This is a genomic window from Pseudomonas sp. P7758 (assembly GCF_013386485.1).
GTDB lineage: Bacteria > Pseudomonadota > Gammaproteobacteria > Pseudomonadales > Pseudomonadaceae > Aquipseudomonas.
The window spans coordinates 1-51804 of sequence record NZ_JACARS010000007.1; the positions used below are offsets into that span (position 1 = coordinate 1).

Genomic DNA, 51804 nt, shown 5'->3' on the forward strand with positions numbered 1-51804 from the left:
TTTCGACCGAGAAGATCGAAACGTTAACAAGGCCAAACAACACTGCCTTACTAACTCCTTCTGGGCTTCGATGATCTGAAGCAACTCGCTGTCGAAACCTACATAACTCTTTGTTTACCAAGGAGTTTTCCGTTTCGACTGCGCCGGAAGTGGGGCGAATTATAGACTTCCAGAATCTGCCGTCAACCCTTAATTCAGCTTTTCTATCAAATAGGCATTTCTGGCTAAAAACCGACCAACTTCCCTCTATATAGAGAGCCTCAACAACCCTCTATATAGAAGAGAAGCTTCAGATGACCCCGGCCTCCCTCAAAGCCGACACATTCGCTGGCGTCAAACCCAGCACTTGCTGCAGCACCTGATAGGTATGCTCACCCAACAGCGGAGGTGCGCTGCGGTATTCAACAGGCGTCTTGGACAGGCGCATAGGACTTGCCACCTGGGGCACAGTACCAGCCAACGCATGAGGCAACTGCATCGCCAACCCGCGCGCTTTTACCTGAGGATCGGCAAACACCTGCGCCAAGTCATTGATCGGGCCGCAAGGCACACCTACTCGCTCCAGCTGAGCTACCCATTCAGCCGTGCTCTTGAACACGGTAGCCTGACGGATCAACGGAATCAGCACCGCCCTGTTGGCCACTCGCAGCTTATTAGTAGCAAACCTAGGATCATCCGCCCACTGGGGCTGCCCAGCCACTTCGGCAAATTTGCGGAACTGCCCATCATTACCCACAGTAAGAATGAAGTCGCCATCCGCCGTAGGAAAATCCTGATAGGGAACGATATTCGGATGAGCGTTACCCAGGCGCTTTGGAGAGACGCCCGTCGTCAGGTAGTTCATCGCCTGATTAGCCAGACAAGCCACCTGCACATCCAGCAACGCCATATCGATATGCTGGCCGCCACCATCATGATCCCGGTGAGCCATGGCCGCCAGGATCGCAACTGTCGAGTAAAGCCCCGTAAGAATATCCGTCAGCGCCACGCCAACCTTAACCGGTCCGGCGCCGTCTTCACCCTCCGGGCGGCCAGTCAGGCTCATCAGCCCGCCAAGCCCCTGGATCATGAAGTCGTAGCCCGCCCGCGTCGCATAGGGCCCGGTTTGACCAAACCCGGTAATCGAGCAGTAGATCAACTCCGGATTGATCTCCTTGAGCGACTCATAGTCCAACCCATAGGCCGCCAAGCCGCCTACCTTGAAGTTCTCGATCAGAATGTCGGACTTCGCCGCCAGGTCACGCACCAGCTTCTGGCCCTCCGGCCGCGTGAAGTCGATCGTCACCGATTCCTTGTTGCGATTGGCAGACAGGTAATACGCCGCCTCAGTGGTGTTTTCCCCATACGCATCCTTGAGGAAGGGTGGCCCCCAGGCACGAGTGTCGTCGCCATTCCCGGGCCGCTCGACCTTGATCACTTCAGCGCCAAGGTCTGCAAGTATCTGCCCGGCCCAAGGGCCCGCCAGCACTCGCGACAAATCCAGTACCCGCAGGTGCGAAAGCGCGCCCATGGTCGTTCTCCTATTAATAGAACGCCTGAATACCGGTTTGCGCTCGCCCCAGGATCAATGCATGCACGTCATGAGTACCCTCATAGGTATTCACCACTTCAAGGTTGACCAGGTGGCGGGCAATGCCGAACTCATCCGAGATGCCGTTACCACCGAGCATGTCACGCGCCATCCGGGCAATGTCGAGCGACTTGCCACACGAGTTACGCTTCATGATCGAGGTGATTTCCACAGCCGCAGTGCCCTCATCCTTCATACGACCCAACCGCAGGCATCCTTGCAGCGCCAGGGTGATTTCAGTCTGCATGTCTGCGAGCTTCTTCTGGATCAGTTGAGTAGCCGCCAAAGGCCGCCCGAACTGCTGGCGATCAAGGGTGTACTGACGCGCGGTATGCCAGCAGAATTCCGCGGCCCCCAGGGCACCCCACGAGATCCCGTAGCGTGCCGAGTTAAGGCAAGTGAACGGTCCTTTCAGGCCACGCACATCCGGGAAGATGTTCTCTTCAGGAACAAACACGTTATCCATGACGATTTCACCGGTGATCGAGGCGCGCAATCCGACCTTGCCGTGGATCGCCGGAGCACTCAGGCCTTTCCAACCCTTTTCCAGCACGAAGCCGCGAATGTCGCCCGCATCGTCCTTGCCCCACACCACGAACACATCCGCAATCGGGCTGTTGGTAATCCACATCTTGCTGCCAGTGAGGCTGTAGCCGCCATCCACTTTGCGCGCGCGGGTAATCATCGCGCCCGGGTCGGAACCATGGTTAGGCTCGGTCAGGCCAAAGCAGCCAATCCATTCACCAGAGGCCAGCTTCGGCAGGTATTTCTGCTTTTGCGCTTCGGTACCGAATTCATTGATAGGCACCATCACCAGTGAGGACTGCACACTCATCATCGAACGGTAGCCAGAGTCCACACGCTCTACTTCACGAGCGATCAGGCCATAGCTGACGTAGTTCAATCCACTGCCACCGTACTGCTCTGGAATCATCGCCCCCAGCAGGCCGGTCTCACCCATTTCGCGGAAGATCGCAGGGTCAGTCTTTTCATGGCGGAAGGCTTCGAGAACACGGGGCGCCAGCTTGTCCTGGGCGAACTGTTGGGCACTGTCGCGCACCATGCGTTCTTCTTCGGTGAGCTGTGAATCCAGCAGCAGTGGATCGATCCAGTTGAAGCTTGCCTTACCGCCCATGAGTGAGTCCTCGCGAAGTAAATCAAAAGTCGTGCATGGAGCCTAGGCCGGGCAGGCGAGGAGGGCAAACGAGGATTTTGCATAGCCTTGTGCTAATTTCTCACTCCGTAACATTCAAAAGCGGCATAGATGCTCTTTACTTGTGAGGTCACGGTACATGCGCAGAAAAATTCCCAGCACCACGGCGCTGGTCAGTTTCGAGGCTGCAGCCCGCCACGAGAGCTTTACCAAGGCGGCACAGGAGCTTTCGATCACCCAGGGCGCAATCTGCCGACAAATCGCCAGTCTTGAGGAGTTTTTAAGTGTCGAGCTGTTTCGACGCTCGCGCCGGGGCGTGAAACTGACAGAAGCAGGGCTTTCCTACAGTCGCCGGGTGGCTACGCAACTTGACGCCGTGGAACGCGACACCCTTTCGATCATGGGACAGCAGGGCACCAACGTTATTGAACTGGCGGTGGTCCCGACGTTCGGCACCCAATGGCTGATCCCACGCCTCAAGGACTTTCAGCACCAGCATCCCGAAGTCACCGTCAACCTGACCAACCGCACACGGCCTTTCCTGTTCGCCGATACCGAATTCGACGCGGCAATCTACTTTGGCGATGCCGACTGGTCCGGTACCGAATCCCACAAACTGATGGGAGAAAACCCGCTCCCGGTATGCAGCCAGCGCTTGCTGGACGGTCGCACGCACTTCACTGCACACGAAATCGCCGAACTGCCCCTGCTGCAACAAACCACTCGACCCTATGCCTGGCGCCAGTGGTTCAACGCGCAACAGCTGGACATACCCCGCGACATGACAGGCCCGCGTTACGAGCTATTCTCCATGTTGTCCCAGGCAGCCATGCACGATATGGGCATTGCACTGATACCGCCGTTCCTTATTCAAAGGGAACTGAGCGATGGGCACTTGGTGATTGCCAGCCCTCAGGTACTGGCGAGCTCAAAGGCTTACTACCTGATGATTCCCGAGAGAAAGGTCGAATCAGCTTCTCTGCATGCGTTCAGAGACTGGCTGATTGATCAGTCGCATCGTTACAACCCCAATATCTAAAGGGTCTTCGTCAATTTATTAACTTTGTAGTCAACAAAATAAAATACCTACATATGTATATATATGTCGCAATTTAGAAGACCGCATCTTTTGACCCTGAAATGGCCTTTAAGCCATGTAGGTATTGGCCTGTAGCCATAAAATTGCAGCGATGCCCAAACATTCACGTCGGCGATGGAGATGCGATGATATTTCGGTAAAAACTCTTTAATCTCCTGTATTTAAACGACTTTAATCTATCCATTGCGACAATCGGTCACGGGGTGACTTGTAGTTAATTTTTCGTCACCCGTCATAATCTCTTGAAGGCCGTAAAGTTCGCCTGCAAAATGCCGCGCCCCGCTGTATTTCAGCGGGATCGTGCTGATCGGCCGCCCAGATTCGCCTGTCGTGGCGCACTGGCCTTTTACAAAAATCAAAGCAAAAAGATCATGCAGGAGATTTGACGTGCACATTGGTGTTCCTCTCGAAACCCAGACCGGTGAAACGCGGGTGGCTGCCACCCCGGAAACCATCAAGAAGCTGATCGGCCAGGGCCACAAGGTCACTGTGCAAAGCGGGGCAGGCATCAATGCCAGTGTCGTCGACAGTGCCTATGAAGCGGCAGGCGCAACCATTGGCAACGCCAGTGATGCATTCGGCGCCGAGCTGATCCTCAAGGTAGTCGCCCCCAATGACAGCGAACTGACGCTGATCAAAAGCGGCGCAGTGCTGGTGGGCATGCTCAATCCGTTCAGCAACGAAACCATCACCCGACTGGCCGAGCATGGCATCACGGCCTTTGCCCTTGAGGCCGCGCCGCGCACCTCCCGCGCGCAGAGCCTGGATGTGCTTTCTTCCCAGGCAAACATTGCCGGCTACAAGGCTGTACTGCTCGCCGCCCATCACTACCCACGCTTCATGCCAATGCTGATGACCGCCGCCGGAACGGTGAAAGCCGCTCGCGTGCTGATTCTTGGAGCTGGTGTAGCAGGGCTGCAGGCGATCGCTACCGCGAAACGCCTGGGTGCGGTCATCGAAGCGTCCGACGTGCGTCCGGCGGTAAAGGAACAGATCGAATCCCTGGGCGCCAAGTTCGTCGACGTGCCATACGAAACTGATGAAGAACGTGAATGCGCGGTTGGCGTGGGCGGTTACGCGCGCCCAATGCCAACAAGCTGGATGCAGCGCCAGGCCCTGGCCGTGCATGAACGTGCCAAGCAAGCCGACATCGTCATCACCACCGCACTGATTCCGGGCCGCAAGGCACCGACCCTGCTCAGCGCCGAGACCGTCGCTCAGATGAAGCCAGGCTCGGTGGTCATCGACCTCGCCGCAGCCCAGGGCGGCAACTGCCCGCTGACCGTGGCAGACCAGGTGGTCGTGGAAAACGGTGTGACCATCTGCGGCCCGACCAACCTGGCCGGCGCCGTCGCCGCCGATGCCTCGGCGCTGTACGCACGCAACCTGCTGGACTTCCTGAAGCTGGTCTTCACCAAGGAAGGGCAGTTTGAAATCAACCTCGAAGACGACATCGTCGCCGCGTGCCTGATGTGCCGCGACGGCCAAGTCATCCGCAAAAACGCCTAAGCAGGGATTCAGACGATGGAAGAGCTTATTTCCCCCGGTATCTACAACCTGATCATCTTCGTGCTGGCGATTTATGTCGGTTATCACGTGGTCTGGAACGTCACCCCGGCCCTGCACACCCCGCTGATGGCCGTGACCAACGCAATTTCGGCGATCGTGATCGTCGGCGCCATGCTGGCAGCCGCACTCACCGTGACACCACTGGGCAAGACCATGGGCACCCTGGCCGTAGCCCTCGCGGCGGTCAACGTGTTCGGTGGCTTCCTGGTTACCCGCAGGATGCTTGAGATGTTCAAGAAGAAAGCCCCGAAAGCAAAAGAAGAGGCGCCATCGTCATGAGCATGAATCTGGTCACGACGCTCTACCTGATCGCGTCGATCTGCTTTATCCAGGCCCTTAAAGGCCTGTCACACCCGACGACGTCCCGGCGCGGCAACCTGTTCGGCATGCTCGGCATGGCGCTGGCAGTGCTCACCACCGTGGGCCTTATCTATAAGCTCGGCGCCGAGCTGGCCACTGCCGGCATTGGCTACGTCATCGTTGGCCTGCTGGTCGGCGGCACCGCCGGCTCGATCATGGCCAAGCGCGTGGAAATGACCAAGATGCCGGAGCTGGTGGCGTTCATGCACAGCATGATCGGCCTGGCTGCAGTGTTTATCGCCATCGCCGCAGTCGTGGAACCACAGTCGCTGGGTATCGTGAAACACCTGGGGGATTCGATCCCCGCCGGTAACCGCCTGGAGTTGTTCCTCGGTGCAGCCATCGGTGCAATTACGTTCTCCGGCTCGGTCATCGCCTTCGGCAAGCTGTCGGGTAAGTACAAGTTCCGCCTGTTTCAGGGCGCACCAGTACAGTTCGGCGGTCAGCACAAGCTGAACCTGGTGCTGGGGCTGTTGACGCTGGGCCTGGGCCTGGCCTTCATGTTCACCGGCAACCTCAGCGCCTTCGCATTGATGCTGGCCCTGGCGTTCGTGCTGGGCGTGCTGATCATTATCCCGATTGGCGGCGCCGACATGCCGGTGGTCGTCTCGATGCTCAACAGCTACTCCGGCTGGGCTGCGGCGGGGATCGGCTTCTCGCTGAACAACTCGATGCTGATCATCGCCGGTTCGCTGGTGGGTTCAAGCGGTGCGATCCTGTCGTACATCATGTGCAAGGCGATGAACCGCTCCTTCTTTAATGTACTGCTCGGCGGTTTCGGCAACACGGCAGACGCCGCCGGCCCGGCCGGCTCGAAAGAAGCGCGCCCGGTGAAATCCGGCTCGGCTGACGATGCAACCTTCCTGCTGACCAACGCCGACACCGTAATCATCGTACCGGGCTACGGCCTGGCGGTGGCACGGGCACAACATGCGCTGAAAGAGCTGACCGAGAAGCTGACCCACCGCGGCGTGACCGTGAAGTACGCGATCCACCCGGTTGCAGGCCGTATGCCTGGTCACATGAACGTATTGCTGGCCGAGGCAGAAGTGCCTTACGACCAGGTGTTCGAGATGGAAGACATCAACTCCGAGTTCGGCCAGGCCGACGTGGTGCTGGTGCTAGGCGCCAACGACGTGGTCAACCCGGCCGCCAAGAACGATCCCAAGTCGCCCATCGCGGGCATGCCGATCCTCGAAGCGTTCAAGGCCAAGACCATCATCGTCAACAAGCGCTCGATGGCCAGCGGCTATGCCGGCCTGGACAACGAACTGTTCTACCTGGACAAGACCATGATGGTCTTCGGCGACGCCAAGAAGGTCATCGAAGACATGGTCAAGGCCGTCGAATAAACACTGCGCCAGCGCAATACCCAAAACCCTGGCCTTTAGTAGGCTGGGGTTTTTTATTGCCGGTAAAAACCGACAAAAGGCTCTAAATCGCTGCCTGGCATTCGACCATGGTAGCGGGACGAAATTTTTTGAAATCACTAGACTGCGCATCTTGCTTCCGTAGCCCGAGATAACAATCCATGTACCGTGATCGTATCCGCTTGCCTTCGTTGTTGAACAAGGTCATGAGCGCGGCTGACGCTGCCGCACTGATCCAGGACGGCATGACCGTCGGCATGAGCGGCTTCACCCGCGCCGGTGAAGCCAAGGCCGTGCCCCATGCCTTGGCCGAACGCGCCAAGACATCACCGCTGAAAATTACCCTGATGACCGGCGCCAGCCTGGGCAACGACCTGGACAAGCAACTGACCGAGGCCGGTGTACTGTCGCGACGCATGCCATTCCAGGTAGATAGCACCCTGCGCAAGGCGATCAACGCCGGCGAGGTGATGTTTATCGACCAACATTTGTCGGAAACCGTCGAGCAGCTGCGCAACAATCAGCTCAAGCTACCGGACATCGCGGTGATCGAAGCCGTAGCGATCACCGAGCAAGGCCACATTGTGCCAACCACTTCCGTGGGCAACTCCGCCAGTTTCGCGATTTTCGCCAAGCAGGTGATCGTCGAGATCAACATGGCGCATAACCCGAACCTGGAAGGCCTGCACGACATCTATATCCCGAGCTATCGCCCGACCCGCACGCCAATTCCGCTGGTGGCCGTGGACGACCGTATCGGCAGCACCGCGATTCCGATTCCGCCGGAAAAGATCGTCGCGATCGTCATCACCAATCAGGCGGATTCGGCCTCCACCGTGACGCCGCCCGACAGCGACACCCAGTCGATCGCCAATCACCTGATCAACTTCCTTAAAGAAGAAGTCGACGCCGGACGCATGACCAACAAGCTCGGCCCGCTGCAGGCAGGCATCGGCAACATTGCCAATGCGGTGATGTGCGGTTTGATCGAGTCGCCCTTCGAAGACCTGACGATGTATTCGGAAGTCCTCCAGGATTCCACATTCGACCTGATCGACGCAGGCAAGCTGAGCTTTGCCTCAGGCAGTTCGATCACATTGTCGGAACGGCGCAACGCCGACGTGTTCGGCAACCTGGAGCGCTACAAAGACAAATTGGTGCTGCGGCCCCAGGAAATCTCCAATCACCCGGAAGTGGTGCGGCGCCTGGGCATCATCGGCATTAACACCGCGCTGGAGTTCGACATCTATGGCAACGTCAACTCCACCCACGTCTGCGGCACCCGGATGATGAACGGAATTGGCGGCTCGGGCGACTTTGCGCGCAACGCGCACCTGGCGATCTTTGTCACCAAGTCGATTGCCAAGGCCGGCGCGATTTCCAGCGTGGTGCCAATGGTCAGCCATGTGGACCATACCGAGCATGACGTCGACATCCTCGTGACCGAGGTCGGCCTGGCGGACCTGCGGGGCCTGGCGCCGCGGGAGCGGGCTCGGGTCATCATCGACAACTGTGTGCACCCGGCGTACCGCGATGCCCTGAACACCTACTTCACCCAAGCCTGTGTGCTGGGCGGGCACACCCCGCATATCCTGCGAGAAGCACTGAGTTGGCACATCAACCTGGAAGAAACCGGGCATATGCTGAAGGCGTGATTGATACAGATTCGGGCTGATGCAAACACAGTTTCATCAGCCCGAGCTTCCGAGCCCAACTTTTATAAAAAACTGTACTGCTGTACCGGTCATTTCCTACCGAAATATCCTACCTCGAACTCCATAAACGCCTAAAACGCACCATAAAAGTGCCGACAGGTACAGTTGCCCCAATTTCGTACAGTACAGCCCCTATAAACAGTTAACTGGCCCCTCACAATACAGGTGAACTGTATCTAGAGAGTCTTGCGCGGGAGGAGGATCATTGGCACCAGTTAAACCACTACCTAATCCCGCCACAAGCGGAAGGATGTCATCATGGAACGTACACTCAGTTCCGATCTGTTCTTCGAAGAAAAAGCTGTAAACACCCAGGCTTCCCTGCCTCTGCGCGTTCTCGCCAACCTGATGTTGTGGCAGCGCCGCATCTCCAGCCGCCATCAACTGGCTCGTCTGGATTCGCGTCTGCTGGCTGACGCCGGTATCAGCGAAGCACAACGCTACGAAGAGCTGAGCAAGCCGTTCTGGCGCTAATTAGCGTCCGCTGGCCCTGACCCACCGGGTCCACCGCCAGCACTCCGAATTGTTAAAGCAGAACCCGCCCCGGGTAACCGGCGGCGGGTTCTGCTGTTTCTGGGGTTTGGATTTTCAATGGCGAAAACAGTCGGGTTTCTACAGACCGATACAGTTTAAAAAATATAACAATTAAGCAGTACAATTTAATCCGCGTGTATCTGTACCGGTAGCACCCTCCAGCCCAAGATGGTGTTCCAGGACCTCATGAAAGGCGCGCGTCATGAATACCAAAAACCAGCAACACCCTCGGTTGATACAGCTACTCAAGCGCACCGCTGCAGCACTCGTCTGCTGGGGGCAACGGGCCCGCACACGCAGGCTGCTGGCTCAACTGGATCCGCGGGAATTGTCCGATGCGGGTATCAGTCACGGCGACCGGGCATCTGAGCTGGCCAAATCGTTCTGGCGCGAGTAATCACCGCAGGAAGCTATCCGAACAGATAAGCGGCGGCTAGTATCCGGCTACCACGTGGCGAACCCTGTAGAACGGGCGTCTGATGCCCATGGTCTCGCTGCTCAAGCAGTAGCTTTGTGCCACCCTTTCGTTCATTTACAGGAGTCACCCCATGTCCCGTCTTCACCTGCTGAGCGCTGCAGCCCTGCTGGCCCTGGCTGCCAATGCCAACGCCTCCAGCCTGATCGTGACCACGGATTCGATCGTCGGCGCACTGAAAGCCACCTCAGACGCCACCTCCGATGCCACTTCCTCCCTGCGTGACAACAAGGTCGTACGTGCCGCCCGTGACGACGCCGCCAGCTTCGTTGCCAGCGAAGGCGCCATCCGTGGCGTAAAACTGGAAAGCGCCCTGGCCCAGATCCGCCAACAGGCTCCACAACTGAATACCGCGACTGACGCGCAACTGGCCCAGGCGATCCTGGCCATCTGACCGCAGGTGGGATAAAGGGGGCGCCAGGCGCTCCCCGAACCCTCCGCGCTGGCTCTCGCCCGGGCATTGCGCTAGCCTTGGCGCTCGTTTTCAGTTGTCGAGTCCCATGGCTTTTTCATACCGCCTGTTGATCGCTCCCGTAGTGTTTTGCACCTGCTGGTCCACGCAAGCTCCGGCCTTTGACCTGTCCACCCAGAGCCTCGTTGTCAGTGCGTATGCCACCAGCAAAGTGACCTCCGCACCGTTCGACCATAAACTGATACTGGCCGCCCAGGATGACGCTGCCGCTTTCATTGCCACTGACGGCCAATGGCGGGGAGCCCGACTGGAATCAGCGCTGGATTATCTGCGCCATACCCAGCCAAAACTTAACGCCAGTGACCTTGAACTGGCGCAAGCAATTCTCGTCCAATAATCATCTTTGTATTTCGGAGTCATTCCATGCGTAGCCCGCTGATCGCCGCCGCTCTCGGCCTGCTGTTGTTGGCCGGTGTTGCCCAGGCACAAACCCTGAAGGCCACCAGTAACATCATCGTCCGAGCCTCGGCCCGTACCATCGATTTCACCTCGGACACCACCACGTCCATCCGCGACTCCAAAGTCGTACGCGAAGCCCACGACGATGCCGCCAGTTTCGTTGCCAGCAATGGCGAGATTCGTGGCGCTCAACTGGAAGCCGCCTTCGACACCCTGCGAACCCGCGTGCCGGAAGCCCGCGACGCCAGCGACCAGGTCCTCGCCGAAGCTATCCTCTCTCTGTGAGGCGCATTGCCGCCTGGCTACTGGCCGGCACCTTGCTGCTGGGCGCCAGCGCGGCTCAGGCCGCCCTGCAACTGCGGCTCAAGACCGATGGCTTGAGCCCGGCCCAGCAGCAGGCGAGCCAGGCATTGCTGGATGAAGCGATGCAGGCGTTGCCGCCGCGCTTCATCGAGCAACTGGACCGGACCATCGACGTCGGCTGGACCGACAAGATGCCCGAGAACGCCTACGGCCAGGCTTCGCTGGTGTCCGAACTGGACCTCAACAGCAACTTGCTGGAAAGCCTTACCGACGGCAGTGCCGCGACGCAAAAAACCAATCGCCCCCACGGCACCGTGCGCCGGGAAATGCTCGCCACCGTGCTGCATGAACTGACCCACATCTATGACCGTGCCCGCCTGTGGTCCAGCGCCGACCGCAAGCTGATCCAGCGTTGCAGCCGCCAGAACAACATCACCGGCCTGATCGGCCTGCCCGATCAATGCCGGGGCCAGAACGACCGCCGCTTTACCCTCAGCGATGACCCACGCCTGCTGGACCTCGCCGGGTGGCCGCAATACGTTGGCCGTCGCGGCGAACGTGAACAGAATAACCATCAGGTCGCCCGCAGCCCGGACATCTACGAAACCACCAGCCCGCTGGAATTCGTCGCCGTCAACATGGAGTACTTCCTCCTCGACCCGAGCTATGCCTGCCGCCGGCCTTCGCTGTACCGCTATTACAAGGAACACTTTGGCTGGGCGCCGCCCGCCCAGGACACCTGTGCCAAAACCTACGCCTTCCTCAACGCCGGCAACGACTTCGCCAAGACTCCACTGGGCCAGGTCGACCCCGAGCGCGTCTACGAAATCGACTACCTGCTGGCCGAAGCCAACCAGAACCTCGTGAGTCGCTGGGGCCACAGCATGCTGCGCCTGGTGATCTGCGCCCCCGGCCGGCCACGGGGCCCGGACTGCCGCCTGGACCTGGACCAGCACCTGGTGTTGTCCTACCGCGCGTTTGTCGGTGACGTACAACTGTCGAGCTGGGACGGCCTGATCGGCAAATACCCGTCGCGGCTGTTCGTGCTGCCGCTGTCTCAGGTCATTGACGAGTACACCAAGACCGAGCTGCGCGGCCTGGCGTCGGTGCCGTTGAAGCTCACGCGCCAGGAGATCAACGATACCGTCGAACACGCCGCCGAAATGCACTGGAGCTACGACGGCAACTACTTCTTCATCTCCAACAACTGCGCAGTAGAGAGCCTGAAACTGTTACGCAGCGGCAGCGCCAACCCGCAGCTGACCGGCCTGGACAACATCACGCCCAATGGCCTGCTGGAAGTCCTCAAGGGCCGAGGCCTGGCCGATACCAGTGTGCTGGACGACAAAAAACGCGCGCTGCGCCTCGGCTATCACTTCGACTCCTTCCGCGAGCGCTACCAGGCGATGTTCGAGGTGTTGAAAAAGCGCCTGCCGATCAAACAGGCTGAAGTGGAGGATTGGTTGTCACTGAGTGCCGAAGAGCGCCGCCCATGGTTCGCCGAAGCCGACCTGCGCGCCAGCGCCGCCTTGTTGCTGCTGGAACAGGCGAGCTTCCGCAAGCAGCTCATGCTGGCCCAGGATGAAGTCAAGCAACGCTACCTTGGCGCCCGCGAGCTGAAGAACGGCGGCATGGAAAAGGCCAACGCGACGTTGCAGCAGATCCTCGCCAACAGTGGCTTCCTCAGTCGCCCGGCAGAGCTGCTGGGCACCAGCGGTTACGGCTTGCCACAACCAACAGAATCCAAACGCCTGGAATCAGAGAGCGCCGCGCGCCAGAAGCAGTTGCAGTCGCTGACCGGCGATCTGGACAAAGAGGTGAGGGCGCTGCTGGAACCGGCCCGCGCGGCGGAGATTGCCGCATGTGAAGCCAACCTCAAGCAGCTAGGCGAGCACTTGCGCGCACTGCACAAGGCCTCCGGCGGGTTCGAACTGCCCTAGAGCGCTTCTCCGGCTTCTTCCGGTAGTTGCTCATCCAGGTGTAACCACGGCAATCGGCTCTCTACCCAGATGTGCCGATCTGCCGGGGCCAGCTCCGGGTGATCCAGGGTTGCGATGGTCACATCGATACTCTCGGTACTCAGTTGCGTTACCAGCGCCAAATGCGCCCCACAGTTAGAACAGAAATACCGCACGCATGTCGGCGAAGATTCGTACTGCGCCGGCGTTCCCGCCACCCAGGCGAACGCGGAACGGGGCAGGGTGATCCAGGTTGTCACCAAGCCGCCGCTGACCCGCCGGCAAATCGAACAGTGGCAGTGGGCAATATCCACCAACGCCCCGCTGAACTGATAACGCACCCGCCCGCAATGGCAGCCGCCTTGGTGTTGCTCATGCATGCTCTGTCTCCCACATCCTTATTTCACACAGGACCAGTCGTCCATTCAACGTAGCCCGTTTCTCAAGCGAAAGCTGGCTGAAAGCTTCCGGGACTAGGATCGCCCACCACTACCGGCAACAGACCGGTTGTTAACAACAACAATGGTGATTCCCGATGTCCGCTCGTACCCGCCTGTTTGCCCCGACTCCACCCGTACGCCTCGTGCCTTTCGTTCTGCGCTGACCCAACCGGTTCGCCATTCCCTAGCCGCGCTACGCCTGGAGTATTCCTATGCTGACTTTCCTTGGCTTTGCCATGGTCATCACGTTCATGTTCCTGATCATGACCAAGCGCCTGTCTGCGCTGATCGCCCTGATCATCGTACCGATCCTGTTCGCGCTGTTCGGCGGCTTTGCCCCGCAGATCGGCCCGATGATGCTCGCGGGCATCACCAAGCTTGCGCCGACCGGCGTAATGCTGATGTTTGCCATCCTCTATTTCGCCTTGATGATCGACTCCGGCCTGTTCGACCCGGCCGTGCGCAAGATCCTCAAGCTGGTCAAGGGCGACCCGCTGAAGGTCTCGGTCGGCACCGCCGTGCTGGCCCTGGTGGTATCACTGGACGGAGACGGCGCCACCACCTACATGATCTGCGTGGCCGCCATGCTGCCGCTTTACCAGCGCATCGGCATGAGCCCGCGGATCATGGCCGGCCTGATCATCCTCGCCGGTGGGGTGATGAACATGACCCCATGGGGTGGCCCGACCGCCCGCGCCGCCAGTGCATTGCACGTGGACCCATCGGATATTTTCGTCCCGATGATTCCAGCCATGGCCGCCGGCGTCGTCGCCATCCTGGTGATTGCCTATATGTACGGCAAGCGCGAACGGGCACGCCTGGGCGAGCTGCACCTGCAAGGCGATGAAATCGACCACAGCGAAATCAGCGTCTCGCAATACCCGGACGCCCGCCGTCCGAAACTGATCTGGTTCAACGGCGCACTGACCTTCGCCCTGATGTGCACCTTGATCGCCGGCCTGTTGCCACTGCCAGTACTGTTCATGGTGGCCTTCAGTATCGCGATGATCGTCAACTACCCATGCCTGCAGATGCAGAAAGACCGGATCGCCGCCCATGCCGGCAGCGTCCTGGCGGTCACCGGCCTGATCTTCGCCGCCGGTATCTTCACCGGCATCCTGTCCGGTACCGGCATGGTCGATGCCATGTCCAAGAGCCTGCTGGCCGTCATCCCTGACGCGCTGGGGCCTTATCTGGCCGTGATCACCGCGCTGGTGAGCATGCCGTTTACGTTCTTCATGTCCAACGATGCCTTCTACTACGGCGTTCTGCCGGTACTGGCCGAAGCCGCCAGCCACTACGGCATCACTGCCGTGGAAATGGCCCGCGCCTCAATCGTTGGCCAGCCTGTGCACTTGTTGAGCCCACTGGTTCCATCGACCTACTTGCTGGTAGCCCTGGCGGGTATCGAATTTGGCGATCACCAGCGCTTCACCCTCAAGTGGGCGGTGCTGGTGTGCCTGTGCATAATGGTCGCCGCTTTGCTGATGGGGATTTTTCCGCTGTTCAGCACTCTATAATCGTACAACTCACTGCGCCGGCTCTTAAGGCTGGCGCGGTCTAACACTCGCTCAAAGGAATACACATGGAATGGCTGACCAATCCGGAAATCTGGATTGCCTTCTTCACCCTGACGGCCCTCGAGATCGTCCTGGGCATCGATAACATCATCATGATTTCGATCCTGGTCAGCCGCATGCCCAAGCACATGCAGGCGCGTACCCGGATCTTCGGCCTGGCGCTGGCGATGGTCACGCGGATCCTGTTGCTGCTGTCGATCACTTGGGTCATGCGCCTCACCGACGATCTGTTCGTGGTGTTCGGCCAAGGCATTTCCGGCCGCGACCTGATCCTGTTCTTCGGTGGCCTGTTCCTGCTGTGGAAAAGCTCCCAGGAGATGTACCACGCCCTGGAAGGTGAAGACGAAACCCACGACGAGCCGAAGGGCGCCGGTGGCAAGTTCATCTACACCATCATCCAGATCGCGATCATCGACATCGTGTTCTCCCTGGACTCGGTGATTACCGCCGTCGGTATGGTTTCCCACGTACCGGTGATGGTGGCCGCGATCATCGTCGCCGTACTGGTGATGATGCTGGCCGCCGGCACCATCAGCGATTTCATCGACAAACACCCGTCGCTGAAGATGCTGGCGCTGTCGTTCCTGCTGGTGGTGGGTACCGTGCTGATCGCCGAAGCCTTCGACGTTCACGTGCCAAAAGGCTACGTTTACTTCGCCATGGCGTTCTCCCTGGCGGTTGAAGCGGTGAACATCAAGATGCGTACCGCCATCGCGAAAAAGAAGAAACAGCAGGACCCTGTGAAACTGCGCAAGGACATTCCGGGTCAATAACCTGGACCCGCTGCTGAAAAAGGGGCTTTAGAGCCCCTTTTTTTCATCTGCAAAAAGCTGATTTCATGACAGTTTTGTTTCAATCCCGACTTTAGCTATGCGATGCTGGCGCCGAGCCCATTCGCCAACTACAGCTTAAGTACAAGACGTAGAACGGCACGCGGCACTATTCACTTGCTCCGATTGGAGCACGACTCAACACAGGGGGCCCAGCATGCTGACCCTGCTCAATCTGCTTTCCGCGGTAACCCTGCTGATCTGGGGCACGCACATCGTCCGTACCGGCATCCTGCGGGTCTACGGCTCCAACTTGCGCCAGGTCATCGGGCAGAACATGTCCAAGCGCTGGCTGGCGTTTATCGCCGGCATCCTGGTGACGGCCATGGTGCAAAGCAGCAACGCCACGGCGATGCTGGTGACTTCGTTTGTCGGCCAGGGCCTGATGGGCCTGATGCCCGCCCTGGCGACCATGCTCGGTGCCGATGTCGGTACCGCGCTGATGGCCCGGGTGCTGACCTTTGACCTGTCGTGGCTGTCGCCGCTGTTGATTTTCCTCGGGGTGATTTTCTTCCTGTCGCGCAAACAGACACGCGCCGGGCAGATGGGCCGTGTCGGGATCGGCCTCGGGCTGATCATCCTTGCGCTGCAACTGATCGTCGAAGCCGCGGGCCCGATCACCCACGCGCAGGGCGTCAAGGTCCTGTTCGCCTCGCTGACCGGCGACATCTTGCTCGATGCCCTGGTCGGCGCACTGTTCGCGATGATTTCCTACTCCAGCCTGGCCGCCGTCCTGCTGACCGCGACCCTCGCCGGTGCCGGCGTGATCGGCCTGCACGTGGCCATCGGCCTGGTGATCGGCGCCAACATCGGCAGCGGCGTGCTGGCCTTCCTCAGCACCAGCATGCAGAACGCCGCCGGGCGCCAGGTGGCCCTGGGCAGCCTGCTGTACAAGCTGATCGGCTTGCTGCTGATCATCCCGGTACTCGACCCGCTGGTCGGCTGGATGGATAACCTGGACTACAGCGCCCAAGGCATGGTGATCACCTTCCACCTGCTCTATAACGTTACTCGCTGCCTGATCCTGCTGCCCACCATCGGCCCGATGTCCCGCTTGTGCGCCTGGTTGCTCCCGGAACGCGAAGAGGTCAACGGCCTGGCCAAGCCGCGCCACCTGGACCTGGCAGCACTCGCCACCCCAAGCCTGGCACTGGCCAACGCCGCCCGCGAAACCCTGCGTCTGGGCGACCTGATCGACAACATGCTGACCTCGATGCTGGAGGTGCTGCGCGGCAAGCAAACCGCCATCACCCAGGAAATGCGCAGCCTGAGCGACGATGTCGAGGCGCTCTACAGCGCGATCAAGCTCTACCTCGCGCAAATGCCCCGGGAAGACCTCAGCGAACAGGACAGCCGACGCTGGGCCGAGATCATCGAACTGTCGATCAACCTGAAACTGGCCGGCGACCTGATCGAACGCATGCTGCGCAAGGTCCAGCAGCAAAAGACCTCCCAGCGCCGTTCATTCTCCGAAGTCGGCCTGGAGGAACTCGCGGGTCTGCAAACCCAACTGATCGCCAACCTGCGCCTGGGGCTCTCGGTGTTCCTCAGTGCCGACCCGGAAAGCGCCCGGCAACTGCTGCGGGAAAAGCGCCGCTTCCGCGCCCAGGAGCGTCGCCTGGCCCACGCCCACGTCAGCCGCTTGCAACGTAAAATCGTACAGAGCCTGGAGACCAGTTCCTTGCACCTGGAGCTGATTGCCGACATGAAGCGTCTCAACTCGCTGTTCTGCAGCAGCGCTTATGTGGTGCTGGAAACCACCGACACCGGCGCCCTCTCGGCGGACGATATTGCCGACATCACCCATTCGCCCTGAACGTACGACGGCGAGTGAAGTCAGTTAACAACGGACCTCACTCGCCAGGAAGCCTGTTATGCGTCGCCTGCTATTCGCCTGCCTGCTCATGGGTTCGGCACACACCTTTGCCTTTGACCGCCTGCAAGTCGAGGGCTACACCCTGCCCAACGGCCTGCAATTGCTGCTCAAGCCGGGCACCGAACGCGGCCATGTGGCAATCCGCCTGGTGGTGGGTGTGGGCCTGGATGACTTCAGTTGCGAAGACAAGGAACTGCCGCACCTGCTGGAGCATTTGCTGTTCAGCGGGATCGACGGTGGCGGCGAAGGTGAGCTGGAAGAACGCATGCAAGCCCTCGGCGGCGACTGGAACGCCTACACCAGCAATGCCGACACCACTTTCGTCATCGAGGCTCCGGCGCAGAACCAGCGCAAGGTGCTCGACCTGCTGCTGGCCATCATCACCCGCACCCAACTGACCGACGCCAACATCAATGCCGCCAAACAGGTGGTGGAGCGCGAAGACGGCGGCCATTACTCACACCTGCAACGGCTGCTGGACCGCCAGGACCTCGGCCACAAGGCCAGCAGTCAGCTTGCCGTCGAATTGGGGCTCAAATGCGCCGAGCGGGCCGAAGTCGAGCACCTGACCCGCGACCAGTTGGAAAAGCTGCGCAAGGCCTGGTACGCCCCCAACAACATGACCCTGATCATCGTCGGCGACCTCGACAAGCTGCTGCCGGCCTATCTCGAACGCACCTACGGCGCACTGGATCCGGTTGACCCCAGCGAACATCGCCCGTTGCCGGAGATTCAACACGCCGCCGCCGTCCGCCGCGACCTGATCCACGGCTGGGTCGGTGACAACGCCAAGCTGCACTGGTTATTCCCCGAGCCGGTGCTGGACGACCAGTACGATGAAACCTTCGACCTGCTCAAGGACTACCTGGATTGGGCGCTGTATCGTCAATTGCGCTTGCAGCACGGCTTGTCCTATGGCCCATGGAGCGAGCGCGAAGTGCTGGGCGGCGTCGGCTTCATGAGCCTCAACGCCGACCTTGAACGCGACAACCTGCCCGAAGCCGAGCACGTGCTGGAAACCCTCAGGGCCCAACTGCTCAAGGATGGCCTCGACCCGGCCACCTTCGCCCGCCTGCAACAAGCCGCCATTGCCCGCCAGGCGTGGGCCGTTCAAGGCAACAGCGCGTTGGCCGACTATTACTGGAGTGCCTCGGGCGACTACGCCAAAGGGCATTTCAGCGACCCGGCCAAGCGCATCAAGGCCGTCAGCCTGGAGCAAGCCAACCAGGCCATGCGCGAGTTGTTCAAGCAGAACGGCTACTGGCGCATCGAGAAACCGTTGTTCAGCTACGATAGCCTCAACTGGATCGCCGCAGGCGCACTGGGGCTGATTGCGATTGTGTTACTAGGTGTGTGGCGTTATCGCAAAGGGATTGCGTAATCGGGCCCCGAGAAAACGGCTAAAACGTTATTCTGTCTGGGATTTTTCCTACAAAGACTGTGAACTGCCGAATGCCTATCCTGACCCACACCATCCAGCGCATCCTCGAGCTGATGAAGCGCTACCCAGGGGTGATTGCACTCGGCGGTTTCATCTCGGGTGTGGGCAGCTTCATCCTGGTGGATCGCCAGCAAGGCATGGCCAGCTGGATCGCGATCATCATGCTGGTGAGCTGGTTATGGCTGATGCTCGAAAACAGCCTCACCCAGCTGTTCAGCAAAGTCTTCAAACGGGAAATCCCCGAACCGCTGCTGCGCTACGCCACGCAGATGATCCATCAGGAAAGCCTGTTTTTTGTCCTGCCGTTCTTTTTTGTCACCACCACCTGGAACAGCGGCCAGTCGATCTTTACCGGCCTGCTGGGCGCGGCGGCACTGGTATCGATCACCGACCCGCTGTACTACAAGTGGCTGGCACCCAAGCGCTCGCTGTTTCTCGCACTGCACACCCTGACCCTGTTCGCAGCCCTGCTGACCGCGCTGCCGATCATCCTGCACCTGACCACCGCCGAGAGTTACAAACTGGCCCTCGGCGTGGCGATGGCGCTCTCTATCCCGAGCCTGGCCGTGAGCCTGCCGCTGCGTAGCATCAAGGGCTGGGCGATGCTGTTGGGGGTTACCGCAGCGATTGGTTGCGCCGGCTGGTTCCTGCGCACTTGGGTGCCGCCCGCTACGCTGTGGATGACCGAAGTGGCCATCAGCACCCAATTGCAGGACCGCACGCCCGGCGATGACCTGAAAGAAGTCAGCGCCGCCCAACTGCGCAGCAGCGGGCTGTATGCCTACACCGCGATCAACGCGCCGCGCGGCCTGGATGAGCGGATCTACCATGTGTGGAAATTCAACGGCAAGGAAGTCGACCGCATCGCCCTGGACATCCATGGTGGGCGCAAGGAAGGCTATCGGGCCTGGACCCACAAGCAGAACTTCCCCCCCGACTCGGTAGGACGCTGGCAGGTACGGGTGCTGACCGAAGATGGCCAAGTGATCGGCGTGTTGCGCTTCAAGGTGACTGACCCCGGTCAGGGCGCTACAACGCCAGACGCGCCAAAGTAGGCAGGATCGTGCTATTACGTAGGAATTCTGGAATAGCCAAACAAGCTCGGAGCTTATGACCAGTAGCACAACGGCCGGTGCAGCCCATCTGGACACGTCCACCCAGCCTCCATTGCTGAGGATTACAGGGGATTGGACGCTTGCCCACTATGCCAACCTGAAGAAGCTGTCGGAAAAGCTCGACGGCCAGTACGACGCTGGCGCACGTATCGACCTTAACGGCCTCGGCGCCCTGGACACGGCCGGCGCCTCGCTGCTGGTGGAACTGCTCGGCCCCGAGCGCATCGAACAGTCCGCCGAACAGACCGACTGCAGCCTCTCGACCGCCGACCGCGCGTTACTGAAAACCGTCTACCGCTCTCTGAACGACTTCTGTGTGCCGGTCAAGGAACCCGAAGAAGCCGCCGGCATCATGTTGCTGGCGCGCATCGGCGGCGCGGTCTACACCGTCTGGCAAGACGGCATGAAACTGCTGGGCTTTATCGGCCTGATCCTCGAAACCTTCGCCCGTGGCGTATTCCGGCCCAAGCGCTGGCGCGTGACGCCAATGGTTGCGCATATCGAACAAACCGGCCTCGACGCGGCCCCCATCGTGGCCTTGCTGACCTTCCTGGTGGGCGCAGTGGTGGCGTTTCTCGGTGCCACGGTGCTGGCCAGTTTTGGCGCGAGCATTTTCACCGTGGACCTGGTGGCGTTCTCCTTCCTGCGGGAGTTCGGCGTGTTGCTCACCGCGATCCTGATGGCGGGCCGCACCGCCAGTGCCTTCACCGCACAAATCGGCTCGATGAAGGCCAACGAAGAGATCGATGCGATCCGCACCCTGGGCCTCGACCCGATGGAGTTGCTGGTGCTGCCCCGCGTACTGGCATTGCTGGTGGCGCTGCCGATGCTGACGTTCCTGGCAATGCTCTCGGGCATTATCGGCGGCGGTGTGGTGTGTGCCGTGGCCCTGGATATTTCGCCGGCAATGTTCCTGTCGCTGCTGCAATCGGACATTGGCGTGCAGCACTTCCTAGTCGGCATGGTCAAGGCGCCGATCTTCGCGTTCCTTATCGCGGCCATCGGCTGCCTCGAAGGTTTCAAGGTCAGCGGCAGCGCCGAGTCCGTCGGCGCCCACACCACCTCCAGTGTGGTGCAATCGATTTTCGTGGTGATCGTGCTGGATGCGGTCGCCGCACTGTTTTTCATGGAGATGGGCTGGTGAGTCGTCTGCGCCGTGCGCCCACTGAGGCGGTGATCGAAGTCCGCGGGCTGTGCAACCGCTTTGGTTCGCAAAGCGTGCACGAGAACCTCGACCTGGACTTGTACAAGGGTGAAATCCTCGCCGTCGTCGGTGGCTCCGGCAGTGGCAAGTCGGTGCTGCTGCGCAGCATCATCGGTTTGCGCCAGCCCAGCGAAGGCCAGGTGCGGGTGTTCGGGCAGAACTTGCCGAGCCTGTCGGAACACGAGCGGTCGCTGGTGGAGCGGCGCTTCGGCGTGCTGTTCCAGAAGGGCGCGCTGTTTTCCTCGCTGACGGTCACCGAGAACGTTGCGTTGCCACTGATAGAGCATGCCGGCCTCAGCCGTCCCGATGCCGAACACCTGGCGGCAGTAAAGCTGGCGTTGGCCGGGCTGCCGCTGTCGGCCGCCGACAAATACCCCTCGTCACTCTCCGGCGGCATGATCAAGCGCGCGGCCCTGGCCCGTGCCCTGGCGCTGGACCCGGACATCCTGTTTCTCGACGAACCCACCGCCGGCCTCGACCCGATCGGCGCCGCCGCCTTCGATCAACTGATCCTGACCCTGCGCGATGCGTTGGGCCTGAGCGTGTTCCTGGTCACCCACGACCTCGACACGCTGTACACCATCACCGACCGCGTAGCGGTGCTGGCGCAGAAAAAGGTACTGGTGGCGGATGCCATCGATGTCGTCTCGGAAACCGACGACGCCTGGATTCACGAATACTTCCATGGCCCACGGGGCCGCGCGGCATTGGATGCCGCTCAACTGCTCAACGAGGTATGACATGGAAACCCGAGCCCATCATGTGATGATCGGTCTGTTCAGCGTGATCGTCGTGGTCGGCGCCATGCTGTTTGGCCTGTGGCTGGCCAAGTCCAGCGTCGACAGCGCATTCCAGGATTACGAAGTGGTGTTCAACGAGGCGGTCAGTGGGCTGTCCCAAGGCAGTGCCGTGCAGTACAGCGGGATCAAGGTGGGCGACGTCACCAGCCTGCGCCTCGACCCGAAAGACCCGCGCCGGGTGCTGGCGCGCATCCGCCTGGCCGGGCAGACGCCGATCAAGGAAGACACCCAGGCCAAACTGGCCCTGACCGGCATCACCGGCACCTCGATCATCCAGCTCAGCGGCGGTACACCCCAAAGCCCTGAGCTCAAGGGCAAGGACGGCAACCTGCCGGAAATCATTGCGTCGCCATCACCGATCGCGCGACTGCTGAACAACAGCAACGACCTGATGACCAGCATCAACTTGCTGCTGCACAACGCCAATCACATGTTCTCCCGGGAGAACGTCGACCGCCTCAGCAATACCCTGGACAACCTGCAACAGACCACCGGCGCGATTGCCGATCAGCGCGGCGACATCAAGGTGGTGATGCAGCAATTGATGCAGGTGAGCAAACAGGCCAGCGCCACTCTGGAGCAAACCACCGCGTTGATGCGCAACGCCAACGGTTTGCTCAACGACCAGGGCAAGCAGGTTTTCGGCAGTGCTGAAAAAGCCATGCAGTCCCTTCAACAGAGCACGGCCACGATCGACACCTTGCTGACCAACAACAAGGATTCCCTGAACAGCGGCATGCAGGGTCTCAACGAACTGGCGCCAGCGGTGCGCGAGCTGCGGGAAACCCTGGGTTCGTTGCGCGCCATTTCCCGCCGCCTGGAAGCCAACCCCAGCGGTTACCTGCTGGGCAGCGACAAGAACAAGGAGTTCACGCCATGAAGCGTGCGTACCAAATGATCGCCCCCGTTGCGCTGGTATTGGTCAGTGCGTGTTCCATCCTGCCGAAGGCGGATCCCTCGGACGTGTACCGGTTGCCATCGGCGCAGGCCGCCACGCAGGCCAGCCCGGTGGCCTGGTCGCTGCGGGTGGCGAAGCCGCAGACCAGCGAATTCCTCGACAGCCCGCGGATTGCCGTGGTGCCTAACGGTGACTTGATCAGCAGCTATGCGAATTCCCGCTGGAGCGATCCAGCTCCCGTGCTGTTGCGTAACCGGTTGCTGGACGGGTTCCAGCGGGATGGGCGGGTGACGTTGCTCAGTACCGATGAGACCAATCTGCAGGCGGACTTTGAGTTGGGCGGGCAGTTGCAGGCGTTTCAAAGTGAGTATCGCGGCAGCGCAGTTGAAGTGGTGATACGGCTGGACGCGCGGTTGGTGCGCGGCAGTGATCAACGGATTATTGCCAGCAAGCGGTTCGAGGTGAGGCAGCCGGTGGGGGATACCAAGGTGCCGGCGGTGGTGGCCGGGTTTGGTCAGGCTGGGGATGCGCTGAACAGGCAGGTGGTGGATTGGGCCGTCGGCCTGGGAAGCCGCGCTTTTGTGGCGAGGGAGCTTGCTCCCGTTGGGCTGCGCAGCAGCCCCAAAACCAGTCAATGAGCTTTGACTGACACACCTGCGATAACTGACTGGGGCCGCTTCGCGGCCCAACGGGAGCAAGCTCCCTCGCCACAGGGATTCAGGTCTTAGCCGAAGAACCAGTAGCACACCGCAATCGCCGCCACCACACCAGCAAACTCCGCCAACAACGCACACCCCACCGCATGCCGTGCCCGCTGGATTCCCACCGAGCCAAAGTACACCGCCAACACATAGAACGTGGTCTCGGTGCTGCCCTGAATCGTCGCCGCCACCAGCGCCGGGAAGCTGTCCACGCCCTGGGTCTGCATGGTCTCAATCAACATCGCCCGCGCCGCACTGCCGGAGAACGGCTTGACCATCGCGGTCGGCAGCGCATCGACAAAGCGCGTGTCCATGCCGGTCCAGGCCACCACGTGGCGAATGCCTTCCAGGCCGAAATCCAGCGCGCCGGACGCCCGCAACACGCCCACTGCACACAGCATCGCCACCAGGTACGGCAGCAGGTTCTTGGCAACGTCGAAGCCCTCTTTGGCGCCTTCGACAAACGCCTCGTAGACCTTCACCTTGCGCAGCGCGCCGATCACCAGGAACAACATGATCAGCCCGAACAGCGTGAGGTTGCCAAGGATCGACGACAGCCCCGCCAGCGCCGTGGCTGAGAGCGTCGCCAGCAAGGCCATGAAGCCACCCAGTACCAGCGCACCCGGAATCAGATACGCCAGCACCACCGGGTCCCACAGCCGCAGGCGTTGCATCACCGCCACCGACAACAGGCCCACCAGGGTCGAGGCGCTGGTGGCCAGCAGGATCGGCAGGAACACCAGCGTCGGGTCCGCCGCACCTTGCTGGGCGCGGTACATGAAGATGGTGACCGGCAGCAGGGTCAGGGAAGACGCGTTGAGTACCAGGAACAGGATCTGCGCGTTGCTGGCGGTATTGGGGATAGGGTTGAGCTCTTGCAGCGCCTTCATGGCCTTGAGGCCGATGGGCGTAGCGGCGTTATCGAGGCCCAGGCCGTTGGCGGCGAAGTTGAGCGTGATCAAGCCGATGGCCGGATGACCGGCAGGCACTTCCGGCATCAGGCGCCGGAACAGTGGCCCCAGGGCCTTGGCCAGCCAGTCGACGATCCCGGCTTTCTCAGCGATACGCAGGAAGCCCAGCCACAAGGTCAGGGTGCCGAACAGCAACACCATCACCTCGACCGACAGCTTGGCCATGGCGAAAATGCTTTCCACCATGGCCGCAAAGATCCCGGCATTCCCGCCGATCAGCCATTGCGCCAGCGCAGAAACCATCGCCACGATAAAGAAGCCAAGCCACAGGCCATTGAGCATCAGTTGAATCCCCCGAAAGATGGGGCGAATGATAGCGGGGCTGGCAGAAACGACAAACCCCGGATTTTCCGGGGTTTGTGTAGGAGCCAGTCCTGGCGGTCAGCCGCGAGTGGTCTCGCCGGCCGGCAGCACTTGCTTGGTGCGCCAGTGCGGCAGGGAGTTCCAGTAGCGCTCGCCCTTGGCATCGTCGTACATGCCTTCCCAACGGGAGATGACCAGTACGGCCAGGGCGTTACCGATCACGTTCAGTGCGGTACGGGCCATGTCCATGATGCGGTCGACACCGGCGATGAACGCCAGGCCTTCCAGCGGAATGCCCACGCTGCCCAGGGTCGCCAGCAGTACCACGAACGACACACCCGGTACGCCGGCGATGCCTTTGGAGGTGACCATCAGGGTCAGCACCAGCATCAGTTGCTGGCCAATCGACAGGTCGATGCCATACAGCTGGGCGATGAAGATCGCCGCGATGCTCTGATACAGGGTCGAACCGTCGAGGTTGAACGAGTAGCCGGTCGGTACCACGAAGCTGCAGATCGCCTTCGGCGCGCCGTAGGCTTCCATCTTCTCGATCACACGCGGCAGCACGGTTTCAGAGCTGGCAGTGGAGTAGGCCAGCACCAGCTCATCCTTGAAGATGCGCATCAGCTTGATCACCGAGAAACCGAACAGGCGGGCGATCAGGCCCAGCACCACAAAAGCAAAGAACAGGATGGCGACGTAAACCAGGATCACCAGCTTGGCCAGCGGCAGCAGCGAGGCGAAGCCGAAGTTGGCGACGGTCACCGCGATCAGGGCAAATACACCGATCGGGGCGTATTTCATGATCATGTGGGTGACTTTGAACATGCTCTCGGACACGCCCTGGAACATGGTCACCAGGGGCTCGCGCAATTCAGGCTTGAGGCTCGACAAGCCGAGGCCGAACAACACCGAGAAGAAGATGATCGGCAGCATGTCGCCACGGGCCACGGCGGCGAAGATGTTCGACGGGATCAGGTTGAGGATCGTCTCGATGAACGCGTGCTCGTGCTGGACCTCGGCGGCGGTGGCCGTGTATTTGGAAATGTCGACGGTACCCAGGGTACTCATGTCGATGCCGGTACCCGGATGGAACAGGTTGGCCAGCAACAGGCCGACCACAATGGCAATGGTGGTGACCACTTCGAAGTAAAGGATGGTTTTAACGCCGATCCGGCCGAGCTTTTTCGCATCGCCAACACCGGCGATTCCGACAATCAGCGACGAAATCACGATCGGGATAACGATCATCTTGATCAGGCGAATAAAGATATCGCCAGCGGGCTGCAACACGTTGCTGATCCACCAGGCCTTTTCAGCACTGAAATGGTTAAGCACCGCACCGATTGCAATCCCCAGCACCAGACCGATGAGGATCTGCCAGGCGAGGCTTAGCTTTGCCTTCTTCATGTCATTACCCTTACTTCAAGTGGACTCAGGCAGATGCGCCAGCAGCTGGAACGCTCGAGAGCGAAAAAGTGTGTGCATCTGCCCCCGTAGAAGGTCACCGCAGTTGGCCGATATGGCTCACTGGCAGGCGAAAAAAGGCGCAACTATTCCGATGCAAGGAGGCGACGTCTAATGCCGTAAACGCCTACCCTATGCCGAATCGGCATGAGTTTTTTTGAGTTTTTCTGTCTGAACGGTCAGTTCGAATACGACATTTCGGCAGGCATAAATGCCGCGAACCGGCCATTTCAGGCTCGCGCAGGGTTTTTTGAAAATCTACGGTCGCAGTTGAAAACCCCTGAAAATTCCTACGCATACCATCGAAAAACTCGTCTGGCAGGAGACAAACTTTCTCGATAGATGGTCACGCGGAAACACCAAGAAATGGTTGGGCGGACGCAAAAAGGAGAATTGCCGCTATGGGCGGCATGACAGAAGCGGGCATAGGAGCCGCAAGCCCGTCGCAAGTTCCACAAACCATCGGCTTGGGAACTTGCGTCGCAGCTTTTCACCTGACCCGGCCCTTGCGCAGGCACTCCCTGTCCCCGTAGGTCACGCCGATCCAAACGATCAGAGCAACCCGGCCCCTTGGTCATGCACCACCCTTGTCGGGCGATGCAAACAGAAAGAAGCACGGCGCTTCTTTCTATGGACGTTAAGCCGGTAGACGACAGCGTCGTCAGACCGAACCTAGTACCAATTCGGATCTTTCTTGAGCTGTTCCATCAGCAGCTTTTGCATGCCTTCGTCCGGCTTGCCAAGAAAACGGTAGTCGGCGTGCCGCGTTGGCGATTTGTCCGCGGGCAAGCCCGCCGGGACTTCTACCAACATCGCGTAAGCATCTTCCTTGTCGAAGCTGAAAGCGACGATCAGGCGCTTGTTCAGGCATGTGTCTGCGGTTTCACAGAGCGGCCCGACCAAGTACTTGTCGCCATCCTCCTCAACGGCATTCATTTGTTCAGCACTGCCCGACAGGTTCAACACCCATTCAGGCAGACGCTCTTCCTTCTTGACCACGCTCTGCCAAGTCTCGCGGTACTGCGGGTCCGCACTCAGCAGTTCGTTGGCTCGGGACTGGCCATCATTGGCAGCCAGCACCAAGCCGCTGCCGCCCAACAACAGGGCGGCAGCCAGGGCTTTAAGGGACGAGTTGAACATGCTTAGCCTCGACCACGACGGCCAAAGAAGAAGGAAGCGATGAACATCACCAGGAAGACCACAAACAGAATCTTGGCGATACCCGTGGCGGTGCCCGCGATACCACCGAAGCCCAGGACTGCAGCCACAATGGCGATGATCAGAAATGTGATTGCCCAACTCAACATGGTGATTCTCCTTACGCTTCTTTTAGGGGTAACAGCGGTAGTGCCTGCGGTCGCTCGATTCGAGGACCGTGTATTGCCTAGAACACCCAGCGTTCCTGCGATGGCAGGTCGCCGAGGGTGGAGTCCTGTTCAACCGCCGCCAATTGCGGGGTTGTCACATCGGCGGCAGTGCTGCCGACGGAGCGGAAATGGGTCTGGGTCATCATCGGACGTTCAAACTGCACGACTTGCTGCTGACTCTGCTGCCAATGCGCCAATTGCTGACCGCCAATCAAGGTCACCATCAGGGCCAGGCTGGCAAACAGCCCCTGTTGCAGGCGCAGTGGCGATACACGCAGTTGGGTCAGGCTTTGGCGAGTCATGCTGTATCTCTCCCGCATTCTGATTATTCGTAGATGAAACTCGTATGAGGTGTATTGCAGCCTGCGTGCCAGTTTTTTAACAAAATAAAAACCAATAAAATCAACCAGTTAAAAACAAAAGCGCTTTGACACCACGAGCATCCTGCACGATGCCCCTATCCTTGCCGTGCGAAATGCACGATGGTCACTGGTCGGATCAAGGGATAGGAAGGCAACGTTCGACTGCCGAAGTGGCAAGAGGGAGACAAAAACGCCTCTTGTGGGCGTCTTTGTAAGAAGAAGCGCAGATAGCTGCGCGGTGACGGCTTTAATCAATCAGAATAAACCATGCAACTTGCCCGATTATTCCGGGACTAAACAACATCATTCATTCTTAAGGGAGCGCGGGACAGATGGAATCAGCCAAGGAACTTCAAGGCCGCATTCTTTTAGTGGATGACGAATCCGCGATCCTTCGCACCTTCCGTTACTGCCTGGAAGATGAAGGCTACACCGTAGCCACCGCCAACAGCGCCGCCCAGGCCGATGCCTTGTTGCAACGCCAGGTGTTTGACCTGTGCTTCCTGGACCTGCGCCTGGGCGAAGACAACGGCCTGGATGTACTGGCGCAAATGCGTATCCAGGCGCCGTGGATGCGCGTGGTGATCGTCACGGCCCACTCGGCCGTCGACACCGCCGTGGATGCGATCCAGGCCGGCGCGGCCGACTACCTGGTAAAGCCTTGCAGCCCCGACCAATTGCGCCTGGCCACGGCCAAGCAGCTGGAAGTGCGCCAGCTCTCGGCACGCCTGGAAGCCCTGGAAGGCGCAGTGCGCCAACCCAAGGATGGCCTCGACTCCCATAGCCCGGCGATGATGGTGGTGCTGGAAACCGCACGCCAGGTGGCGGGCACTGATGCCAACATCCTGATTCTCGGCGAGTCCGGCACCGGTAAAGGTGAACTGGCCCGGGCGATCCACGGTTGGAGCAAACGCGCGAAAAAATCCTGCGTCACCATCAACTGCCCATCGCTGACGGCGGAACTGATGGAAAGCGAGTTGTTCGGTCATAGCCGTGGTGCGTTTACCGGCGCCAGCGAAAGCACCCTCGGCCGCGTCAACCAGGCCGATGGCGGCACCTTGTTTCTCGACGAGATCGGCGACTTTCCGCTTACTTTACAACCCAAGTTGCTGCGCTTTATCCAGGACAAGGAATACGAGCGCGTCGGCGACCCGGTGACGCGCCGTGCCGATGTGCGAATCCTCGCCGCAACCAACCTGAACCTGGAAGACATGGTTCGCGACGGCCGTTTCCGCGAAGACCTGCTGTATCGCCTGAATGTCATCACCTTGCACCTGCCGCCCCTGCGCGAACGCAGCGAAGACATCCTGACCCTGGCCGACCGCTTCCTGGCGCGCTTCGTGAAGGAATATGCGCGGCCGGCGCGCGGCTTCAGCGATGAAGCCCGTGAGGCACTGCTCAACTACCGCTGGCCGGGGAACATCCGTGAGCTGCGCAACGTGGTTGAGCGGGCCAGCATCATTTGCCCGCAGGAAAAAGTTGAGATCAGCCACCTCGGCATGGCCGAGCAGCCGACCAACAATGCCCCGCGTATCGGTGCGGCGTTGAGCCTGGATGAACTGGAAAAGGCGCATATCGGCGCCGTGCTGGCCACCAGCGACACCCTGGACCAGGCGGCCCGAACCCTTGGCATTGATGCGTCGACGCTGTATCGCAAACGCAAACAATACAACCTGTGAGCTGTAGCCTATGAAGCTTGCGATGACCCTGCGCACTCGGTTGTTCCTGAGTATTTCCGCGCTGATCACCGTCGCCCTGTTGGGGTTGCTGCTGGGGCTGGTGAGCGTCATGCAAATGGCCAAGACCCAGGAATCGTTGATTCGCAGCAACTTCATCACATTGGACCTGGGGCTCAAGCTTCGGCAGACCCTCGGCGACCAGTTGATGATCATGCTCAATGAACAGCCGAATACCGCTGCGCTGGAGGACTCCAAGCAACGCTATTTCGCCCTGTTGCAGCAAGGTATCGACCACGAACAAAAGGACGCGGTAACCAGCGGTTTTACCCAGGCCAAGACCAATTACCTGAGCTTTCTCGAGGCGTTCGATGAAAAGGAGAATGCTCCGCCGCAACTGCGCAACAACGACGAGCTGACCAAACGCTTCAACATCCTGCGCAACGGCCTGATCGCCGAGCACAAGAAAGCCCTGGATAACATCAACGATACCGAACACAAGTCCCGTGAACGTGCGCTGCTGATTGCCGGCCTGCTGGGCCTGGTCGGGCTGGCCGTGCTGATCATCGGTTTCGTTACCGCCCACGGTATCGCCCGACGCTTTGGCGGGCCGATCGAAGCGCTGGCCAAGGCCGCCGACAAGATCGGCCAGGGCAACTTCGAAGTCACGCTGCCCATTTCATCCGCAGCGGAAATGAACCTGCTGACCCGACGCTTCGGCATCATGGCCGAGGCGTTGCGCCAGCATCAGGCAACCAATGTCGACGAGCTACTCGCCGGGCAACAACGCCTGCAGGCGGTGCTCGACAGCATCGACGACGGCCTGCTGATGATCGACCGCCAGGGTCGCCTGGAACACCTTAACCCGGTGGCACAACGTCAACTCGGCTGGGACGAGAATCGCCTGGGCCAAGGCCTTGGCGACGCCCTGGGCCGCCCGGAACTGGATGAACAACTGCAGCTGGTACTGCGCGGCGGCAATCTGGAGCGCGCACCTGAAGACCTGGAAGTAGAGGTTGAGGGTGAGCTGCGCCTGCTGACGTACAGCCTGACGCCGGTCAGCCATACCCAGGGGCACATTCTGGGCGCGGTGATGGTGCTGCATGACGTTACCGAGCAGCGTGCCTTTGAACGAGTGCGCAGTGAGTTTGTATTGCGCGCGTCCCATGAATTACGCACGCCGGTGACAGGCATGCACATGGCCTTCGGCTTGTTCCGGGAACGGGCGAAGTTTCCTGCGGAGTCGCGCGAAGCGGACCTGCTGGATACGGTCAACGAGGAAATGCAGCGCCTGATGCAGTTGATCAACGACTTGCTCAACTTCTCGCGCTACCAGAATGGCTTGCAGAAACTCACCCTGGGCCCGTGTGACATCAGCGACCTGCTCGAACATGCCCGCGCCCGCTTCGCGGAGCAGGCGAATGCGCAGAACATCGAGCTGCTGGTTGAGGAACAATCCCCGCTACCGAGGTTGCATGCCGATCGAGCGCAGCTGGAAAGGGTGCTCGACAATTTGCTGGGCAATGCCCTGCGGCACACAGCCGACGGTGGGCAGATCCGCTTGCAGGCGCGTCGCCATGGCGAACGGGTGATTGTCAGCGTTGAAGACAACGGTGAAGGCATTGCCTACGGCCAGCAGGGACGAATCTTCGAACCGTTTGTGCAGGTAGGCCGCAAGAAAGGCGGCGCCGGGCTGGGCCTGGCGCTGTGCAAGGAGATCGTGCAATTGCACGGTGGCCGCATGGGGGTGTATTCGCGGCCGGGGCAGGGGACGCAGTTCTACATGGCGTTGCCCCTGTAGGACCAACGCGCCAACCGTTATTGGTGATTCAACGCCCGCAGGATCGCAGCACTTTCGGCATCCGGTGTCCCGTCAAACAGCGACGCCCGGAAATGCATCTGGAACGCGGCCACCACATGCCGCGTCGCCACATCCAGCTCGCCCGTCTGCGGCGTCGGATAGCCCAGCTTCGCCAACTCTTCCTGGAACCAGGTAATGCTCGGCAGATCGGCTGCGTACTGCACCTGGTAACGGGCCACCGCCTTGGCGTCCGGCCACATGCCCAGCCCTTCATCCGCCAGGCGCTTCCAGGGGAACAACGGCCCCGGGTCCAGCTTGCGCAGCGGGGCAATGTCGCTATGGCCGATGATGTTTCGCGGGTCGATGCCGTTGCGTTTGCTGATGTCCTTGAGCAGCACCACCAGTGACTGCACCTGCGCTTCGGAATAGGGATACCAGACGCGGCCCGTCGGCAAATCCCGATAACCCGGGTTCACGATCTCGATCCCGATGGAGCTGGAGTTGAGCCAGGTGCGGCCCATCCATTCACTTTCTCCAGCATGCCAGGCGCGCTGGCTTTCATCCACGAGCTTATAGATGGTGGCCGAGGCGTCATCACCGATCAGGTAATGACTGCTGACCTGGCCATGGGTCAACAGCGCCAGGGAGCGCTCAAGGGACGCCGAGGTGTAGTGCACGACGACAAACTGCACACGATTGTCGTGGTTCACCGACGGATGACTGGTGTCCAGGCGAGGGCCGCTCGCGCAACCGGCGAGCAGGAGAAACAGAAAGGCAGAACACAGAAGTTTCATGGCAGCAAATAGTACGCTTAAGACGATAATGCAACAGTGTAACGTACCGTTTGCTGCCAGGCGGCCAAATGCGATGTTTTAAACAAAATGGAACATTTCCGGTCAGGCCGCCTGCACCTGATTACGCCCCGCCGCCTTGGCACGATATAACGCCTCGTCAGCGCGCTTGAGCGCCAGGTCACTGCGTTCTCCCGGCTGAAACTGCGCCATGCCCATGGACACCGTAATCGTCACCGGCTCGCCCTTGAAGTGAAACGGGCAGGCTTGGATGGCTGCACGCAGGGTTTCACCCACCGCCAACGCATCGGACAGCGACGAGTTGGGCATCAGCAGTACAAACTCTTCACCGCCAAAACGCGCGATGAAGTCGTTCGGCCGCAGGCGTTTGCGAAGCACCGTGGCGATGATTTTCAGCACCTTGTCGCCCGCCAGATGACCATAGCCGTCGTTGATGCGCTTGAAGTGATCGAGGTCCAGCATGGCCAGTGACAGGTTATTTCCACGCTGGTGCCAGGCGTTGACCTCCTGCTCCAGGCGCTCGCTCCAGGCCGCCCGGTTGGGTAGTCCGGTGAGCGGATCGATCAGGGCTTTCTGGCGCTGAACCTCAAGGTGTTCACGGTAGCCCTGAGCCTCTTGCTCCATATTGGCGACCCGTTCGGCCAGGCCCTTGAGCCGTGCAGCCACTTCCTGTTCGCGCTGGTCACGCTGGTGGCGGTGTTCATCCATGGTGCCCAGCAACCCTTCGAGATGGCTCTCCAGCACGTGCTTGAGGCTGTCGAGGTCTGCGGCGTCCTGCATGCTGGTTTGCAAACCATCCACTTGTTCGCGGATCTGGGTATCCAGTTCCCTGGCCGCCGAGCGGCTGTCGGCGTGGCCGTCACTGGCGACCTGCAGGTGCCCCTGGAACGCCTCGAGACGGTCGTTGAGTTGCTTGAGGTAGGCTTCAAACTCGTGCTGGCCGCTGTCGGTGATCGCCAGCATCAACACCGCCAGGTCATCGAGGATCGGCAGCAATTCGTACCAGTTCAATCCGTGGGCCAGGCGTTCACGCATGGCTTCGGCCTGGGGCCGATGGCGCTCGGGCAGCGAGAGGTCTTCCAGTAAGCCGAGCAGGGTATCTTCGATGTGCTTGGCCACCGAACTGTAAGACGGCTCGGGGGTGTCGGGCAGGGCGTAGGCTTGATCCGCTTGCAGCTCGTCTGGGTTCAGCTCTGCCTGCTCGGGCGATTCTTGCGGTTCATCGGCCAGGACCGGGGGCAGGGAAAGACTGCCGATCTCTGTCCGCTCCGGCTCACGGGCCTGCACCTCTGGCACCTCGACCATGGCGGCAAGAGCGCTCTCAAGCTCAACCTCCGCTTCGATCGGTTGCTCGGGTTCTGGCGTTTCGATAATCGTAGCGGGTGCCTCGACGACGGACGGTGTGACCGCGACGGCCGGAACAACAGGCACTGCTTCGCTGACAGCGTCGGTAGCCTCTACTGGCGATACCGGCTCAGGGGGCGACTCGATGGGGGCCGGGACCTTCGGCTGCGGTGCAAAAGCCCGCAGCGCCTGGGCCAGTTCTGCCGATTGCGCCGGCGCTTCAACTTCACCCACCGGCCTGGGCTTTGGCGCAGCAGGCGCCGGAGAAGCCGGGCGGGATGGCGTGGGCGCTTCAACCTCCGGCGTGTCGATTGCGTCCTTGGTGCCAAACAGACGCTGCAACAGCCCCGGGCTCGAACGGCTGGTTTCGCCCTCCGGCTCCAGGTTACTCAGCGCCTGCCCCTGCAGGCCGCTCAGCTCGCTCAGCAACAGCGGGATCTCCCGCGCCTGGCCAACCCGACCGTCCAGCTGCTTGGCGAAAGCCTTCAGCGGGCGACTCACGTCCCGTGGCAAGGGCAGTTTCTGCAACTGAGTGACCAGGGCCGTCAACGCGCTGCCGATCTGGTCAACCCGGGTTTCGCGGCGCTGCTCCGAATCCAGCACGGCCTTTTCCAGGCGCGGCAGCAATGCAGCGAGGGCGGCGTCCATGTCGTCGGTGCGCACCACATCGCGCATTTCCTTCATGCATTGGTCAACCGCTCGGTCGGTCCCTTCTGCCGCCAGGGTGCTGCGCACCAGCCCTCGGCGCAGCAGGTCGAGGCGGGCGGCCCAGCGACGCTCGAGCTTTTCTTGTTGCTCGACGCTTTTAAGGTATTTCTCTTTCCAACGCTGGGCGTCGTCGCTCATGCAAGGGGTCCGCGAGGGCCGGGGCTCAACGCGGGCAATGCATCAGCCGTGAGCGAACCCGGCAGACGAATCTCTACCGCGACGGGCAGGTGATCGGAGATGGGCTGCGCCAGTACCTGCACACTTTCGAGTGTCAGGGTCGGGCTGAGCAGGATGTGATCAAGACAACGTTGCGGTCGCCAGCTGGGAAAGGTGGCTTCGACTTGCGGCGCCAGCAACCCAAGGTCGCGCAACGGGGAATTCTGTAGCAGGTCTGTGGCATGGGTGTTCATGTCACCCATCAGCACCTGGTGTTTGTAGCCGCCAATCAACTCACGGATGTAGGCCAACTGCATGGTTCGGGTTCGAGCCCCCAGTGCGAGGTGCATCATCACCACGACCAATGCTTCCGGCCCTTCGCCGAATCGTACGAGAATTGCACCGCGGCCTTTCGGGCCAGGCAACGGGTGGTCCTCGATCGCCCACGGTTTCAGGCGGCTGAGCACACCATTGCTGTGCTGGCCGAGTTTGCCGAGGTTGCGATTGAGTTGCTGATACCAGTAGGGAAAGGCACCGAGCTGAGCAAGGTGCTCGACCTGGTTGATGTAGCCGGAGCGCAGGCTGCCACCGTCGGCCTCCTGCAGGGCTACCAGGTCAAAATCGCCCAGCAGGTCGCCGATCTTCTGCAGATTACCGGCACGCCCATTGTGGGGCAGCAGGTGCTGCCAGCCACGGGTCAGGTAATGCCGGTATTTCTCGGTACTGATACCCACCTGGATATTGAAACTGAGCAGGCGCAACCGACTGTCAGCCGGCAGGCCCGTGGATTCCAGGTGATGTTCGTTGACCTTCGGGTCATGCAGGCCAACGACACGTTCAGTACCCCAGCGACGCATGACGGGCCCCTTACTTGGCTGCGCGCTCTTTGGCGATCAATTGGTCGGCCACGTTCAGCGCCTGCTCTTCGCCGCCGGCACTGCCGATGTCAAAGCGGTATTTGCCGTTGACGATCAGCGTCGGTACGCCTTGCACGCCGTATTTCTGGGCCAGTTCCTTGTATTGGGCCATCTTGCCCTTCACAGCGAACGAGTTGAATGTCTCCAGGAACTTGGTTTTGTCGACGCCTTGGGTGGCGACGAAATCGGCCATGTCTTCAGGCTTCACAAGGCGCTTGCCTTCTTTCTGGATGGCATTGAAGACAGCCGCGTGAACCTTGTGTTCTACACCCATGGTGTCCAGGGTAATGAACAGCTGGCCGTGGGCGTCCCATGGGCCGCCGAACAGGGCAGGAATACGTTTGAAGTTCACGTCCTGAGGCAGCTTATCGACCCACGGATTGATGACTGGCTCAAAAGCGTAGCAATGCGGGCAGCCATACCAGAACAGCTCCACCACTTCGATCTTGCCCGGTACGGAAACCGGCACAGGATTGGCCAGCTCAACGTAGGTTTTACCGGCTTCAAGCGGCACATTATCGGCAGCTTGTGCGGTCATGCCGAAAAGGCTGGCAGTGACGAGAGCGGCGCTGAGGATCAGATTACGCATGCTTTACTCCTGGACAAATAAAGTCGCCTCACGCGACCTTTGTTGTGACAGGTCTACGCGGGCATGAGTTCGTTAGTGTAACGGCACCGGCCACAAAAAAGGGCAGCCTGGGCCACCCTTTTTATGCTTGCATCGACGGATTAATCGAGCGTTAACGTAGCCGGGGCACTTAGTGCAGGCCCTGGATGTATTGGGACACGGCTTCGATGTCCTTGTTGCTGAGTTTCGCGGCGATGCTCTGCATGATCTTGGTATCGCCGTCGTTGGTGCGATTGCCTTCGCGGAAGTCCGTCAGCTGTTTGCCGATGTACTGGGCATGCTGGCCGCTCAAGTGCGGGAAGCCAGCGGCAGCAAGGCCTGCGCCGTTAGGCGAGTGGCAGCCGAGGCAGGAAGGCATGCCTTTTTCCAGGTTGCCGCCGCGGAACAATTCTTCACCGCGGGCCACCAGTTTCGGATCAGCAGCTCCCACACTGCCTTTCTGGCTGGCAAAATACGCCGCGATATCCGCCAGGTCCTGATCGCTGAGGTTGGTCAACAAGCCGGTCATTTCCAGGACCGTACGCTTGCCATCCTTGATGTCGTGCATCTGCTTGGTCAGGTAACGCTCACCCTGGCCGGCCAGTTTTGGAAAGTTAGGCGCCGGGCTATTACCGTCCGGTCCATGGCAAGCACCACATACGGCGGCTTTCGCCTGGCCAGCAGTGGCGTCGCCTGCGGCATGGGCAACACCGGTGATGCCCAGGGTCAACAGCAGACTCACGATCAGTTTGTTCATCAGCTAATCCAACTACGGCTAAGGGTTAAAGAGTTATGGACCGGGTTCACTCACCATCAACTGAATGACGGCATGGTAATCCTCGGTACTGCAGTCCATGCACAAACCACGCGGCGGCATCGCCTTGAAACCCTGGGTCACGTGTTGCACCAGCGTGTCCATACCTTGAGCCAATCTTGGCTTCCAGGCTGCCTGGTCACCCCGTCCAGGGGCGTTGGGCAGCTGTCCGGCATGGCAGGCCCCGCAAAAGCGGTTGTACACAGCCTCCGGTTCCTGTGTAGCCTGCGCACTGTAAAGTGGCATCAAGAAACCGAAGGCCAGCAGCCACTTGGTCATACATCGACCTTTTCAGGGTTTGAGAGCGTTTTGCGTTCTAATGCGCAATAAAGGTCTATCGCTCCCGTGAACTTCATCCTTCGCTGGGACAAAGCACACACAAAATCTGCGGCATTATATACTGGCGCTACTGAAACGGAAACGACACCGCTTGCCGCACCTATTCCCGGCACCGCCCACATCGGAAAACTCATGCAACTCAAGAATCCCATCCTCGGCCTGTGCCAACAGTCCACCTTCATGCTCAGCGCCGCCAAAGTCGACCAATGCCCCGATGACGAAGGCTTCGAAGTCGCATTCGCCGGCCGCTCCAACGCCGGCAAGTCCAGCGCGCTGAACACCCTGACCCACGCCAGCCTGGCCCGCACCTCGAAAACCCCGGGGCGCACACAGCTCCTCAACTTCTTCAAGCTAGACGATGATCGGCGTCTGGTCGACCTGCCGGGCTACGGTTATGCAAAAGTACCTATCCCGCTGAAGCTGCACTGGCAGCGTCACCTCGAAGCGTATCTGGGTGGCCGGGAGAGTTTGAAGGGTTTGATTCTGATGATGGACATCCGTCATCCAATGACCGACTTCGACCTGTTGATGCTCGATTGGGCCGTCGCCAGCGGCATGCCGATGCACGTCCTGCTGACCAAGGCCGACAAGCTGACCTACGGCGCAGCGAAAAACACCCTGCTCAAAGTGCAGGCGGAAATCCGTAAGGGTTGGGGTGATGCGGTGACTATCCAGTTGTTCTCGGCGCCAAAACGCATGGGCCTGGAAGATGCCTACACTGTATTGGCAGGTTGGATGGAACTGGCTGACAAGGGTTCGGAAGCCGCCGAGTAAAAACTCGGGGCAAAAAAAACCCCGGACTTCGTATGGGGAGGGGAAGTTCGGGGTCCAAGTTCCGGACCGCTAGGGCGGGGTCCAGATATCTGCCAACACTTAACACAACATAGGAGCATTGAAGGGCTTCACCACCCATTCAGTAACTCTGAGTAGCAATTCACGGGTTAAGTTCCGGCACGTTCAAAAAACTATTGGAAATAACCCGCCGCGTTTTCCGATCTAAAGCGCTGCCGCGGCATGATGCCGCGGCCCAGGCCCCAGGCTTAGTGCGCTTCGTCCCAGTTGTCGCCCACGCCGACGTCTACCACCAGCGGCACATCCAGCTTTGCCGCCTCGCTCATGTGTTCACGAATCCTCGCGCTGACTTCAGCCACCAGGTCCTCACGCACCTCCAGCACCAATTCATCGTGCACCTGAAGGATGACCTTGGCGTCCAGGCCCGAGTCCGTCAGCCAGTTGTCGACCTTGACCATGGCCTTCTTGATGATATCGGCCGCAGTGCCCTGCATCGGCGCGTTGATTGCCGTACGCTCGGCGCCAGCACGCTCCTGAGGCTTGTTGGAATTGATCTCCGGCAGGTACAGGCGGCGCCCGAACAGGGTTTCCACATAACCCTGATCAGCCGCCTGGGCACGGGTGCGCTCCATGTACTCGCGCACCCCCGGGTAACGGGCGAAGTACACATCGATATAAGCCTTGGCGGTCTTGGTGTCGACGCCGATGTCCTTGCCCAGCTTCTGGGCGCCCATGCCGTAGATCAGGCCAAAGTTGATCGCCTTGGCACTGCGACGCTGATTGGACGTGACCTCAGCCAACTCAACCTTGAACACCTCGGCCGCCGTGGCGGTGTGCACGTCCAGGTCGTCGCGGAACGCATTCAGCAAGCCTTCGTCCTTCGATAAATGCGCCATGATGCGCAGCTCGATCTGCGAGTAGTCCGCCGCCAGCAGCTTGTAGCCCTTGGGCGCGACAAATGCCTGGCGGATACGCCGGCCTTCAGCGGTACGCACCGGAATGTTCTGCAGGTTTGGATCGCTGGAGGACAGGCGCCCGGTTGCTGCTACGGCCTGGTGATAGGAGGTGTGTACGCGACCGGTGCGCGGGTTGATCTGCTCCGGCAAACGGTCGGTGTAGGTGCTTTTCAACTTGCTCATGCTGCGGTACTGCATCAGCACTTTCGGCAGTGGGTAGTCGTCTTCAGCCAATTTGGCCAAGACTTCCTCGGCCGTCGAGGCCTGGCCCTTGCCGGTCTTCTTCAACACCGGCAACCCGAGTTTCTCGTAGAGAATCGCACCCAACTGCTTGGGCGAGCCCAGGTTGAATTCCTCGCCGGCGATTTCATACGCCTGGCGCTCGAGATCGACCATCTTGTTGCCCAGCTCGATGCTCTGGATGCCCAGCAAGGCGGCATCCACCAGGGCGCCCTGGCGCTCAATGCGCGCCAGCACGGGCACCAGCGGCATCTCGATGTCGGACAATACGCTGGCCAGGGTAGGAATAGCGGCAAGCTGCTTGTGCAGTTCCTGGTGCAAACGCAGGGTCACATCCGCGTCTTCCGCCGCGTAAGGGCCGGCTTGCTCCAGGGCAATCTGGTCAAAGGTCAGCTGTTTGGCGCCTTTGCCGGCGATGTCCTGGAAGCTGACGGTGTCGTGGTCCAGGTACTTCTTCGCCAGGCTGTCCATGTCGTGGCGCGTCGCCACGGAGTTCAGCACATAGGATTCAAGCATGGTGTCGAAGGCAATGCCGCGCACGGTGATGCCGTGTGCCGGGTCACCACCGATGGCGCAGTTGGCCAGGATGTTCATGTCGAACTTGGCGTGCTGGCCGACCTTGAGTTTTTCCGGGTCTTCGAGCAACGGCTTCAGGGCCAGCAGCACGGTGTCCCGATCCAGCTGTTCCGGCGCGCCGATGTAGGAGTGGGTCAGCGGAATGTAGGCTGCTTCATGGGCCTGCACGGCAAACGACACACCCACCAGTTGCGCTTTCTGCGCGTCGATCCCGGTGGTCTCGGTATCGAAGGCGAACAGCTTGGCGTCGTTGAGCTTCTTCAGCCAGACATCGAACTGGGCCTGGGTGAGGATGGTTTCGTACACCGGCTCCACAGAAACCGGCGCGACCACCTCAACCGCTTCCTCGGCGACCGCGGCCGAAGGAGCAGCGCTCAACTCGACGCGCTTGGCATCGCGTTGAATCTCGTCAATCCAGCTCTTGAACTCCAGCAGCGTATACAGCTCCAGCAGCTTCTCGCGATCCGGCTCGATCAGGTGCAAATCATCCAGGCCCACGTCCAGCGGCACGTCGATCTTGATCGTCGCCAGCTCGTAGGACAGGAACGCACTCGCCTTATGCTCTTCCAGTTTGGCAACCAGGGTCTTGGCACCACGAATCGGCAAGGTCGGCACGATATCGAGCTGCTCGTAGAGCTCTTTCAAACCTCCATTTACACCAACCAACAGGCCGGAAGCCGTCTTCGGACCAATGCCCGGAACGCCCGGGATGTTGTCGGACGAATCGCCCATCAACGCGAGGTAATCGATGATCTGCTCGGGAGCGACACCGAATTTCTCCTTCACGCCCTCAACGTCCATGGCGCTACCGGTCATGGTGTTGACCAAGGTAATGTGCCCGTCGACCAGCTGCGCCATGTCCTTGTCGCCGGTGGAAATCACCACCGGACGGTCGGCGGCCGCGCTGCTGCGGGCCAGGGTGCCGATCACGTCGTCCGCTTCGACGCCTTCGACGCACAGCAGCGGGAAGCCCAGGGCGATCACGCTCTGGTGCAGCGGCTCGATCTGCACGCGCATGTCATCGGGCATGCTCGCGCGGTTGGCCTTGTATTCGGCGTACAGCTCATCGCGAAATGTCCCGCCCTTGGCGTCGAACACTACCGCGAACGGGCTGTTCGGGTATTGCCTGCGCAGGCTTTTGAGCATGTTCAACACGCCCTTGACCGCGCCGGTAGGCAGGCCTTTGGAAGTGGTGAGCGGCGGCAGCGCGTGAAAGGCGCGGTACAGGTAAGAAGAACCGTCCACCAGGACGAGGGGGGCTTGGCTCATGAGCAGGATCAACCTTTTCGGCGGGTCAGGCGCTAGAATAGCCGGACCAATGACGACAAAGGGACAAGGTTATCATGCGTACAGTAAATCGCCTGTTGTTGACCGGCTTGATTGCACTCACTCCGATGGTGGCCATGGCGGCAGATACTGCCCCTTCGGGCGACCCGGAAGTCACCATTCGCACGGAAGGCGACAAGACCATTCAGGAATACCGCCAGAATGGTTTCCTGTACGCGATCAAGGTGACCCAGAAAGGCTTTCCGCCTTACTTCCTGGTGCGCGCGGACGGAACCGATGCGAACTTCATCCGCTCTGACCAGCCGGATATGCTGATCCCGTCATGGAAGATCTTCGAATGGAAATGATTTCTTAACTTTAATCGGCGCTGCTCCCCGCAGCGCCCGTAACGGCAGTTTTAACCATGTCTGTGTTCACCCCCCTGGCTCGGCCCGAGCTGGAAACCTTTCTTGCCCCTTACGGGCTCGGCCGCCTGCTTGATTTCCAGGGGATTGCCGCTGGTAGTGAAAACACCAATTTCTTCATCAGCCTGGAACAGGGCGAATTTGTCCTGACCCTGGTCGAACGCGGCCCCGTGCAGGAAATGCCGTTCTTCATCGAACTGCTGGACGTGCTCCACGACGCTGATTTGCCAGTGCCTTACGCCCTGCGTACCACCGACGGCGTGGCCTTGCGCGAGTTGGCGGGCAAACCGGCGCTGCTGCAACCGCGCCTGGCGGGCAAGCACATCAAGGACGCCAACGCCCAGCATTGCGTGCAAGTGGGCGAATTGCTCGGGCACCTGCACCTGGCCACCCAAGGCGAGAAGGTGTTGGAACGCAAGACCGATCGCGGGCTGGACTGGATGCTCAGCGAAGGCGCGCAACTGATTTCGCACCTCGACGCGGAACAACGCGGCCTGTTGCAAGCGGCGCTGGATGAGATCGAGGCGCACAAGGCGCAGATCCTCGCGCTGCCCCGGGCAAACATCCACGCCGACCTGTTTCGCGACAACGCGATGTTCGAAGGCACGCACCTGACCGGGCTGATCGACTTCTACAACGCCTGCTCGGGGCCGATGCTGTACGACGTGGCGATCGCCCTGAACGACTGGTGCTCGGACGCCGACGGCGTGATCGACGGCCAACGGGCGCGGGCGTTGCTGGGGGCTTATGCGGGCTTGCGACCGTTTACCGCCAAGGAAGCGGAGCTGTGGCCGACCATGCTGCGTGTGGCCTGTGTGCGGTTCTGGCTGTCACGCCTGATTGCGGCGGAATCGTTCGCCGGGCAGGACGTGCTGATTCACGACCCGCGCGAGTTTCAGGTGCGCCTGGCGCAACGCCAGCAGGTCAAGACCCCGCTGCCGTTCGCGCTGTAAAGATTGTACGCGATCAAAATGTGGGAGCGGGCTTGCTCGCGAATGTGGAGTTTCAGTCACCAGATGCGCTGACTGATCCACCGCATTCGCGAGCAAGCCCGCTCCCACAGTGGTTATGCGGCGTCTATCAGAGCGACTCCAGGCACCCAGCCAGGTCATTCCCCAGCTTCTCCAGCACCTGCTCATACCCCTGGGCGGAGGCCGGCGTGTAGCCGCCCAACGCATCCAGCTCCGCCAGCTTCACCGGCAAACCCGCCACCAGCGTTTCCGCAAGGCGCGGGCGCAACGGCGGCTCGCTGAACACACAAGTCTTGCCCACTTCCTGCAAACGCGTACGCATCGCTGCCACATGCTGGGCACCCGGCTGCACTTCTGCGGCCACACTGAACACCCCGGTGTGCTTGAGGCCGTAGGCATCTTCGAAGTAATCGAAGGCTTCATGGAACACGAAGTACGGCTTGCCGGCGACGTCCGCCATACGTGCCTTCAAGCGCGCGTCCAGTGCATCCATACGGCCATCAAAGGCCTTCACGTTGCTCTGGTAACGCTCGGCGTTCGCCGGGTCGGCAGCGCTGAGATCCGCCGCCATGCGGTTCGCAATCACCCGGGCGTTGACCGTCGACAGCCACAAATGCGCATCCAGGCTGCCAGGGCGATGGTCATGATCATGTTCGTCGGCATCTTCAGCATGGGAGTGGCTATCTTCGGCGAACCGACGCAGTTTCATTCCTGGAAGGTCCTGCACCGCCACCGTCGGCAAGCTGCGGCCTTTCAAGACACGCGGCAGAAAGCTTTCCATGTCCGGGCCGATCCAATACAGCAGGTCCACCGACTGCACGCGCCGTACGTCGGAAGGGCGCAACGCATAGTTATGCGGCGAAGCGCCCGGCGGCAGCAATACCTCGGGAATCGCCACGCCATCCTGCACAGCAGCAGCAATCAGTTGTAACGGTTTGATACTGGTCAGCACCCGAACCTCCGCCTGAGCGGCACCGGCAAGCAGCAAACTGGTGACAAATACGACAAAAACGGGAAAAAGTCTGGACACGATGACCACTCAAGGAGGCAGGAACAGGTAACATAATAACGTCTCTCACAAATATCTGTCGCCGCTCATGCCTAAAACACCGCTTGCCAGCCGTCCCCATGACCACTCTCACTGCGTGCACAGCGCACTGTCAGAGGCCGACGCACTGTGCGCGCGCCAAGGGCTGCGCCTGACCGCCCTGCGTCGCCGGGTGCTGGAGCTGGTGTGGCAAAGCCACAAGCCGCTGGGTGCCTACGACATCCTCGGCGTGCTCAGCGAGCAGGACGGCCGCCGCGCCGCGCCGCCCACGGTTTACCGCGCGCTGGACTTCCTGCTGGACAACGGCCTGGTGCACCGCATCTCATCGCTCAACGCCTTTGTCGGCTGCAACCACCCGGAACACGCGCACCAGGGCCAGTTCCTGATTTGCCGCGAGTGCCACGCCGCCATCGAACTTGAGCAAAAAAGCATCAGCGACAGCATCATCAAGAGCGCCGGCGACGTCGGCTTCAAGGTCGAAGGGCAAACCGTCGAAGTCGTCGGTGTGTGCTCGGGCTGCCAGGGGGCTTGATGAGCACTGCGTTAATCCGCCTGGAGCAGGTCGGGGTCACGTTCGCCGGGCAAAACGTGCTGGACAACATCGCCCTGAGCGTCGAGCCAGGTCAGATCGTCACGCTGATCGGCCCCAACGGTGCCGGCAAGACCACCCTGGTGCGCGCCGTACTCGGCCTGCTCAAGCCCGACAGCGGCAGCGTGTGGCGCAAGCCGAGGCTGCGGGTCGGCTACATGCCGCAGAAACTGCATGTGGACCCGACCTTGCCCCTCTCGGTGCTGCGCTTCCTGCGCCTGGTGCCCGGTGTCGACCGTGCCCGCGCACAGTCCGCCCTCAAGGAAGTGGGCGCCGAACAGGTGATCGACAGCCCGGTGCAAAGCATCTCCGGCGGCGAAATGCAGCGAGTGCTGCTGGCCCGCGCCCTGCTGCGCGAGCCGGAATTGCTGGTACTGGATGAACCCGTACAGGGCGTCGACGTCGCCGGCCAGGCCGAGCTGTACAGCCTGATCACCCGCCTGCGGGACCGCCATGGTTGCGGCGTGCTGATGGTCTCCCACGACCTGCACCTGGTGATGAGCACCACCGACCAGGTGGTGTGCCTCAATCGTCACGTGTGCTGTTCCGGCCACCCGGAACAGGTCAGCGGCGATCCGGCTTTTGTCGAGCTGTTCGGCAAGAACGCCCAGAGCCTGGCGATCTACCACCACCATCACGACCACGCCCATGACCTGCATGGCGCCGTAGTCGATGACTCCACCGCATCCCACACCCACGTTCATGGAGATAGCTGCAAGCATGGCTGATTTTCTGCTCTACGCCCTGCTGGCAGGCTTGGCTCTGGCGCTGGTGGCGGGCCCACTGGGCTCGTTCGTGGTCTGGCGGCGCATGGCCTATTTTGGCGACACCCTGTCCCACGCTGCGCTGCTGGGCGTGGCCATGGGATTTCTGCTGGATGTGAGCCCGACCATTGCCGTCACCGTCGGCTGCCTGCTGCTGGCTGTGCTGCTGGTGACCCTGCAACAGCGTCAGCCTCTGGCCTCCGATACCCTGCTGGGCATCCTGGCCCCAAGCACCTTGTCCCTGGGCCTGGTGGTGCTGAGCTTCATGCATGAAGTGCGCATCGACCTGATGGCCTACCTGTTCGGCGACCTGCTGGCGATCAGCCCCACCGACCTGGCGTGGATTCTAGGCGGCAGCGCGGCAGTGCTGGTGCTGCTGGTGACGCTGTGGCGCCCGCTGCTGGCGATCACCGTTCACGAAGAACTGGCCACCGTCGAAGGCTTGCCCGTGGCGGCGCTGCGCATGACCCTGATGCTGCTGATCGCCGTGGTGATCGCTGTCGCGATGAAGATTGTCGGCGTATTGTTGATCACATCGCTGCTGATCATCCCGGCTGCTGCGGCCCAGCGTCACGCCCGCTCGCCGGAGCAAATGGCGCTCGGCGCCAGCCTTCTGGGGATGCTCGCGGTGTGTGGTGGCCTGGCGCTGTCCTGGTTCAAGGACACCCCGGCCGGGCCGTCGATTGTGGTCACGGCGGCCGCCCTGTTTCTGCTGAGTTTTGTCCTGCCCCGTCGTGGGGTGTAGACTTGCTCGCTTTTTGCGCAATTAGAGAGTCGCAGGAATGAAGCTGTTCAACGCCCGTTATCTGCTCCTTGCCGCATTTTCCTTGCTGCTGGGCGCCTGCCAAAGCACCCCGCCCGCCGCCCCCCAGGCGCCGGACGCACGTGCTGCGGCCATCGCACAGCTGGAGCAAAACCTCGCCAGCAGTGAACTGGCCACCGCCGAAGACGAGCTGGCCGCCTTGCAGGCCCAGTCGCCCAACGACCCGGCGCTGGAGCCTTATCAGCGCCAACTGGCCGAAGCCTATTTGCAGCGCAGCCAGATCGTCCTGCAAAAGGGTGATGTCAACGCTGCCGCGACGGCTCTGAGCCGCGCACGGGCATTGATGCCCAAGGCTCCGGCGCTGACCGGTGGCGTCAACAGTGCGATCGCCCATGCCCGTAAAGTCGAGCTGGACAAAGCCGAGGCCGCCCTGAAAGCCGCCGAAGCCAAGCCGCCGGCCAAGGTCATCGACCCGGCAGCGCCAAGCACTACGGTTGCGCTGAACCTCACCGATATCGAGGCGCTGCGCCATCAACTGGATGAGATCGCCACCGATGTGGTGAATTACCAGTGCGATGTGAGCATCCAGGCACCGCGCACCGAAGATTACCCATGGCTGGCCACGTTGCTGACCAAACGGGTGAAGCGCATCGATTCGGGGTATGACCTGAAGATTCACCGGCAGATCCTGAAGAAGGTTCCGGCGCAGGTCGTGCTGATTCCGCGTAAGACTGAATAACGCCATTCGCGAGCAAGCCCGCTCCCACATTTAACCGAGTTCCAACTTTGGAATGCGGTCAAATGTGGGAGCGGGCTTGCTCGCGAAAGCGGTCTAACAAACAACCAATAGCTTAAGCCGGAACAGCTTTAGCCTTCGGCTCCCGATCCCAGACCCGATGCTGGGCAATCGCCGCAAAAAACGCCTTAAACGCCTTCGCGTCGCCGCCCACAATCAAGCCCGCATCCGCCTCAAGCTTCAGCACATCCAGCAACTGCTTCGCCTCACCGGCCAGGGCAATTGCTTTCAAGTGCTTGTAGGCCTCCAGCAGGTAATGCAACGCCACACCATCAGCGCTCAACGCCTGAACCGACTTGGCGCCACCCGGCACAAACACCGCATCGAACGCCACCGAAGGCAAGCCTTCCATGGAAGCATCCACCGGCAGGCTCTTGCCATCCGCCGTCGTTACCGGCGCCGAGGTAGGCCCCAGCAACTTCGCATGCGCACCTGCGGCCTCAAGCGCCTTCTTCAAGGCATCAATCTCCGCACCATCAACACCGTTCGCCGCCAGAATCGCCACCTTGCGGGTCTTGATATCACCCGACAGCAAATTGGCCTGGCTCAACGCTGGCGAGCGTTCCGGAGACGTCTTGCGCTCTGGCACCGTACCTTTAGTCGGTGCTGGCAAGCCCAGGTTCTGCGCCACACGCTTGGCCAGTTCCAAGTCGATGTTGGCGAGGATCTCGTTCACCTGGCGAGCGCGAATAAACTCACGCTCCACCTTGCCCAGTTCAAAGCTGTAGGCGGCGATGATGTGCTCCTGCTCGTGCTTGCTCATGCTGCGGAAAAACAGGCGCGCCTGAGAGAAGTGATCACCGAACGACTCGCTGCGCTCACGGATCTTGTGGGCATCAATACGCTCCGGATACGTCTCAAAACCACCGTCCTGCGCCGCAGGCGGAGTTTCTTTCGGCCAGCCGCCATCAATCGAGTTCGGCTCGTAGGACGCGCGGCCCTTGTCTATGGTGGTGCGGTGCATGGCATCGCGCTGGCCGTTATGGAACGGCGCTACCGGACGGTTGATCGGCAACTCGTGAAAGTTCGGCCCGCCGAGTCGGCTGATCTGCGTATCGGTGTAGGAAAACAGACGGCCCTGCAGCAGCGGGTCATTGGAGAAGTCGATGCCCGGCACGATATGCCCCGGGCAGAACGCCACTTGCTCGGTCTCGGCAAAGTAGTTGTCCGGGTTGCGGTTGAGCACCATCTTGCCCAGCGGCGTGATAGGCACCAGCTCTTCGGGGATCAGCTTGGTCGGGTCGAGAATATCGAAGTCGAACTTATGCTCGTCTTCTTCGGCGATGATCTGCACGCCCAATTCCCATTCCGGGTAATCGCCACTTTCAATGGATTCCCACAGGTCACGACGGTGGAAGTCCGTGTCTTTGCCCGCCAGCTTCTGCGCCTCGTCCCACACCAGGGAGCAGGTGCCGACGGTAGGCCGCCAGTGGAATTTGACGAAGTTGGATTTGCCCTCGGCGTTCACCAGGCGGAAGGTGTGCACGCCAAACCCCTGCATGGTTCGCAGGCTTTTCGGGATCGCCCGGTCAGACATGGCCCAGATCACCATGTGCGCCGACTCCGGCTGCAGCGAGACAAAATCCCAGAACGTATCGTGGGCTGAGCCGCCGGTAGGAATCTCGTTGTGGGGCTCAGGTTTTACCGCATGCACGAAGTCAGGAAACTTGATCGCGTCCTGAATGAAAAACACCGGCATGTTGTTACCCACCAGGTCGAAGTTGCCCTCGTCGGTGAAGAACTTCACGGCAAAGCCACGCACGTCACGCACGGTATCGCCGGAGCCGCGTGGGCCCTGAACCGTGGAAAAGCGCGCAAATACCGGGGTTTTATGTTCCGGGTTACGCAGGAACCCGGCCTTGGTCAGCGCCGAATGATTTTCATAGGTCTGGAAATAGCCGTGGGCACCGGTACCCCGGGCATGGACGATGCGTTCCGGGATCCGCTCATGGTCAAAGTGCGTGATTTTTTCACGCATGATGAAGTCTTCCAGCAGCGAAGGACCACGGGAGCCGACCTTCAAGCTGTTCTGGTTATCGGAAACCTTCACGCCCTGATTGGTGCGCAGCGCCTGGCCCGTCGCGTCGGAGCGGAATGTTTCCAGGCTTTGCAGCTTGGCGTTGGTGTTGCCACGGTCCAGAGTGTCGGTACCCGCAAGTTCGCTCTTGGGCGGGGTAACTGGCTTTTTAGTACTCATCAGACAAAAACTCCTCGTTTGCGTAGGCCAGAGCTATCCCCGGCTCTTCTTGAGCAAAACCCCAGGCACGGCACCTGGGAGTTTCGAGTTGCTTATGTAGTGACTGACACGGTTTTGTACCGTTCCTTTTTTATGACCTTTGATCGCGTTATTGCCAAATCGCTGGTCGGATGAGAAATAAATGCTAAGAAACGCTATACGGACAGGCTAAAATGCGCGCCCGGCTAACCGCTGATCCCTTTTTAATGCGCCCCACAAGGTTCGCTACGTGATCGAGTTTCATAACGTCCATAAAACCTACCGGGTCGCCGGTAAGGATATCCCCGCACTGCATCCCACCAACCTGCGCGTCGAAAATGGCCAGGTGTTTGGTCTGATCGGCCATTCCGGTGCGGGAAAAAGTACTTTGCTGCGTCTGATCAACCGCCTGGAGCAACCCAGCGGCGGCCAGATCAAGGTCGATGACGAAGAAGTCACCGCCCTCGACGCCAACGGCCTGCGCCGTTTCCGGCAACAGGTCGGGATGATCTTCCAGCACTTCAACCTGCTGGCATCCAAGACCGTTGCCGACAACGTGGCGCTGCCGCTGACCCTCGCGGGCGAACTTTCCCGCAAGGAAATCGACCTGCGCGTGGCCGAATTGCTGGCCCGGGTCGGCCTGTCCGACCACGCCAAGAAGTACCCGGCGCAGTTGTCGGGCGGCCAGAAGCAGCGCGTCGGCATCGCCCGCGCCCTGGCCACCAAGCCGAAAATCCTGCTATGCGACGAAGCCACCAGCGCCCTCGACCCGCAGACCACGGCCTCGGTCCTGCAACTGCTGGCCGAGATCAACCGCGAGCTGAAGCTGACCATCGTGCTGATCACCCATGAAATGGACGTGATCCGCCGCGTGTGCGACCACGTGGCCGTGATGGACGCCGGCGTGATCGTCGAGCAAGGCACCGTCGCCGACGTATTCCTGCACCCCAAGCACCCGACCACCAAGCGCTTCGTGCAGGAATCCGAGCAAGTCGACGAAGGCGAACAGCGCGATGACTTCGCCCATGTACCGGGGCGCATCGTGCGCCTGACGTTCCAGGGCGAAGCGACCTACGCGCCGCTGCTGGGTACCGTCGCCCGCGACACGGGTGTGGACTACAGCATCCTCGCCGGTCGTATCGACCGCATCAAAGACATTCCCTACGGGCAACTGACCCTCGCCGTCACCGGCGGTGACATGGAGGCCGCCTTCGCCGCCTTCACCGCGGCAGACGTCCATATGGAGGTGCTGCGCTAATGGAAATCCTCTTGAGCTTTTTCTCGAACATCGACTGGTCGGAAATCCTGCTCGCCACCGGCGACACCATGACCATGCTGTTCGGCTCGCTGCTGTTCACCGTATTGCTGGGCTTGCCGTTGGGCGTGCTGCTGTTCCTGTGCAGCCCGCGTCAGCTGTTCGAGCAAAAGAATGTTTATGCGCTGTTGTCGCTGGTGGTGAACATCCTGCGTTCGCTGCCGTTCATTATCCTGTTGATCGTAATGATCCCGTTCACGGTGCTGATCACCGGCACCTCGCTGGGTGTTGCCGGTGCAATTCCGCCACTGGTGGTAGGTGCCACGCCGTTCTTTGCGCGCCTGGTGGAAACCGCGCTGCGTGAAGTGGACCGCGGGATTATCGAAGCGACCCAGGCCATGGGCGCGACCACTCGCCAGATCATTACCAACGCGTTGCTGCCCGAAGCCCGCCCCGGCATCTTCGCGGCGATTACGGTGACGGCGATTACACTGGTTTCCTACACGGCCATGGCCGGTGTAGTGGGTGCCGGTGGCCTGGGTGACTTGGCGATCCGCTTCGGTTATCAGCGCTTCCAGACCGACGTGATGGTGGTCACCGTGGTGCTGCTGCTGATCCTGGTACAAATTCTGCAAACCGTCGGCGACAAGCTGGTGGTGCACTTTTCTCGAAAATAACGGCTATTGCCGGCGTTAAGCCGGCCAATTCCCGAACAAGGAGCTTGTTGAATGAAAAAACTACTGGTTGCTTTCGCCGCCGTTGCCGCGTTCTCCGCCCACGCCGCCGAAACCCTCACCGTGGCCGCGTCCCCGGTGCCGCACGCTGAAATCCTCGAATTCGTGAAGCCGGCTCTGGCCAAGGAAGGCGTGGACCTGCAGGTCAAAGTCTTCACCGACTACGTTCAGCCAAACGTACAGGTAGCCGAAAAGCGCCTGGACGCCAACTTCTTCCAGCACCAGCCGTACCTGGATGAGTTCAACAAAGCCAAGGGCACTCACCTGGTGAGCGTTGGCGCTGTGCACCTGGAGCCTCTGGGCGCCTACTCCAGCAAGTACAAGAAGCTGGAAGACCTGCCAAGCGGCGCCAACGTCGTGATCCCGAACGACGCCACCAACGGCGGCCGTGCGCTGTTGCTGCTGGCCAAGCACAACCTGATCACCCTGAAGGACCCGACCAACATCCTGTCGACCATCAAGGACATCACTGAAAACCCGAAAGGCCTGAAATTCCGCGAACTGGAAGCCGCCACCCTGCCGCGCGTGCTGACCCAGGTCGACCTGGCGCTGATCAACACCAACTACGCCCTGGAAGCCAAGCTGGACCCCTCCAAGGACGCACTGGTGATCGAAGGCAACGACTCGCCTTACGTGAACATCCTGGTGACCCGCGAAGACAACAAGGATTCGGACGCGGTGAAGAAGCTGGTAGCAGCCCTGCACACCCCGGAAGTGAAAGCGTTCATTCTTGAGAAGTACAAAGGCGCGATCCTGCCGGCGTTCTGATCCAAGGCCGAAACCCTGATCGAAAAAGCGGACGCAGAGCGTCCAGTGCGGCATTCCCACGCAGAGCGTGGGAACGATCCAAACCAATGTGGGAGCGGGCTTGCTCGCGAAGGCGGTGGTTCAGTCGATACATCTGTTGA

General features: G+C 60.5%; 49 protein-coding genes. 32 read left to right on the plus strand and 17 right to left on the minus strand.

What is annotated here, in order from left to right; all coding sequences use genetic code 11:
* Positions 1–289: 289 nt before the first annotated feature.
* Both HX873_RS01350 and HX873_RS01355 read right to left on the minus strand, forming a co-directional pair.
* Positions 290–1510, minus strand: coding sequence for a CaiB/BaiF CoA-transferase family protein (locus HX873_RS01350; protein ID WP_102367845.1), 1221 nt, complete (start codon positions 1508–1510; stop codon positions 290–292).
* A 13-nt stretch (positions 1511–1523) separates the two neighbouring features.
* The gene (locus HX873_RS01355) at positions 1524–2705 is read right to left on the minus strand and encodes an acyl-CoA dehydrogenase (RefSeq protein ID WP_003214743.1); all 1182 of its coding nucleotides are present in this window, start codon (positions 2703–2705) and stop codon (positions 1524–1526) included.
* 157 nt (positions 2706–2862) lie between these two features.
* Between HX873_RS01355 and HX873_RS01360 the strand changes: the two genes are divergently transcribed.
* The 11 genes from HX873_RS01360 (at position 2863) to HX873_RS01410 (ending at position 12959) form a co-directional block, all read left to right on the plus strand.
* Positions 2863–3762: a LysR family transcriptional regulator gene (locus HX873_RS01360; protein WP_008439666.1), complete on the plus strand. Its 900-nt coding sequence runs from the start codon at positions 2863–2865 to the stop codon at positions 3760–3762.
* Between the two features lie 447 nt (positions 3763–4209).
* Positions 4210–5331 carry a Re/Si-specific NAD(P)(+) transhydrogenase subunit alpha gene (locus HX873_RS01365; RefSeq protein ID WP_003214747.1) on the plus strand — a complete coding sequence of 374 codons (1122 nt, stop codon included), beginning with the start codon at positions 4210–4212 and terminating at the stop codon, positions 5329–5331.
* 15 nt (positions 5332–5346) lie between these two features.
* Positions 5347–5670, plus strand: a complete 324-nt coding sequence (locus tag HX873_RS01370) for an NAD(P) transhydrogenase subunit alpha (protein ID WP_008439664.1) — start codon at positions 5347–5349, stop codon at positions 5668–5670.
* A complete protein-coding gene (locus HX873_RS01375) occupies positions 5667–7103 on the plus strand; it encodes an NAD(P)(+) transhydrogenase (Re/Si-specific) subunit beta (RefSeq protein WP_003214748.1) in 1437 nt (478 codons plus the stop codon). Before HX873_RS01370 ends, HX873_RS01375 begins: the two co-directional genes overlap by 4 nt.
* Positions 7104–7282: 179 nt before the next feature.
* On the plus strand, positions 7283–8776 hold the full coding sequence (locus HX873_RS01380; RefSeq protein WP_087694539.1) for an acetyl-CoA hydrolase/transferase family protein: 1494 nt from the start codon (positions 7283–7285) through the stop codon (positions 8774–8776).
* Between the two features lie 318 nt (positions 8777–9094).
* Positions 9095–9310 carry a DUF1127 domain-containing protein gene (locus tag HX873_RS01385; RefSeq protein ID WP_003214752.1) on the plus strand — a complete coding sequence of 72 codons (216 nt, stop codon included), beginning with the start codon at positions 9095–9097 and terminating at the stop codon, positions 9308–9310.
* Positions 9311–9572: 262 nt separating this feature from the next.
* Entirely contained in the window at positions 9573–9767 is a 195-nt protein-coding gene (locus tag HX873_RS01390) for a DUF1127 domain-containing protein (RefSeq protein ID WP_003214754.1), read from the plus strand.
* A gap of 151 nt (positions 9768–9918) precedes the next feature.
* On the plus strand, positions 9919–10239 hold the full coding sequence (locus HX873_RS01395; protein ID WP_008439660.1) for a DUF2388 domain-containing protein: 321 nt from the start codon (positions 9919–9921) through the stop codon (positions 10237–10239).
* A gap of 106 nt (positions 10240–10345) precedes the next feature.
* A complete protein-coding gene (locus HX873_RS01400) occupies positions 10346–10654 on the plus strand; it encodes a DUF2388 domain-containing protein (RefSeq protein WP_008439654.1) in 309 nt (102 codons plus the stop codon).
* A 26-nt stretch (positions 10655–10680) separates the two neighbouring features.
* Positions 10681–11001 (plus strand): DUF2388 domain-containing protein, encoded by a 321-nt coding sequence (locus HX873_RS01405; RefSeq protein ID WP_003214760.1) that lies wholly within the window; start codon positions 10681–10683, stop codon positions 10999–11001.
* On the plus strand, positions 10998–12959 hold the full coding sequence (locus HX873_RS01410) for a DUF4105 domain-containing protein (RefSeq protein WP_087694540.1): 1962 nt from the start codon (positions 10998–11000) through the stop codon (positions 12957–12959). The genes HX873_RS01405 and HX873_RS01410 overlap by 4 nt, the downstream gene beginning before the upstream one ends.
* On the opposite strand, the gene HX873_RS01415 is transcribed toward HX873_RS01410, so the two are convergent.
* The gene (locus HX873_RS01415) at positions 12956–13357 is read right to left on the minus strand and encodes a GFA family protein (RefSeq protein WP_087694541.1); all 402 of its coding nucleotides are present in this window, start codon (positions 13355–13357) and stop codon (positions 12956–12958) included. The genes HX873_RS01410 and HX873_RS01415 overlap by 4 nt on opposite strands.
* 272 nt (positions 13358–13629) lie before the next feature.
* Between HX873_RS01415 and HX873_RS01420 the strand changes: the two genes are divergently transcribed.
* From HX873_RS01420 to HX873_RS01460, 9 genes are all read left to right on the plus strand, one after another.
* The gene (locus HX873_RS01420; RefSeq protein ID WP_003214766.1) at positions 13630–14937 is read left to right on the plus strand and encodes a CitMHS family transporter; all 1308 of its coding nucleotides are present in this window, start codon (positions 13630–13632) and stop codon (positions 14935–14937) included.
* A gap of 65 nt (positions 14938–15002) precedes the next feature.
* A complete protein-coding gene (locus HX873_RS01425) occupies positions 15003–15770 on the plus strand; it encodes a TerC family protein (RefSeq protein ID WP_003214768.1) in 768 nt (255 codons plus the stop codon).
* Positions 15771–15984: 214 nt separating this feature from the next.
* Positions 15985–17643, plus strand: coding sequence for a Na/Pi cotransporter family protein (locus tag HX873_RS01430; RefSeq protein ID WP_087694542.1), 1659 nt, complete (start codon positions 15985–15987; stop codon positions 17641–17643).
* Positions 17644–17701: 58 nt separating this feature from the next.
* Entirely contained in the window at positions 17702–19084 is a 1383-nt protein-coding gene (locus HX873_RS01435; RefSeq protein WP_003214772.1) for a pitrilysin family protein, read from the plus strand.
* Positions 19085–19155: 71 nt separating this feature from the next.
* Positions 19156–20199: a DUF5924 family protein gene (locus tag HX873_RS01440; RefSeq protein ID WP_003214774.1), complete on the plus strand. Its 1044-nt coding sequence runs from the start codon at positions 19156–19158 to the stop codon at positions 20197–20199.
* Positions 20200–20254: 55 nt separating this feature from the next.
* Entirely contained in the window at positions 20255–21403 is a 1149-nt protein-coding gene (locus HX873_RS01445; protein ID WP_032899919.1) for an ABC transporter permease, read from the plus strand.
* The gene (locus HX873_RS01450) at positions 21400–22203 is read left to right on the plus strand and encodes an ABC transporter ATP-binding protein (RefSeq protein WP_003214778.1); all 804 of its coding nucleotides are present in this window, start codon (positions 21400–21402) and stop codon (positions 22201–22203) included. Before HX873_RS01445 ends, HX873_RS01450 begins: the two co-directional genes overlap by 4 nt.
* 1 nt (position 22204) lies before the next feature.
* Positions 22205–23143, plus strand: coding sequence for an MlaD family protein (locus tag HX873_RS01455; RefSeq protein WP_008439646.1), 939 nt, complete (start codon positions 22205–22207; stop codon positions 23141–23143).
* On the plus strand, positions 23140–23799 hold the full coding sequence (locus tag HX873_RS01460; protein ID WP_087694543.1) for an ABC-type transport auxiliary lipoprotein family protein: 660 nt from the start codon (positions 23140–23142) through the stop codon (positions 23797–23799). The genes HX873_RS01455 and HX873_RS01460 overlap by 4 nt, the downstream gene beginning before the upstream one ends.
* 86 nt (positions 23800–23885) lie before the next feature.
* On the opposite strand, the gene HX873_RS01465 is transcribed toward HX873_RS01460, so the two are convergent.
* From HX873_RS01465 to HX873_RS01485, 5 genes are all read right to left on the minus strand, one after another.
* Positions 23886–25115: a nucleoside recognition domain-containing protein gene (locus tag HX873_RS01465; RefSeq protein WP_003214785.1), complete on the minus strand. Its 1230-nt coding sequence runs from the start codon at positions 25113–25115 to the stop codon at positions 23886–23888.
* A gap of 99 nt (positions 25116–25214) precedes the next feature.
* Positions 25215–26546 carry a glutamate/aspartate:proton symporter GltP gene (gltP, locus tag HX873_RS01470; RefSeq protein WP_017477988.1) on the minus strand — a complete coding sequence of 444 codons (1332 nt, stop codon included), beginning with the start codon at positions 26544–26546 and terminating at the stop codon, positions 25215–25217.
* A gap of 729 nt (positions 26547–27275) precedes the next feature.
* On the minus strand, positions 27276–27743 hold the full coding sequence (locus HX873_RS01475) for an inhibitor of vertebrate lysozyme family protein (protein ID WP_003214789.1): 468 nt from the start codon (positions 27741–27743) through the stop codon (positions 27276–27278).
* Positions 27744–27745: 2 nt separating this feature from the next.
* A complete protein-coding gene (locus tag HX873_RS01480; protein WP_003170804.1) occupies positions 27746–27910 on the minus strand; it encodes a DUF1328 domain-containing protein in 165 nt (54 codons plus the stop codon).
* Positions 27911–27987: 77 nt separating this feature from the next.
* Positions 27988–28272, minus strand: a complete 285-nt coding sequence (locus HX873_RS01485) for a hypothetical protein (protein ID WP_087694545.1) — start codon at positions 28270–28272, stop codon at positions 27988–27990.
* 392 nt (positions 28273–28664) lie between these two features.
* Here HX873_RS01485 and algB point away from each other — a divergent pair, with 392 nt between their 5' ends.
* Together algB and HX873_RS01495 are read left to right on the plus strand one after the other, a co-directional pair.
* Positions 28665–30011 carry a sigma-54-dependent response regulator transcription factor AlgB gene (gene algB, locus HX873_RS01490; RefSeq protein WP_003214793.1) on the plus strand — a complete coding sequence of 449 codons (1347 nt, stop codon included), beginning with the start codon at positions 28665–28667 and terminating at the stop codon, positions 30009–30011.
* Between the two features lie 10 nt (positions 30012–30021).
* On the plus strand, positions 30022–31809 hold the full coding sequence (locus tag HX873_RS01495) for a KinB sensor domain-containing domain (RefSeq protein WP_008439641.1): 1788 nt from the start codon (positions 30022–30024) through the stop codon (positions 31807–31809).
* Between the two features lie 17 nt (positions 31810–31826).
* On the opposite strand, the gene HX873_RS01500 is transcribed toward HX873_RS01495, so the two are convergent.
* The 6 genes from HX873_RS01500 to HX873_RS01525 all read right to left on the minus strand — a co-directional run bounded on the left by HX873_RS01500 (position 31827) and on the right by HX873_RS01525 (position 37446).
* Positions 31827–32603 (minus strand): N-acetylmuramoyl-L-alanine amidase, encoded by a 777-nt coding sequence (locus tag HX873_RS01500; RefSeq protein ID WP_003214798.1) that lies wholly within the window; start codon positions 32601–32603, stop codon positions 31827–31829.
* 102 nt (positions 32604–32705) lie between these two features.
* Positions 32706–34811 (minus strand): GGDEF domain-containing protein, encoded by a 2106-nt coding sequence (locus HX873_RS01505; protein WP_177122277.1) that lies wholly within the window; start codon positions 34809–34811, stop codon positions 32706–32708.
* Positions 34808–35686, minus strand: a complete 879-nt coding sequence (locus HX873_RS01510) for an endonuclease/exonuclease/phosphatase family protein (RefSeq protein ID WP_087694547.1) — start codon at positions 35684–35686, stop codon at positions 34808–34810. Before HX873_RS01510 ends, HX873_RS01505 begins: the two co-directional genes overlap by 4 nt.
* 10 nt (positions 35687–35696) lie before the next feature.
* Entirely contained in the window at positions 35697–36335 is a 639-nt protein-coding gene (locus HX873_RS01515) for a thiol:disulfide interchange protein DsbA/DsbL (protein WP_063033700.1), read from the minus strand.
* Between the two features lie 169 nt (positions 36336–36504).
* Complete coding sequence (locus HX873_RS01520; RefSeq protein WP_003214807.1) at positions 36505–37110, minus strand: cytochrome c4; 606 nt, start codon at positions 37108–37110, stop codon at positions 36505–36507.
* Positions 37111–37143: 33 nt separating this feature from the next.
* The gene (locus HX873_RS01525; RefSeq protein WP_003214809.1) at positions 37144–37446 is read right to left on the minus strand and encodes a cytochrome c5 family protein; all 303 of its coding nucleotides are present in this window, start codon (positions 37444–37446) and stop codon (positions 37144–37146) included.
* A 192-nt stretch (positions 37447–37638) separates the two neighbouring features.
* Here HX873_RS01525 and yihA point away from each other — a divergent pair, with 192 nt between their 5' ends.
* Entirely contained in the window at positions 37639–38280 is a 642-nt protein-coding gene (yihA, locus tag HX873_RS01530; RefSeq protein WP_003214811.1) for a ribosome biogenesis GTP-binding protein YihA/YsxC, read from the plus strand.
* Between the two features lie 266 nt (positions 38281–38546).
* Here yihA and polA read toward each other — a convergent pair whose 3' ends face one another.
* On the minus strand, positions 38547–41339 hold the full coding sequence (gene polA / locus HX873_RS01535; RefSeq protein ID WP_177035396.1) for a DNA polymerase I: 2793 nt from the start codon (positions 41337–41339) through the stop codon (positions 38547–38549).
* A gap of 74 nt (positions 41340–41413) precedes the next feature.
* Between polA and HX873_RS01540 the strand changes: the two genes are divergently transcribed.
* Both HX873_RS01540 and HX873_RS01545 read left to right on the plus strand, forming a co-directional pair.
* A complete protein-coding gene (locus HX873_RS01540) occupies positions 41414–41704 on the plus strand; it encodes a DUF2782 domain-containing protein (RefSeq protein WP_003214814.1) in 291 nt (96 codons plus the stop codon).
* A 56-nt stretch (positions 41705–41760) separates the two neighbouring features.
* Positions 41761–42714, plus strand: coding sequence for a homoserine kinase (locus HX873_RS01545; RefSeq protein ID WP_102367835.1), 954 nt, complete (start codon positions 41761–41763; stop codon positions 42712–42714).
* A 127-nt stretch (positions 42715–42841) separates the two neighbouring features.
* Here HX873_RS01545 and HX873_RS01550 read toward each other — a convergent pair whose 3' ends face one another.
* A complete protein-coding gene (locus tag HX873_RS01550) occupies positions 42842–43771 on the minus strand; it encodes a zinc ABC transporter substrate-binding protein (protein ID WP_008439631.1) in 930 nt (309 codons plus the stop codon).
* 58 nt (positions 43772–43829) lie between these two features.
* Between HX873_RS01550 and HX873_RS01555 the strand changes: the two genes are divergently transcribed.
* The 4 genes from HX873_RS01555 to HX873_RS01570 are packed head-to-tail and all read left to right on the plus strand — an operon-like array spanning position 43830 to position 46635.
* Complete coding sequence (locus HX873_RS01555) at positions 43830–44312, plus strand: Fur family transcriptional regulator (RefSeq protein ID WP_003214819.1); 483 nt, start codon at positions 43830–43832, stop codon at positions 44310–44312.
* Positions 44312–45097 (plus strand): zinc ABC transporter ATP-binding protein ZnuC, encoded by a 786-nt coding sequence (gene znuC, locus HX873_RS01560; protein WP_008439630.1) that lies wholly within the window; start codon positions 44312–44314, stop codon positions 45095–45097. The genes HX873_RS01555 and znuC overlap by 1 nt, the downstream gene beginning before the upstream one ends.
* Positions 45090–45878: a zinc ABC transporter permease subunit ZnuB gene (gene znuB / locus HX873_RS01565; RefSeq protein WP_003214823.1), complete on the plus strand. Its 789-nt coding sequence runs from the start codon at positions 45090–45092 to the stop codon at positions 45876–45878. The genes znuC and znuB overlap by 8 nt, the downstream gene beginning before the upstream one ends.
* A 37-nt stretch (positions 45879–45915) precedes the next feature.
* Positions 45916–46635, plus strand: coding sequence for a PA5502 family lipoprotein (locus tag HX873_RS01570; protein ID WP_003214825.1), 720 nt, complete (start codon positions 45916–45918; stop codon positions 46633–46635).
* A gap of 112 nt (positions 46636–46747) precedes the next feature.
* On the opposite strand, the gene katE is transcribed toward HX873_RS01570, so the two are convergent.
* Positions 46748–48889, minus strand: a complete 2142-nt coding sequence (gene katE, locus HX873_RS01575) for a catalase HPII (RefSeq protein ID WP_177028121.1) — start codon at positions 48887–48889, stop codon at positions 46748–46750.
* A 268-nt stretch (positions 48890–49157) separates the two neighbouring features.
* Between katE and HX873_RS01580 the strand changes: the two genes are divergently transcribed.
* The 3 genes from HX873_RS01580 to HX873_RS01590 are packed head-to-tail and all read left to right on the plus strand — an operon-like array spanning position 49158 to position 51664.
* Positions 49158–50165 carry a methionine ABC transporter ATP-binding protein gene (locus HX873_RS01580; protein ID WP_003214829.1) on the plus strand — a complete coding sequence of 336 codons (1008 nt, stop codon included), beginning with the start codon at positions 49158–49160 and terminating at the stop codon, positions 50163–50165.
* Positions 50165–50839 carry a methionine ABC transporter permease gene (locus HX873_RS01585; protein WP_003214831.1) on the plus strand — a complete coding sequence of 225 codons (675 nt, stop codon included), beginning with the start codon at positions 50165–50167 and terminating at the stop codon, positions 50837–50839. Before HX873_RS01580 ends, HX873_RS01585 begins: the two co-directional genes overlap by 1 nt.
* A gap of 51 nt (positions 50840–50890) precedes the next feature.
* A complete protein-coding gene (locus HX873_RS01590; RefSeq protein ID WP_003214835.1) occupies positions 50891–51664 on the plus strand; it encodes a MetQ/NlpA family ABC transporter substrate-binding protein in 774 nt (257 codons plus the stop codon).
* Positions 51665–51804 lie beyond the last annotated feature (140 nt).

Bases quoted from the DNA above. Each gene is read 5' to 3' on its own strand.
- HX873_RS01350 (WP_102367845.1), bottom strand. From the start codon at position 1,510: ATGGGCGCGCTTTCGCACCTGCGGGTACTGGATTTGTCGCGAGTGCTG.
- HX873_RS01355 (WP_003214743.1), bottom strand. From the start codon at position 2,705: ATGGGCGGTAAGGCAAGCTTCAACTGGATCGATCCACTGCTGCTGGAT.
- HX873_RS01360 (WP_008439666.1), top strand. From the start codon at position 2,863: ATGCGCAGAAAAATTCCCAGCACCACGGCGCTGGTCAGTTTCGAGGCT.
- HX873_RS01370 (WP_008439664.1), top strand. From the start codon at position 5,347: ATGGAAGAGCTTATTTCCCCCGGTATCTACAACCTGATCATCTTCGTG.
- HX873_RS01375 (WP_003214748.1), top strand. From the start codon at position 5,667: ATGAGCATGAATCTGGTCACGACGCTCTACCTGATCGCGTCGATCTGC.
- HX873_RS01380 (WP_087694539.1), top strand. From the start codon at position 7,283: ATGTACCGTGATCGTATCCGCTTGCCTTCGTTGTTGAACAAGGTCATG.
- HX873_RS01385 (WP_003214752.1), top strand. From the start codon at position 9,095: ATGGAACGTACACTCAGTTCCGATCTGTTCTTCGAAGAAAAAGCTGTA.
- HX873_RS01390 (WP_003214754.1), top strand. From the start codon at position 9,573: ATGAATACCAAAAACCAGCAACACCCTCGGTTGATACAGCTACTCAAG.
- HX873_RS01395 (WP_008439660.1), top strand. From the start codon at position 9,919: ATGTCCCGTCTTCACCTGCTGAGCGCTGCAGCCCTGCTGGCCCTGGCT.
- HX873_RS01400 (WP_008439654.1), top strand. From the start codon at position 10,346: ATGGCTTTTTCATACCGCCTGTTGATCGCTCCCGTAGTGTTTTGCACC.
- HX873_RS01405 (WP_003214760.1), top strand. From the start codon at position 10,681: ATGCGTAGCCCGCTGATCGCCGCCGCTCTCGGCCTGCTGTTGTTGGCC.
- HX873_RS01415 (WP_087694541.1), bottom strand. From the start codon at position 13,357: ATGCATGAGCAACACCAAGGCGGCTGCCATTGCGGGCGGGTGCGTTAT.
- HX873_RS01420 (WP_003214766.1), top strand. From the start codon at position 13,630: ATGCTGACTTTCCTTGGCTTTGCCATGGTCATCACGTTCATGTTCCTG.
- HX873_RS01425 (WP_003214768.1), top strand. From the start codon at position 15,003: ATGGAATGGCTGACCAATCCGGAAATCTGGATTGCCTTCTTCACCCTG.
- HX873_RS01430 (WP_087694542.1), top strand. From the start codon at position 15,985: ATGCTGACCCTGCTCAATCTGCTTTCCGCGGTAACCCTGCTGATCTGG.
- HX873_RS01435 (WP_003214772.1), top strand. From the start codon at position 17,702: ATGCGTCGCCTGCTATTCGCCTGCCTGCTCATGGGTTCGGCACACACC.
- HX873_RS01440 (WP_003214774.1), top strand. From the start codon at position 19,156: ATGCCTATCCTGACCCACACCATCCAGCGCATCCTCGAGCTGATGAAG.
- HX873_RS01445 (WP_032899919.1), top strand. From the start codon at position 20,255: ATGACCAGTAGCACAACGGCCGGTGCAGCCCATCTGGACACGTCCACC.
- HX873_RS01455 (WP_008439646.1), top strand. From the start codon at position 22,205: ATGGAAACCCGAGCCCATCATGTGATGATCGGTCTGTTCAGCGTGATC.
- HX873_RS01460 (WP_087694543.1), top strand. From the start codon at position 23,140: ATGAAGCGTGCGTACCAAATGATCGCCCCCGTTGCGCTGGTATTGGTC.
- HX873_RS01465 (WP_003214785.1), bottom strand. From the start codon at position 25,115: ATGCTCAATGGCCTGTGGCTTGGCTTCTTTATCGTGGCGATGGTTTCT.
- gltP (WP_017477988.1), bottom strand. From the start codon at position 26,546: ATGAAGAAGGCAAAGCTAAGCCTCGCCTGGCAGATCCTCATCGGTCTG.
- HX873_RS01475 (WP_003214789.1), bottom strand. From the start codon at position 27,743: ATGTTCAACTCGTCCCTTAAAGCCCTGGCTGCCGCCCTGTTGTTGGGC.
- HX873_RS01480 (WP_003170804.1), bottom strand. From the start codon at position 27,910: ATGTTGAGTTGGGCAATCACATTTCTGATCATCGCCATTGTGGCTGCA.
- HX873_RS01485 (WP_087694545.1), bottom strand. From the start codon at position 28,272: ATGACTCGCCAAAGCCTGACCCAACTGCGTGTATCGCCACTGCGCCTG.
- algB (WP_003214793.1), top strand. From the start codon at position 28,665: ATGGAATCAGCCAAGGAACTTCAAGGCCGCATTCTTTTAGTGGATGAC.
- HX873_RS01495 (WP_008439641.1), top strand. From the start codon at position 30,022: ATGAAGCTTGCGATGACCCTGCGCACTCGGTTGTTCCTGAGTATTTCC.
- HX873_RS01500 (WP_003214798.1), bottom strand. From the start codon at position 32,603: ATGAAACTTCTGTGTTCTGCCTTTCTGTTTCTCCTGCTCGCCGGTTGC.
- HX873_RS01505 (WP_177122277.1), bottom strand. From the start codon at position 34,811: ATGAGCGACGACGCCCAGCGTTGGAAAGAGAAATACCTTAAAAGCGTC.
- HX873_RS01510 (WP_087694547.1), bottom strand. From the start codon at position 35,686: ATGCGTCGCTGGGGTACTGAACGTGTCGTTGGCCTGCATGACCCGAAG.
- HX873_RS01515 (WP_063033700.1), bottom strand. From the start codon at position 36,335: ATGCGTAATCTGATCCTCAGCGCCGCTCTCGTCACTGCCAGCCTTTTC.
- HX873_RS01520 (WP_003214807.1), bottom strand. From the start codon at position 37,110: ATGAACAAACTGATCGTGAGTCTGCTGTTGACCCTGGGCATCACCGGT.
- HX873_RS01525 (WP_003214809.1), bottom strand. From the start codon at position 37,446: ATGACCAAGTGGCTGCTGGCCTTCGGTTTCTTGATGCCACTTTACAGT.
- yihA (WP_003214811.1), top strand. From the start codon at position 37,639: ATGCAACTCAAGAATCCCATCCTCGGCCTGTGCCAACAGTCCACCTTC.
- polA (WP_177035396.1), bottom strand. From the start codon at position 41,339: ATGAGCCAAGCCCCCCTCGTCCTGGTGGACGGTTCTTCTTACCTGTAC.
- HX873_RS01540 (WP_003214814.1), top strand. From the start codon at position 41,414: ATGCGTACAGTAAATCGCCTGTTGTTGACCGGCTTGATTGCACTCACT.
- HX873_RS01545 (WP_102367835.1), top strand. From the start codon at position 41,761: ATGTCTGTGTTCACCCCCCTGGCTCGGCCCGAGCTGGAAACCTTTCTT.
- HX873_RS01555 (WP_003214819.1), top strand. From the start codon at position 43,830: ATGCCTAAAACACCGCTTGCCAGCCGTCCCCATGACCACTCTCACTGC.
- znuC (WP_008439630.1), top strand. From the start codon at position 44,312: ATGAGCACTGCGTTAATCCGCCTGGAGCAGGTCGGGGTCACGTTCGCC.
- znuB (WP_003214823.1), top strand. From the start codon at position 45,090: ATGGCTGATTTTCTGCTCTACGCCCTGCTGGCAGGCTTGGCTCTGGCG.
- HX873_RS01570 (WP_003214825.1), top strand. From the start codon at position 45,916: ATGAAGCTGTTCAACGCCCGTTATCTGCTCCTTGCCGCATTTTCCTTG.
- katE (WP_177028121.1), bottom strand. From the start codon at position 48,889: ATGAGTACTAAAAAGCCAGTTACCCCGCCCAAGAGCGAACTTGCGGGT.
- HX873_RS01585 (WP_003214831.1), top strand. From the start codon at position 50,165: ATGGAAATCCTCTTGAGCTTTTTCTCGAACATCGACTGGTCGGAAATC.
- HX873_RS01590 (WP_003214835.1), top strand. From the start codon at position 50,891: ATGAAAAAACTACTGGTTGCTTTCGCCGCCGTTGCCGCGTTCTCCGCC.